The sequence below is a fragment of the Agrobacterium salinitolerans genome (assembly GCF_002008225.1).
Classification (GTDB): domain Bacteria; phylum Pseudomonadota; class Alphaproteobacteria; order Rhizobiales; family Rhizobiaceae; genus Agrobacterium; species Agrobacterium salinitolerans.
Genome location: NZ_MRDH01000007.1, coordinates 1 through 56,865, shown reverse-complemented (window position 1 = coordinate 56,865; position 56,865 = coordinate 1). Strand labels below are relative to the sequence as shown.

The 56,865-nt window shown below is 59.5% G+C and carries 53 protein-coding genes; 29 read left to right on the top strand and 24 right to left on the bottom strand.

Going from position 1 to position 56,865, the window contains the following annotated elements; translation table 11 throughout:
- Positions 1-140: 140 nt before the first annotated feature.
- From rpoD to BS627_RS10070, 3 genes are all read right to left on the bottom strand, one after another.
- Complete coding sequence (rpoD, locus tag BS627_RS10080; protein ID WP_077983090.1) at positions 141-2,195, bottom strand: RNA polymerase sigma factor RpoD; 2,055 nt, start codon at positions 2,193-2,195, stop codon at positions 141-143.
- Between the two features lie 393 nt (positions 2,196-2,588).
- Positions 2,589-4,574 carry a DNA primase gene (dnaG, locus tag BS627_RS10075; protein WP_077983089.1) on the bottom strand — a complete coding sequence of 662 codons (1,986 nt, stop codon included), beginning with the start codon at positions 4,572-4,574 and terminating at the stop codon, positions 2,589-2,591.
- A 386-nt stretch (positions 4,575-4,960) separates the two neighbouring features.
- Complete coding sequence (locus BS627_RS10070) at positions 4,961-5,413, bottom strand: GatB/YqeY domain-containing protein (protein ID WP_077983088.1); 453 nt, start codon at positions 5,411-5,413, stop codon at positions 4,961-4,963.
- Between the two features lie 335 nt (positions 5,414-5,748).
- Between BS627_RS10070 and carA the strand changes: the two genes are divergently transcribed.
- A complete protein-coding gene (carA, locus tag BS627_RS10065; RefSeq protein ID WP_077983104.1) occupies positions 5,749-6,954 on the top strand; it encodes a glutamine-hydrolyzing carbamoyl-phosphate synthase small subunit in 1,206 nt (401 codons plus the stop codon).
- 37 nt (positions 6,955-6,991) lie between these two features.
- On the opposite strand, the gene BS627_RS10060 is transcribed toward carA, so the two are convergent.
- Positions 6,992-8,389, bottom strand: coding sequence for an MATE family efflux transporter (locus BS627_RS10060; protein ID WP_077983087.1), 1,398 nt, complete (start codon positions 8,387-8,389; stop codon positions 6,992-6,994).
- Positions 8,390-8,718: 329 nt separating this feature from the next.
- Here BS627_RS10060 and mcpU point away from each other — a divergent pair, with 329 nt between their 5' ends.
- Both mcpU and BS627_RS10050 read left to right on the top strand, forming a co-directional pair.
- A complete protein-coding gene (mcpU, locus tag BS627_RS10055; RefSeq protein WP_077983103.1) occupies positions 8,719-10,809 on the top strand; it encodes a methyl-accepting chemotaxis protein McpU in 2,091 nt (696 codons plus the stop codon).
- 122 nt (positions 10,810-10,931) lie between these two features.
- A complete protein-coding gene (locus tag BS627_RS10050) occupies positions 10,932-11,411 on the top strand; it encodes a DUF2938 domain-containing protein (protein ID WP_077983102.1) in 480 nt (159 codons plus the stop codon).
- A gap of 40 nt (positions 11,412-11,451) precedes the next feature.
- Here BS627_RS10050 and ypfJ read toward each other — a convergent pair whose 3' ends face one another.
- Both ypfJ and BS627_RS10040 read right to left on the bottom strand, forming a co-directional pair.
- Entirely contained in the window at positions 11,452-12,360 is a 909-nt protein-coding gene (gene ypfJ, locus BS627_RS10045; RefSeq protein ID WP_077983086.1) for a KPN_02809 family neutral zinc metallopeptidase, read from the bottom strand.
- Positions 12,361-12,457: 97 nt separating this feature from the next.
- The gene (locus tag BS627_RS10040) at positions 12,458-12,946 is read right to left on the bottom strand and encodes a DUF2306 domain-containing protein (protein ID WP_077983085.1); all 489 of its coding nucleotides are present in this window, start codon (positions 12,944-12,946) and stop codon (positions 12,458-12,460) included.
- 92 nt (positions 12,947-13,038) lie between these two features.
- On the opposite strand from BS627_RS10040, the gene BS627_RS10035 reads away from it, so the two are divergent.
- From BS627_RS10035 to BS627_RS10025, 3 genes are all read left to right on the top strand, one after another.
- Complete coding sequence (locus BS627_RS10035; protein ID WP_077983084.1) at positions 13,039-13,860, top strand: LytTR family DNA-binding domain-containing protein; 822 nt, start codon at positions 13,039-13,041, stop codon at positions 13,858-13,860.
- Positions 13,861-14,017: 157 nt separating this feature from the next.
- A complete protein-coding gene (gene carB / locus BS627_RS10030) occupies positions 14,018-17,506 on the top strand; it encodes a carbamoyl-phosphate synthase large subunit (protein WP_077983083.1) in 3,489 nt (1,162 codons plus the stop codon).
- 299 nt (positions 17,507-17,805) lie between these two features.
- Positions 17,806-17,994: a type II toxin-antitoxin system antitoxin gene (locus tag BS627_RS10025; RefSeq protein WP_031233516.1), complete on the top strand. Its 189-nt coding sequence runs from the start codon at positions 17,806-17,808 to the stop codon at positions 17,992-17,994.
- 79 nt (positions 17,995-18,073) lie between these two features.
- Here the strand turns inward: BS627_RS10025 and BS627_RS10020 are convergent, their stop codons facing one another.
- The 3 genes from BS627_RS10020 to BS627_RS10010 form a co-directional block, all read right to left on the bottom strand.
- Positions 18,074-19,213, bottom strand: a complete 1,140-nt coding sequence (locus BS627_RS10020; protein ID WP_077983082.1) for a GGDEF domain-containing protein — start codon at positions 19,211-19,213, stop codon at positions 18,074-18,076.
- Positions 19,214-19,363: 150 nt separating this feature from the next.
- On the bottom strand, positions 19,364-20,812 hold the full coding sequence (locus BS627_RS10015; RefSeq protein WP_077983081.1) for a UdgX family uracil-DNA binding protein: 1,449 nt from the start codon (positions 20,810-20,812) through the stop codon (positions 19,364-19,366).
- Positions 20,812-22,044: a putative DNA modification/repair radical SAM protein gene (locus tag BS627_RS10010; protein WP_077983080.1), complete on the bottom strand. Its 1,233-nt coding sequence runs from the start codon at positions 22,042-22,044 to the stop codon at positions 20,812-20,814. Before BS627_RS10010 ends, BS627_RS10015 begins: the two co-directional genes overlap by 1 nt.
- Before the next feature lie 221 nt (positions 22,045-22,265).
- Here BS627_RS10010 and greA point away from each other — a divergent pair, with 221 nt between their 5' ends.
- Together greA and BS627_RS10000 are read left to right on the top strand one after the other, a co-directional pair.
- Positions 22,266-22,742 carry a transcription elongation factor GreA gene (greA, locus tag BS627_RS10005; RefSeq protein ID WP_003522847.1) on the top strand — a complete coding sequence of 159 codons (477 nt, stop codon included), beginning with the start codon at positions 22,266-22,268 and terminating at the stop codon, positions 22,740-22,742.
- 90 nt (positions 22,743-22,832) lie between these two features.
- Positions 22,833-23,888: a glycosyltransferase family 4 protein gene (locus tag BS627_RS10000; RefSeq protein WP_077983079.1), complete on the top strand. Its 1,056-nt coding sequence runs from the start codon at positions 22,833-22,835 to the stop codon at positions 23,886-23,888.
- 33 nt (positions 23,889-23,921) lie between these two features.
- Here BS627_RS10000 and BS627_RS09995 read toward each other — a convergent pair whose 3' ends face one another.
- Positions 23,922-24,389 (bottom strand): Lrp/AsnC family transcriptional regulator, encoded by a 468-nt coding sequence (locus BS627_RS09995; RefSeq protein ID WP_004430414.1) that lies wholly within the window; start codon positions 24,387-24,389, stop codon positions 23,922-23,924.
- A 250-nt stretch (positions 24,390-24,639) separates the two neighbouring features.
- Here BS627_RS09995 and trxB point away from each other — a divergent pair, with 250 nt between their 5' ends.
- The 4 genes from trxB to BS627_RS09975 all read left to right on the top strand — a co-directional run bounded on the left by trxB (position 24,640) and on the right by BS627_RS09975 (position 28,664).
- Complete coding sequence (gene trxB, locus BS627_RS09990) at positions 24,640-25,614, top strand: thioredoxin-disulfide reductase (RefSeq protein ID WP_077983077.1); 975 nt, start codon at positions 24,640-24,642, stop codon at positions 25,612-25,614.
- Positions 25,615-25,638: 24 nt separating this feature from the next.
- The gene (locus BS627_RS09985; RefSeq protein WP_046798419.1) at positions 25,639-26,535 is read left to right on the top strand and encodes a LysR family transcriptional regulator VtlR; all 897 of its coding nucleotides are present in this window, start codon (positions 25,639-25,641) and stop codon (positions 26,533-26,535) included.
- Between the two features lie 599 nt (positions 26,536-27,134).
- Positions 27,135-27,425, top strand: coding sequence for an ArsR/SmtB family transcription factor (locus BS627_RS09980; RefSeq protein ID WP_010972127.1), 291 nt, complete (start codon positions 27,135-27,137; stop codon positions 27,423-27,425).
- A gap of 126 nt (positions 27,426-27,551) precedes the next feature.
- A complete protein-coding gene (locus tag BS627_RS09975; protein WP_077983076.1) occupies positions 27,552-28,664 on the top strand; it encodes an alkene reductase in 1,113 nt (370 codons plus the stop codon).
- 54 nt (positions 28,665-28,718) lie between these two features.
- On the opposite strand, the gene BS627_RS09970 is transcribed toward BS627_RS09975, so the two are convergent.
- Positions 28,719-29,108, bottom strand: coding sequence for a DUF6220 domain-containing protein (locus BS627_RS09970; protein ID WP_077983075.1), 390 nt, complete (start codon positions 29,106-29,108; stop codon positions 28,719-28,721).
- Entirely contained in the window at positions 29,108-30,145 is a 1,038-nt protein-coding gene (locus BS627_RS09965; protein WP_077983074.1) for an NAD-dependent epimerase/dehydratase family protein, read from the bottom strand. Before BS627_RS09965 ends, BS627_RS09970 begins: the two co-directional genes overlap by 1 nt.
- An 88-nt stretch (positions 30,146-30,233) precedes the next feature.
- On the opposite strand from BS627_RS09965, the gene BS627_RS09960 reads away from it, so the two are divergent.
- The gene (locus tag BS627_RS09960) at positions 30,234-31,178 is read left to right on the top strand and encodes a LysR family transcriptional regulator (RefSeq protein WP_077983073.1); all 945 of its coding nucleotides are present in this window, start codon (positions 30,234-30,236) and stop codon (positions 31,176-31,178) included.
- Positions 31,179-31,236: 58 nt separating this feature from the next.
- On the opposite strand, the gene BS627_RS09955 is transcribed toward BS627_RS09960, so the two are convergent.
- Entirely contained in the window at positions 31,237-31,503 is a 267-nt protein-coding gene (locus BS627_RS09955; RefSeq protein WP_077983072.1) for a DUF2188 domain-containing protein, read from the bottom strand.
- Between the two features lie 194 nt (positions 31,504-31,697).
- On the opposite strand from BS627_RS09955, the gene BS627_RS09950 reads away from it, so the two are divergent.
- A complete protein-coding gene (locus tag BS627_RS09950) occupies positions 31,698-32,804 on the top strand; it encodes a calcium:cation antiporter (RefSeq protein ID WP_077983071.1) in 1,107 nt (368 codons plus the stop codon).
- Positions 32,805-32,862: 58 nt separating this feature from the next.
- Here BS627_RS09950 and BS627_RS09945 read toward each other — a convergent pair whose 3' ends face one another.
- On the bottom strand, positions 32,863-34,065 hold the full coding sequence (locus tag BS627_RS09945) for a pyridoxal phosphate-dependent aminotransferase (protein ID WP_077983070.1): 1,203 nt from the start codon (positions 34,063-34,065) through the stop codon (positions 32,863-32,865).
- A gap of 211 nt (positions 34,066-34,276) precedes the next feature.
- On the opposite strand from BS627_RS09945, the gene BS627_RS09940 reads away from it, so the two are divergent.
- From BS627_RS09940 to BS627_RS09925, 4 genes are all read left to right on the top strand, one after another.
- Positions 34,277-35,203, top strand: a complete 927-nt coding sequence (locus BS627_RS09940) for an EAL domain-containing protein (RefSeq protein ID WP_077983069.1) — start codon at positions 34,277-34,279, stop codon at positions 35,201-35,203.
- A 146-nt stretch (positions 35,204-35,349) separates the two neighbouring features.
- Positions 35,350-35,661 (top strand): hypothetical protein, encoded by a 312-nt coding sequence (locus tag BS627_RS09935; RefSeq protein ID WP_077983068.1) that lies wholly within the window; start codon positions 35,350-35,352, stop codon positions 35,659-35,661.
- Between the two features lie 151 nt (positions 35,662-35,812).
- Entirely contained in the window at positions 35,813-36,715 is a 903-nt protein-coding gene (locus BS627_RS09930) for a DMT family transporter (protein WP_077983067.1), read from the top strand.
- A gap of 445 nt (positions 36,716-37,160) precedes the next feature.
- Positions 37,161-37,376, top strand: coding sequence for a cold-shock protein (locus BS627_RS09925; protein WP_003494703.1), 216 nt, complete (start codon positions 37,161-37,163; stop codon positions 37,374-37,376).
- A gap of 152 nt (positions 37,377-37,528) precedes the next feature.
- Here the strand turns inward: BS627_RS09925 and BS627_RS09920 are convergent, their stop codons facing one another.
- On the bottom strand, positions 37,529-38,173 hold the full coding sequence (locus BS627_RS09920; protein ID WP_077983066.1) for an MBL fold metallo-hydrolase: 645 nt from the start codon (positions 38,171-38,173) through the stop codon (positions 37,529-37,531).
- 231 nt (positions 38,174-38,404) lie between these two features.
- On the opposite strand from BS627_RS09920, the gene BS627_RS09915 reads away from it, so the two are divergent.
- The 4 genes from BS627_RS09915 (at position 38,405) to BS627_RS09895 (ending at position 41,872) form a co-directional block, all read left to right on the top strand.
- Positions 38,405-39,004 carry a DUF1236 domain-containing protein gene (locus BS627_RS09915; RefSeq protein WP_077983065.1) on the top strand — a complete coding sequence of 200 codons (600 nt, stop codon included), beginning with the start codon at positions 38,405-38,407 and terminating at the stop codon, positions 39,002-39,004.
- 240 nt (positions 39,005-39,244) lie between these two features.
- On the top strand, positions 39,245-39,745 hold the full coding sequence (locus tag BS627_RS09905; RefSeq protein ID WP_077983063.1) for a MarR family winged helix-turn-helix transcriptional regulator: 501 nt from the start codon (positions 39,245-39,247) through the stop codon (positions 39,743-39,745).
- 2 nt (positions 39,746-39,747) lie between these two features.
- Positions 39,748-40,461, top strand: coding sequence for a response regulator (locus tag BS627_RS09900; RefSeq protein ID WP_077983101.1), 714 nt, complete (start codon positions 39,748-39,750; stop codon positions 40,459-40,461).
- A gap of 31 nt (positions 40,462-40,492) precedes the next feature.
- Positions 40,493-41,872 (top strand): ATP-binding protein, encoded by a 1,380-nt coding sequence (locus BS627_RS09895; protein ID WP_077983062.1) that lies wholly within the window; start codon positions 40,493-40,495, stop codon positions 41,870-41,872.
- 15 nt (positions 41,873-41,887) lie between these two features.
- Here the strand turns inward: BS627_RS09895 and BS627_RS09890 are convergent, their stop codons facing one another.
- The 4 genes from BS627_RS09890 to BS627_RS09875 form a co-directional block, all read right to left on the bottom strand.
- A complete protein-coding gene (locus BS627_RS09890) occupies positions 41,888-42,229 on the bottom strand; it encodes a tRNA-binding protein (RefSeq protein WP_003522868.1) in 342 nt (113 codons plus the stop codon).
- A 12-nt stretch (positions 42,230-42,241) separates the two neighbouring features.
- A complete protein-coding gene (gene proC, locus BS627_RS09885) occupies positions 42,242-43,060 on the bottom strand; it encodes a pyrroline-5-carboxylate reductase (RefSeq protein ID WP_077983061.1) in 819 nt (272 codons plus the stop codon).
- Between the two features lies 1 nt (position 43,061).
- On the bottom strand, positions 43,062-43,562 hold the full coding sequence (locus BS627_RS09880; protein WP_052818067.1) for a type III secretion system chaperone family protein: 501 nt from the start codon (positions 43,560-43,562) through the stop codon (positions 43,062-43,064).
- Positions 43,563-43,988: 426 nt separating this feature from the next.
- Positions 43,989-44,252, bottom strand: a complete 264-nt coding sequence (locus tag BS627_RS09875; protein ID WP_077983100.1) for an accessory factor UbiK family protein — start codon at positions 44,250-44,252, stop codon at positions 43,989-43,991.
- 310 nt (positions 44,253-44,562) lie between these two features.
- On the opposite strand from BS627_RS09875, the gene lgt reads away from it, so the two are divergent.
- The 6 genes from lgt (at position 44,563) to BS627_RS09845 (ending at position 50,566) form a co-directional block, all read left to right on the top strand.
- Complete coding sequence (gene lgt, locus BS627_RS09870; RefSeq protein ID WP_165691212.1) at positions 44,563-45,375, top strand: prolipoprotein diacylglyceryl transferase; 813 nt, start codon at positions 44,563-44,565, stop codon at positions 45,373-45,375.
- A 15-nt stretch (positions 45,376-45,390) separates the two neighbouring features.
- On the top strand, positions 45,391-46,491 hold the full coding sequence (locus tag BS627_RS09865; protein ID WP_077983059.1) for a class I SAM-dependent methyltransferase: 1,101 nt from the start codon (positions 45,391-45,393) through the stop codon (positions 46,489-46,491).
- Positions 46,492-46,641: 150 nt separating this feature from the next.
- Positions 46,642-47,436, top strand: coding sequence for a peptidoglycan editing factor PgeF (pgeF, locus tag BS627_RS09860; RefSeq protein WP_077983058.1), 795 nt, complete (start codon positions 46,642-46,644; stop codon positions 47,434-47,436).
- 1 nt (position 47,437) lies between these two features.
- Complete coding sequence (locus BS627_RS09855; protein ID WP_077983057.1) at positions 47,438-48,589, top strand: M24 family metallopeptidase; 1,152 nt, start codon at positions 47,438-47,440, stop codon at positions 48,587-48,589.
- A gap of 89 nt (positions 48,590-48,678) precedes the next feature.
- The gene (locus BS627_RS09850) at positions 48,679-49,413 is read left to right on the top strand and encodes a hypothetical protein (protein WP_077983056.1); all 735 of its coding nucleotides are present in this window, start codon (positions 48,679-48,681) and stop codon (positions 49,411-49,413) included.
- Positions 49,414-49,633: 220 nt separating this feature from the next.
- A complete protein-coding gene (locus BS627_RS09845; RefSeq protein ID WP_010972147.1) occupies positions 49,634-50,566 on the top strand; it encodes a ribose-phosphate pyrophosphokinase in 933 nt (310 codons plus the stop codon).
- A gap of 250 nt (positions 50,567-50,816) precedes the next feature.
- Here BS627_RS09845 and BS627_RS09840 read toward each other — a convergent pair whose 3' ends face one another.
- The 5 genes from BS627_RS09840 to BS627_RS24705 are packed head-to-tail and all read right to left on the bottom strand — an operon-like array spanning position 50,817 to position 54,532.
- The gene (locus BS627_RS09840) at positions 50,817-51,665 is read right to left on the bottom strand and encodes a phosphatase PAP2 family protein (protein WP_077983055.1); all 849 of its coding nucleotides are present in this window, start codon (positions 51,663-51,665) and stop codon (positions 50,817-50,819) included.
- Complete coding sequence (locus BS627_RS09835) at positions 51,655-53,163, bottom strand: ArnT family glycosyltransferase (RefSeq protein WP_165691210.1); 1,509 nt, start codon at positions 53,161-53,163, stop codon at positions 51,655-51,657. Before BS627_RS09835 ends, BS627_RS09840 begins: the two co-directional genes overlap by 11 nt.
- Positions 53,138-53,425, bottom strand: coding sequence for a lipid-A-disaccharide synthase N-terminal domain-containing protein (locus BS627_RS09830; protein WP_031233742.1), 288 nt, complete (start codon positions 53,423-53,425; stop codon positions 53,138-53,140). The genes BS627_RS09835 and BS627_RS09830 overlap by 26 nt, the downstream gene beginning before the upstream one ends.
- 20 nt (positions 53,426-53,445) lie before the next feature.
- Complete coding sequence (locus BS627_RS09825; RefSeq protein WP_077983054.1) at positions 53,446-54,285, bottom strand: glycosyltransferase family 2 protein; 840 nt, start codon at positions 54,283-54,285, stop codon at positions 53,446-53,448.
- On the bottom strand, positions 54,239-54,532 hold the full coding sequence (locus tag BS627_RS24705; RefSeq protein WP_205635497.1) for a hypothetical protein: 294 nt from the start codon (positions 54,530-54,532) through the stop codon (positions 54,239-54,241). Before BS627_RS24705 ends, BS627_RS09825 begins: the two co-directional genes overlap by 47 nt.
- Here BS627_RS24705 and BS627_RS09820 point away from each other — a divergent pair.
- The gene (locus tag BS627_RS09820; RefSeq protein WP_077983053.1) at positions 54,483-56,747 is read left to right on the top strand and encodes a methyl-accepting chemotaxis protein; all 2,265 of its coding nucleotides are present in this window, start codon (positions 54,483-54,485) and stop codon (positions 56,745-56,747) included. The two genes, BS627_RS24705 and BS627_RS09820, sit on opposite strands and share 50 nt — an antisense overlap.
- Positions 56,748-56,865 lie beyond the last annotated feature (118 nt).

The following is a 56,865-nucleotide window of genomic DNA, read 5'->3' as shown; positions in this document are numbered from 1 at the left end:
AATCGAAACCGAGCATTTCCGGCAAAGCGGAAAGCGATATGTTTCACACATAGGGCTTGTCGCAGAGTTCGCCAGTGCGGGAAACAAAAAACCCGGCCAGAGGTGACTGACCGGGTTCAATTTTAAAAGAAATAAACAGCTTAGCTGTCGAGGAAGCTCCGGAGCTTTCGCGAACGGCTCGGATGCTTCAGCTTGCGCAGCGCCTTCGCCTCGATCTGGCGGATACGTTCGCGCGTCACCGAGAACTGCTGGCCGACTTCTTCCAACGTATGGTCGGTGTTCATGCCGATGCCGAAACGCATGCGCAGAACACGCTCTTCACGCGGCGTCAGCGAAGCGAGAACACGGGTGGTCGTCTCGCGCAGGTTCGCCTGAATGGCGGCGTCGATCGGCAGCAGCGCGTTCTTATCCTCGATGAAGTCACCGAGATGCGAATCCTCTTCGTCACCCACGGGGGTTTCGAGCGAAATCGGCTCCTTGGCGATCTTCAGAACCTTGCGCACCTTTTCAAGCGGCATGGCGAGCTTCTCGGCCAGCTCTTCCGGGGTCGGTTCACGGCCGATCTCGTGCAGCATCTGGCGCGACGTGCGAACGATCTTGTTGATCGTTTCGATCATATGCACCGGAATACGGATCGTGCGGGCCTGGTCGGCAATCGAACGGGTGATCGCCTGCCTGATCCACCAGGTCGCATAGGTCGAGAACTTGTAACCACGGCGATATTCGAACTTATCAACCGCCTTCATCAGGCCGATATTGCCTTCCTGAATGAGATCGAGGAACTGCAGACCACGGTTGGTGTATTTCTTCGCAATCGAGATCACCAGACGCAGGTTGGCCTCGACCATCTCCTTCTTGGCGATCCGCGCTTCGCGCTCGCCCTTCTGCACCATCGAAACGATGCGGCGGAATTCGGCGATGGAAATGCCGGTTTCCGTGGAGAGGTTCTGGATTTCCTGACGGATTTCCCGGATCGTGTTGCTTTCCTCGCGAGCGAATTCCTTCCAGCCGCGGGCGGCCAGATTGGCAATCGACTTCATCCAGTTCGGATCGAGTTCCGCACCGTGATACTGCTCAAGGAAGCTGTCACGCTTGACGCCATAGGATTCGGCAAGGCGCAGCAGCCGGCCTTCATTCTGCATCAGGCGCTTGGAAATGTCGTAGAGCTGCTCGACAAGGCTGTCGATACGGTTCTGGTTCAGCGACAGCGACTTGACGGCCGTGATCAGCTGATCCTTCAGTTCCTTGTACCGACGCTCCTGGCCGGAAGACAGGGTGCCGGTGCAGGCGAGACGCGCTTCCACCTGCTGATCCTGAAGCTTGCGCAGCTTCTTGTAGGTGTCGGCGATGGTGTCGAGCGTTTCCATGACCTGCGGGCGCAGTTCGGCTTCCATCGCGGCAAGCGAAAGATTGGACTCGTCGTCGTCCTCTTCTTCCTCTTCCGGCGGAAGGCCGTCACCACCCACATCCGTCACGTCATCGTCACCGGAAGGTGCACGCAGCTTGCGGGTCTTTTCCTTCTCTTCGGCGGCCTTGCGGTCGGCCTCGATCTTTTCCGGACTCTGGAACTGGGGCGCCGCCTTGGCTTCCGGACCGGAATAGGTGGTTTCGAGATCGATGATCTCACGCAGCAGCGTCGTACCTTCGTTGAGTTCGTCGCGCCAGATAATCAGCGCCTGAAACGTCAGCGGGCTTTCGCACAGGCCGGAAATCATAGTTTCGCGGCCGGCCTCGATGCGCTTGGCAATGGCGATTTCGCCTTCGCGCGACAGAAGCTCGACGGAACCCATCTCACGCAGATACATGCGCACGGGGTCGTCAGTGCGGTCGGTCGGTTCTTTCTTCTTTGCGGTCGCAAGCGCGGTGCCGCCGGAAGGAGCGAGTTCGCCGCCCTCGGATTCCTCACCATCGGAATCGCCGTCGTCGTCACTGCCGGCAGCTTCCTCGGCGTCCTCGTCCTCGATGACGTTGATGCCCATGTCGGACAGCATCGCCATCGTGTCCTCGATCTGCTCGGAGGTCACCTCTTCGGACGGCAGGACGGAATTCAACTCGTCCATCGTTACATAGCCGCGCTTCTTGGCGGCCTTGATCATTTTCTTGACCGCGTCATCCGAAAGGTCGAGAAGCGGGCCGTCCGTCGCACCGTCGCGTTCGTTTTCTGCTTCTTCGTTTTCTTTGACTTTGGTTGCCATCTATCTCGTCGCTTTCCCTGACGCTAACACCTGTTCCGCAGCATCGCCGTCCGCCCCTTGAGCATCCAGCGTTTGCCGCGAATCACTGTCAGACACCTAACGGAGTGATCTTTAATTGCCGATTAACCACGGCAGCCTCAGGCAGAATGCAAAGACAGTGCACCCGGAAATGCTTGCTCATGCAATTTCTATCCGCCAAGGCTCATTCCACTTTACTATTCATGAAATGGTGATTCCCGCTATTTCCCGCCCCGTCAAGCCTTTAAGGGCGAGACAGCCAAGGAAATTCTTAAAAAGAGCCGCATTTTGCGGGTTATCACCAGACTAACCCCTATTTAGGACGCCTGCCGCAAAAGGCAACCCCACCCGCCTTTCAATTCTTGGCCAGGCCTCTCAGCCATGGCCGAAGGCCGGCCCCTTCACCCGGCCGGACATGACCCCGAAACCATCGATGATAGCCTCCTGATTTTCCATACGACCGATTTCAAGCTGAACTTCGGCCAGCGCCCGCACCAGAAGTGTGCCGCGCTCGTCGTCTGTCGCTTCGGCGATTTCGCGCTCCAGTTCCTTTTTTTGCCAGAGCAGGGATTTCGTCCTCTTATGCAGGGAAAGAGCCTGCACGTATCCCTCGCGCGCATCCTCCATCGCCGCCTGCTCCGTCGCCGTCCACAGGCGGGCATTGCGAACCTGCTGATCCATGGCCTTCAGAAGCACCTCGAAACCCTGTTGCGACAGGCGCTCGATCAACCCGGCCCGCGAAATATCCGCCGCACTTTCCGCCGCATATGTCAGCACCGTCGACCACAGGCGCTGCAGATCGCGGTTCTCGTAATCGATGGCGGCGATCTCATCATATTCCTCAAGCAGCAATTCGGGATGATTGACGATGGTGATGGCGAGAACGCTTTCCCGGAGCGAAGGCTTGGTCTGGTAACCCCTGACGAGACCCGATTGCGCCAGCCGGTCTGAAATGCTGCTGGCCGGTGCGGCCATCGCCCCGCCCCGCCCCGGCGCATTGCGCTGGAAACCGCGTCCCGCCGGCTGAGCGCCATTGCGACGGAAATTGCCGCCCTGCGCTCCGCCCTGCTGAAAACGCGGCTGGAAAAAGCCGTTCAGCCTCTCGCGCATATCCTGTTGGTAAAAGCGGCGCACCGTCTCGTCGCCGATCACGGCCACGATCTGCCGCAGCCGGCTTTCGAGCTGGGCGCGCTTTTCCGGCGTATCGAAAGTGACGCCGGAGGTCTCACGGCTCCAGATCATCGCGGCAAGCGGCTTGGCTTCCGAAAGCACCCGGTCGAAGGGCGCACGCCCCTCCAGCCGCACGAGATCGTCCGGGTCCTTGCCATCGGGCAGAAGCGCGAAGCTGACGGAACGATCCGGCTTGATATGCGGTAAGGCGAGATCGGCCGCACGGTTGGCGGCGCGAATGCCGGCGCCATCGCCATCGAAGCAGAGGATCGGCTGCGGCGACATTTTCCAGAGAAGGTCGAGCTGGCTTTCGGTCAGCGCCGTGCCGAGCGGCGCGACGGCATTTTCCACACCTGCCTGATAGAGCGCGATAACATCCATGTAACCTTCGACGGCAATGACCGAACCGCCTGCCGCCTGCGAGGCGCGCCGTGCGCGGGCGAAATTGTAGAGAACATTGCCCTTGTGAAAGAGCTCTGTCTCGTTGGAATTGAGATATTTCGCCACCGCATCCGCCGCCATGGCGCGGCCGCCGAAGGCAATCACCTTTTCCCGTGACGACAGGATCGGGAACATGATCCGGTCGCGGAAGCGGTCATAGGAGACCGGCACATTCTCATGCACCACCAGCCCGCAGGCTTCCATCTGCTCCTTCGTCACACCCTTGCTCGCCAAATGCTCCTTCAGCGCATTGCGGCTATCGGGCGCATAACCCAGCCGGAACGTCTCGATGGTGCGCCCGGTCAGCCCGCGATCGCGCAAGTAAGCCCGCGCCCGAGCGCCAAGCGCCGTTTGCAACTGATCCTGAAAGAACAGCGTCGCCATTTCCATGACGTCCTGCAGCGAGGTCCGCTCGCGTTCCCGCTTTTCCGCCTGCGGATCGGGCTGCGGCATGGAAATGCCGGCCATATCGGCGATCTGCTGCACGGCCTCCGGAAAATTTAAGCCCTCAAGCTCGGTCAGAAAGCGGAAGTGATCGCCGGAAACGCCGCAACCGAAGCAATGGTAGCGCCCCTTGCGATCCTCGCAATGGAAGCTCGGGCTTTTCTCGCCATGGAACGGGCAGCAGGCCCAATAATCCCCGCGCGACGTATTGGTCTTCTTCTTATCCCAGGACACACGTCGGCCGATCACATCGGAGATGTTCACGCGGTCGCGTATCTCATCGAGGAAAGAATTGGAAAAGCGCATGGGTTACCTGTTCGAGGCCAGTCTTTCATATAAGCGCAGAAAGGCTTGAGCACCAACCTAAAGAAAGACAATACCCGATATTCACAGGCTACAGAGATGAAAACGATGCCGCCATTGCGCCAGCTTCCGGCAAATTTATGGCGGTGCAACATCACCCAAAATTATGTTTTTGTAATTTGAGCGACGTGTTGCGACGATGTAAAAACAAAACATAGTCAAAGGCAGTGTTTGAAATTTCCATACATCTGCCGACACCCGCAGGCACGTCCCCCCGAAAAAGCCTGCGTGGAAGAGCATTTTGATCCGCCGGAATGCATCTTCGTCGGCAGAAAAAAGGCAGGGTAGCCATGGCTGCCCTGCCTTTACTTTCTCAGAAATGGCGAAAACTACTTCAGCAAATCCTTGACCACGCCGGAGGCCTTCGCAAAGTCGATCTGGCCGGGATAACGCTCTTTCAGCGCGTTCATGCACTTGCCCATGTCGCGCAGGCCGGCGGCGCCGGTCTCGGCGATGACGGCTTGGCAGAGTTCGCGCACCTTCTCGGCCGGGATTTCCTCCGGCATGAATTCCTTGATGATGACGATTTCCTCGCGCTCCTGAGCGGCAAGCTCGGGACGGCCGGCGCCTTCATAGATATTTGCGGATTCTTCCCGCTGCTTCACCATCTTGGTCAGAATCTGCATGATATCTTCGTCGCTGACGGGGTCCTTGCCCACGCCGCGATTGGCGATATCGCGATCCTTGATGGCAGTCTGGATGAGACGCACGGTCGAGGTGCGGCGTGCATCACGACCCTTCAATGCGTCCTTCAAAGCGGTTGCGAACGTGTCGCGCATCATTTTTCTTCTCCTTGGGAAAGCGCTTTCCGCAGCGTCTTGATACGGAAACTTTCCACCTCATTTTGCGAAACGACATAAACGAGCAGACACGCTCAAGCAAATCAAATGCATAAGACCTTGAAAATACGGTGGTTTAATTCCGCGTAAATCTTGGCCCTGCGGTTGACCGCTTGGGCTGCTTTCGTTATTTTCCGGCACCTGCACGAGATTTTAACGAAGGGTCGGAACGCGAGCTTTATCGCGCGCCCCTTTATGTCACGAAGCCTGCGACAAAAATGGCCCCTTACCCCCTGCCTTTCAAGAGGCGGGGTGCGAAGCGGCAGAAACGGAACGAGATGACCGAGACAGCGCCCTGGACTACCCGCAAACCGACCGCAATGCTTGTTCTTGCCGATGGCACGGTGATTGAAGGAACGGGCATCGGCGCAACCGGCAAGGTTCAGGCCGAGGTCTGCTTCAATACGGCGCTGACGGGTTACGAGGAAATCCTCACCGACCCTTCCTATCTTGGCCAGATCGTTACCTTCACCTTCCCGCATATCGGCAATGTCGGCGCCAATGACGAAGACATTGAAGACCTCACACCCGCCGCCCGCCGCGGCGCCGTCGGCGTCATCTTCAAGGCCGACATCACCGACCCTTCGAACTTCCGCGCCGTCAAGCATCTGGATGCCTGGCTGAAGGCCCGCGGCGTCATCGGCCTCTGCGGCATCGACACCCGCGCGCTGACGGCCTGGATCCGCGAAAACGGTGCGCCGAACGCGGTCATCGCCCATGATCCGAACGGCGTTTTCGACATCGAGGCGCTGAAGGCGGAAGCCAAGGCATGGAGCGGTCTCGTCGGCCTCGATCTCGCGATCGAAGCGACATCCGGCCAGTCCTCCACCTGGACGGAAACGCCATGGGTATGGAACAAGGGTTACGGCACGCTCGGCGAAGCCGATGCGAAGTACCACGTCGTCTGTGTCGATTTCGGCGTCAAGCGCAACATCCTGCGCCTCTTTGCCGGTTTGGACTGCAAGGTTACGGTCGTTCCGGCGCAGACGTCTGCGGAAGACATCATGGCGCTGAAGCCGGATGGCGTGTTCCTCTCCAACGGTCCGGGAGACCCGGCTGCGACGGGCGAATATGCCGTTCCCGTCATCCAGAACCTCATCAAGACCGACCTGCCGATCTTCGGCATTTGCCTCGGTCACCAGATGCTCGGTCTTGCCGTGGGCGCAAAGACCGAGAAGATGCATCAGGGCCATCACGGCGCGAACCACCCGGTGAAGGACTTCACGACCGGCAAGGTTGAAATCGTTTCGATGAACCACGGCTTTGCGGTCGATACCAAGTCGCTGCCCGAGGGCGTCGAGGAAACCCATATCTCGCTGTTCGATGGCACCAATTGCGGCCTGCGCATCACCGGCAAGCCGGTCTTCTCCGTCCAGCACCATCCGGAAGCATCGCCGGGCCCGCAGGACAGCCACTATCTCTTCCGCCGCTTCGTCAACCTGCTGCGTGAAAAGAAGGGTGAGGCAGCGCTCGCCGAGCGCTGATACTTTTCCAATCCGGAAGTTACATACGGCCCGCTTCTCAGCGGGCCGTTTTCATTTCACGCTTCACAAGCAACACGAAGCGGATGGTGAGAAGAACGGCAGCCGTCGAAAGACCGATGACGAAGCCGAACCAGACGCCGCGTCCGCCGAAACCGAGCGGAAAGGCCATGGTCCAGGCAAGCGCCAGGCCGATCGGCCAATAGGAAATCAGTGCCAGCATCGCCGGTATGCGTGCATCCTTCAACCCGCGCAGCAGGCCCGCCGTGACCGCCTGAATACCATCCACCAGCTGGAAGATGCCGGCAATCACCACCAGACTGCTGGCATAGGCAAGCACTTCCGCCGCCTCGGGCAATTTCGCATCCAGGAACCATTTCGCCAGGAATTCCGGCACGGCCGCAAACAGGATGCCGCCGCAAATGGCGATGCCGCAGGCAATGGCATAAATCATGATCGAGGCGCGGATGAGGTTCTTGAAATCCCCCTGCCCCCGCGCCACGCCCACGCGAACCGTCGCCGCCTGGGAAAGACCGAGCGGAATCATGAAGGCGATGGAGGCAAGCTGCAGGGCAATACCATGCGCCGCAAGCTGCACGGTGCCGATCTGCCCCATCAAAATGGAGGCTGCAGCAAACAGCGTCACTTCGGCAAGAATGGTGATGCTGATCGGCAGTCCAAGACGCAGCACTTCGAAAAGCGCATGCCAATCCGGTCGCCAGAAGCGCACGAAGAGCTCGTATTTCTTCGTTTCGTCACGCGTCTGCACATAAGCGACGATGAAGATGAAGCTGAAAGTGTTGACGATGACGGCAACGACGGCCGCGCCATTCATGCCCATGGCCGGCAGGCCGAAATGGCCGAACACGAGCGCGTAAGCCAATATACCATTCATGACGAGCATGATGATGGTTACATAAAGAATGACGCCAGCTCGGCCGATAGCGCTGACAAGCCCGCGCAGCACATAAAACAGCAATGCCGGTAGCAGGCCGAATTTGGCGATGGCAAGATAATGACCTGTCAATGCGGCCACGTCAGGGTTTTGCCCAAGCGCGAGCAAAATGCGCTCGGCATTCATGAAGATCGGGAGAGCCAGCAGCCAATAGGCGATCGCCACCCACATGCCCATGCGCAGCGATCGGCGCGCGGACGTTGCATCGCCCTGCCCATAGGCCTGCGCTACCATCGGCACGACGGCGACGGAAAAGCCGGAGCCGAAAATGAAGACGACGAAAAAGAACTGCCCGGCCAACACCATGGCCGCCAGCTTCTCGGCTCCAAGCTGGCCGACGATGACCATATCCGTTGTATGGATGCCAAGCTGTGCGAGCTGCGCACCGATGAGCGGAATTCCGAGCGCAAGCGTAGCCTTAAAATGCGAAAACCACGACCCCGATCCGGAAGGAACGGTTCCTGCAACAACCGACGAAGACATTGTAATTCACCTGAACTTTGGCCGTTGCCCGCGAATTGCGCAACGGCAGCACAGGGATGAATAAAATAATCGCTGTCTGCATGCAACCGGCAGCAGTGCATGGTTAAAAATTACGCAGATCGGCAGCCAGGCGAAATCCGACCGTATTGCGCCCTGACGAAAGACAAATTTAGTCCAATTTTACCATTCGCCTCTATTTATTAGAACATCGGATAGTTCTTTAAAATCATAAGCTGCATGACGCAGAATATTCCCGCCTTTGAGGCATGTTTCCCCCATCAATGTTGAAGATGACCTCGACGGTACATCCGGCTTCAAGGATCTGTAGCTTGCCGAAGAAAACAAATCTCATGACGCGCATTCTTGTTGCCGCGTCATCTCTCGTCGTCGCAGCCTTTGCAGGCTTTTCCTATTACATCGACAGCCTACAGCATCGGGTTACGACCGAAGCAGTCGCGGAAAACATCGATTCCTCCGGCAAGCAGGCTGCGCAAAGCATCGCCAACTGGCTGAATGGCCGCATCATGCTGACGGAAACGGTGGCAGCGACCTTGGCCAAGCTCCCGGAGGACGACGCGAAGCTGCGGTTTCTGGAAAACGACGTGCTGACGGCACAGTTCATGTCGACCTATTTCGGCAATGCCGAGACAGGTACCTTTACAACCTTCCCGAAGACACCGCTGCCGGAAGGCTACGATCCGCGAAAGCGTCCGTGGTATCTGGATGCCGTGAAAGCCGGCAAGACGGTTCTGACCGAACCCTACAACGACGCCTCCACCGGCGGCCTCATCATCACCGCCGCCATTCCCGTTTCCATCGACGGCAAGCTTGCTGGTGTGACAGGCAGTGACTTCTCGCTGGATTCGCTGGTGAAGATGATCAAGTCGGTGGATGCCGGCACGGATGGATACGCCTTCCTCGTTAGCAAGGACGGCAAGATCCTCATCCATCCCGACCCAAAATTCGTCGACAAGCCGCTGGCCGATCTCTTCAAGGTCGATACGCCGGCGATTTCCTCCGCGATTTCAAAGACCGAGATCGACGGCAAGGGCAAGATCACCAGCTTCATTCCCGTAGCCGGCCTGCCTTCGGTCGACTGGTATCTCGGTTTCGTCGTCGATTCCGACGTCGCCTACAGCGCAATCGGCCAGTTCCGGCTGGCGGCAACCATCGCCACGATCCTCGCAGCCACGATCATGATCGGACTTCTTGCAACCGTCCTTTCCCGCTTCATCGTCCGCCCCGTCACGCAGATGACGTCGGCCATGGAAGGGCTTGCCGCCGGCAATCTCGATGTCGCCATTCCCGGTCAGGAACGCACCGACCAGATCGGCTCGATGGCCGCAGCCGTTGCCGTGTTCCGCTCGAACGCCATGGAGCGCCTGCGCCTCGAAGGCGACGCCGAGCAGAACCGCACGCTCTCCGAACAGGAGCGCAACGAGCGGGAAAGAGCGGCAGCAAAAGACGCGGCGGACATCCAGTTCGCGGTCGACTCGCTTGCCAAAGGTCTGGCGCATCTTTCCGACGGTGATCTCAACTATCGCATCGATACGCCTTTCGTCTCCCGCATCGATCGCCTGCGCGACGATTTCAACAATTCCGTTGCCAAGCTGAATGCAGCGCTCAGCACCGTCGGCCAGAACGCCCGCGCCATCGACGCCGGCGCCGGCGAAATCCGCCAGTCCGCCGACGATCTCGCACGGCGCACCGAACAGCAGGCGGCGTCCGTGGAAGAGACTGCGGCGGCGCTTGAGGAAATCACCACCACCGTCAAGGATTCCGCCCGCCGCGCGGAAGAAGTGGGACGTCTGGTCGACCGCGCCCGCAGCAATGCCGAACAGTCCGGCGTCATTGTCGAAGATGCGGTTCGCGCGATGGAAGGCATCGAAAAATCGTCGTCCGAGATCAGCAACATCATCGGCGTGATCGACGAAATTGCCTTCCAGACGAACCTGCTCGCGCTCAACGCCGGTGTAGAGGCCGCCCGTGCCGGTGAGGCCGGCAAGGGTTTTGCCGTCGTCGCCCAGGAAGTGCGCGAGCTTGCCCAGCGCTCGGCCAATGCGGCAAAGGAGATCAAGACGCTGATCAACGCCTCGACATCGCAGGTGCAGTCCGGCGTCGATCTCGTCGGCAATGCCGGCAAGGCGCTGGAAACCATCGTCCGCGAAGTGCAGGAGATCAATCGCCACATCGACGCTATCGTGACCTCATCGCGCGAACAGTCGACCGGCCTTCAGGAAATCAACACAGCCATCAACACCATCGATCAGGGTACGCAGCAGAATGCCGCCATGGTCGAGGAACAGACGGCCGCAAGCCATGGGCTCGCCTCTGAAGCGGCAGCGCTCAACGAGCTGCTCGCACAATTCCAGCTTGCTACGGCAACCCAGCGGCGAGCGGAATATGGGCGGGCTGCGTGATGGCAAAAGCGGAAATGGCCGGAGCGATCCGGCCATTTTCTTGTCCGCCCCGGCAATAGCCGGTTTCCGCCACCGGCGCGATCCGCTAGAGCTTGATCGATCATGATCATGCGGAGGGATTCATGCTGGAACTGATTTGGCGCGGCATTGCCATGGGCATTGGCGGCACCGTGTTTATGGATATATGGGCAATCGTGCTGCACCGGTTTTTCGGCCAGTCCGCGCCCAACTGGGCGCCGGTCGGCCGCTGGTTCTGGCATGTGCCGAAGGGCCGGTTATTCCACGACAGCATCGCCACGGCGGCACCCTATGAGCACGAACTGGCGCTCGGCTGGATTTCGCATTACGCCGTCGGCATTCTTTATGGCATCGTTCTTGCTCTGGTGGTCCCGGCCGCGTGGTTTGCCAATCCTTCCTTCATTGAGCCGTGGGTCGTCGGCATCATAACGGTCGGCGCGGGCTGGTTCCTGTTGCAGCCGGGACTCGGTATTGGCTGGGCGGCGTCGAAGACCCCCAACCCGAACAAGGTCCGCTTCCTCAACCTTGTGGCCCATACGGTTTTCGCCCTCGGCATGTATGCCGTGGCGCTTTTGATGCGCTGAATAAAAATGGGGGCTGGAAAGCCCCCTCGCCTGGTGGTTTTCAGATATCTGCCGAGAACGTATCGCAGTCCTCGACACGGCCGCTCTGGAAACCGCGCTTGAACCACTCCATGCGCTGCGCGGAGGTACCGTGGTTGAAGCTGTCAGGCACCACATAGCCCTGTGTCTGCTTTTGCAGCGTATCGTCACCGATCTGGTGAGCCGCGTTCAACGCTTCCTCAAGATCGCCGGCCTCGAGAATGCCCTTCTGCTCGGTGAACTTGCCCCAGATGCCGGCATAACAATCCGCCTGAAGCTCGACACGCACCGACATCTTGTTGGCATCCACCTGGCTCATCGACTGGCGGCGGCGATTGAACTCCGGCAGGACGCCGGTCAGGTTCTGGATGTGGTGGCCCACCTCATGTGCAATCACATAAGCCTGCGCGAAATCGCCGGCCGCGCCGAAACGCTGGTCCAGTTCCTTGAAGAAGCTGGTATCGAGATAGACCTTGCGGTCACCAGGGCAATAGAACGGGCCGCTGGCAGCGGAAGCATAACCGCAGGCGGAAGACACCTGACCGGAGAACAGAACCAGCGTCGGCTTCTGATAGGTTTCGCCGGCAGACTGGAAGATGCCGCTCCAGGTATCCTCGGTCTCCGCCAGCACGGTGCGTACGAAGGCGGTCGTCTCGTCGGACGACTGGCCCTGCGGACGCGTGCCGGACTGCTGTTGCGTCGTGCCGCCGCCATCCATCGACAAATCGCCGCCCGTCAGCAGCGTCAGCGGGTTGATCCCAAGCACCCAGCTGATGAGCAGAATGACGAGAAGACCGCCAATCCCTATACCGCCGCCGCGACGCCCGATTGGCACGCGCATCCCGCCACGGGAAAAAGGATCGCCCGATCCCGCCGACATGCCGCGCCGGTCCTCGATATTGTCCGACTGGCGGCGCCCTCTCCATTCCATGCTCTTCTCCCGGCGGTTCCGCCTCAACAAGCTGCCATATAACGGCACTATAATACATCTTGTTCCGGAAGAAAGCAGAGGCGGCAAACGGAGTCTCTCACGCAGTCCTGCGTCTTTGTTTCAGCACGATCACAAACAGGAAGGTAAACAGGACAGCGCCAGCCAAAAACGCCACAAATCCGGCTCTGCCATCACCAAAAGCAACCTCGTGCATGATGCGTCCCGGAACGAAGGTGAAACCTCCGGCAATCACGATGCCGCCGAGATAAACGCTCTGCATGATCCGCATGTGACGGGCGATATCGCCGCGGCGCGCAAAATGGACCGATTGCAGACATCCATAAATGGTGAAGACGGAGAGCAGGTGGATGGGGCTGAAACCGTAAAACATCTTCAGCTCATGGATGAAGAAGGTTGAAATGGAAGTCGTCACCATCAGCATCACCCAGATCTTGCCGAGCAGCCGGTGAATGGCGTCGCCCTTGGGACGCAGGAAAATGAAGGCGCCGAGAATGGCCGCAGGAACGACAGTGGCGACATGGAATTGCACGGCAAGCGGTGCGTCTAACAATGGCTGAAGTGACATGGGTGCTGTTTCGGCTCGGTTGAAATCACCGGCAATTTCGGCAAAACATGCGCTCAGGAAAAACGGATTGACGCCAACCGCAGGAAAACTTCGTGGATCACCCGTATCTGCAGTCCACGCTTCGTGAAATGCACGCCATCCTGCAATCGTCCAGGCTATGGCTGACATTTCTCGCGGTGCTGGCGATCTTCATCGTGACCGGGCCTTTCGGCACGAGCGAAACCATGAGCTTCGCCGAGCGGCTGCTTTACTGGACAATCGTACAGGCCGGCGCCTGGATACTTGCCATATCCTTTTCCATCGTCGCCAACCGCGTCTTCGCCGATAATATCAGGAATATGCTGGCGCGCATGATGATCGGCTCGTTGACGGCCGCCCTGCCGATAGGGCTCCTGCTTACCATTACCAACCGGATCTTTTCGGGCACGGAAATGGGTTTCGGCCCATTTCTACAAAGCAGCCTGTCATCCCTGCCTCTTTGCGCCATCTTCTGCCTGCTAAGCTATCTCACCGCCAGCCAGCCGCTTGCAACAGCGCCAATCGCCATAATGGGCACAGGCAAAAACACCGGATGCGAGGTGAAAAGCACCGCGCCGCTGCTGGAGCGCCTGCCGCCGCAAAAGCGCGGAGAATTGCTGCGACTGTCAGTGCAGGACCACTATACTGAAATCGTCACCACGCGCGGGCGTCATCTCGTTCTGCTGCGTTTCTCCGACGCGCTGAAGGAAATAGGCCATACGGAAGGCTTGCAGGTGCACCGGTCGCACTGGATTGCCGATGCCGACGTCACCTTGCTGCGCAAACGAGCCGGTCGCCTGCACGTGATCACGAAAGACGGTACGGAAATCCCCGTCAGCCGCTCCTATAGTGCAGCGGTCCAGGCCCGTTTCACCGCACATGCCCCTGCCCGTTAAGAGTTTCTGTCGATTCCGGAATTTATGGGGTTCCGTTCTCAAAAACATTTGCCTATAAGCCGCTTCTAGCCTGAAAACATTTGAATTGCGCTCCCCGGCCGGTGATCTTCCACCCTGGCCGGTGTTTTGCGCAACCAAAAAGCGGAACGAGAGAGCCATGCCGAAGCGCCAAGATATCAAGTCCATCCTCATCATTGGCGCAGGCCCGATCGTCATCGGTCAGGCATGTGAATTCGACTATTCCGGCACGCAGGCCTGCAAGGCGCTTAAGGAAGAAGGTTACCGGGTCATTCTGGTCAACTCCAACCCGGCCACGATCATGACCGATCCGGGCCTTGCCGACGCAACCTATGTCGAGCCGATCACCCCTGAAGTCGTCGCCAAGATCATCGCCAAGGAGCGTCCGGACGCGCTTCTGCCGACGATGGGCGGCCAGACGGCGCTCAACACCGCGCTTTCTCTCAAGCGCATGGGCGTTCTCGATCGCTACAACGTCGAAATGATCGGCGCGAAGCCCGAAGCCATCGACATGGCGGAAGATCGCGCGCTCTTCCGCGAGGCCATGGCCCGCATCGGCCTTGAAACCCCGCGCTCGATGCTGGCCAACGCCACCGAAATCAAGGATGCCGACCGCAAAAAGCACGAGGCCGCCCGCACCGAGCTGAAGAGCAAGCTTTCAGGCCCCGATCTCGACAAGGCCCTGGACGATCTCGAAAACCAGTGGAACCTCGGCGAAACCGACCGCAAGCAGCGTTACATGGCCCACGCCATGGCGATTGCCGCTCAGGCCATCGATCATGTCGGCCTGCCCGCCATCATCCGCCCGTCCTTCACGCTCGGCGGCACCGGCGGCGGCATTGCTTATAACCGCTCGGAATTCTTCGATATCGTCTCGGGCGGTCTCGACGCCTCGCCGACGACGGAAGTTCTGGTCGAAGAATCGGTGCTCGGCTGGAAGGAATATGAGATGGAAGTGGTCCGCGACAAGGCGGACAATTGCATCATCATCTGCTCCATCGAAAACATCGATCCGATGGGTGTCCACACGGGTGACTCGATCACCGTTGCACCGGCGCTGACCTTGACCGACAAGGAATACCAGATCATGCGCAACGCCTCGATTGCGGTGCTGCGCGAGATCGGCGTGGAAACCGGCGGCTCGAACGTGCAGTTCGCCGTCAATCCGAAGGATGGCCGCCTCGTCGTCATCGAAATGAACCCGCGCGTCTCGCGCTCGTCTGCTCTCGCGTCGAAGGCAACCGGCTTCCCGATTGCCAAGATCGCCGCCAAACTCGCCATCGGCTATACGCTGGACGAACTCGAAAACGACATTACCGGCGGCGCGACCCCGGCATCGTTCGAACCGTCGATCGATTACGTCGTCACCAAGATCCCGCGTTTCGCCTTCGAAAAGTTCCCGGGCGCATCGCCGATCCTCACCACCGCCATGAAGTCGGTCGGTGAAGTCATGGCCATCGGCCGCACCTTTGCGGAATCGCTGCAGAAAGCGCTGCGTGGCCTCGAAACCGGCCTCACCGGTCTCGATGAAATCGAAATCCCCGGTTACGAAGAGGGCGAAGGCTCCAAGAACGCGATCCGCGCCGCCATCGGCACACCGACGCCGGATCGGCTGCGCATGGTCGCTCAGGCGCTGCGCATGGGCATGACCGAAGAGGAAGTCCACGAAAACTCCAAGATCGACCCGTGGTTTATCGCCCAGTTCAAGGCCATCGTGGATACGGAAGCCCGCATCCGCGAGCACGGCCTGCCGCAGGATGCCGAAAACCTGCGCATGCTGAAAGCCATGGGCTTCTCCGATGCCCGCCTCGCCAGCCTGACCTCCAAGCGCCCGAAGGAAGTGGCCGAGCTGCGCAACAGCCTGAACGTCCGCCCGGTCTTCAAGCGTATCGACACCTGTGCGGCCGAATTCGCGTCGCCGACCGCTTACATGTATTCGACCTATGAAATTCCCTTCGTCGGCGCAGCCCGCTCGGAAGCGCAGGTCTCCGACCGTAAGAAGGTCGTCATCCTCGGCGGTGGGCCGAACCGTATCGGCCAGGGCATCGAGTTCGACTACTGCTGCTGCCATGCCGCCTTCGCGCTGAAGGATGCCGGCTTTGAAGCGATCATGATCAACTGCAACCCGGAAACCGTTTCCACCGACTACGACACCTCCGACCGTCTCTATTTCGAGCCGCTGACGGCCGAAGACGTGATCGAGATCATGCGCGCGGAACAGGAGAAGGGCGAACTCGTCGGCGTCATTGTGCAGTTCGGCGGCCAGACCCCGCTGAAGCTCGCCGAAGCGCTGGAGAAGAACGGTATCCCGATCCTCGGCACCGCGCCTGACATGATCGACCTTGCCGAAGACCGCGACCGTTTCCAGAAGCTCTTGATGAAGCTCGATCTTGCCCAGCCGAACAACGGCATTGCCTATTCGGTCGAGCAGGCCCGCCTCGTTGCCTCGGAAATCGGCTTCCCGCTGGTCGTTCGCCCGTCTTACGTTCTGGGTGGCCGCGCCATGCAGATCATCCATTCGGAAGGCCAGCTCCAGACCTATCTGCTCGACACAGTTCCGGGCCTCGTACCCGAGGACATCAAGCAGCGTTACCCGAACGATAAGACCGGCCAGATCAACACCCTGCTCGGCAAGAACCCGCTGCTGTTCGACAGCTACCTGACCAACGCCGTGGAAGTGGACGTCGATGCGCTGTGCGACGGCGAAAGCGTCTTCGTCTCCGGCATCATGGAGCACATCGAAGAAGCCGGCATCCATTCGGGCGACTCGGCCTGCTCGCTGCCGGTCCGTTCGCTGTCGAAGGAGATCGTCGACGAGCTGGAACGCCAGACGACGGCGCTTGCCAAGGCGCTCAATGTCGGCGGCCTGATGAACGTGCAATATGCCATCAAGGACGGCACGATCTACGTTCTCGAAGTCAATCCGCGCGCCTCGCGCACCGTGCCTTTCGTGGCCAAGACCATCGGCGCGCCGATCGCCAAGATCGCCGCCCGCGTCATGGCCGGCGAGAAGCTCGATCCGGCGATTGCCGCCTATGGCCAGAAGCCCGATCCGCGCAACCTCAAGCACATTGCCGTCAAGGAAGCCGTCTTCCCCTTCGCGCGCTTCCCCGGCGTCGACATTCTGCTCGGACCGGAAATGCGCTCGACCGGCGAAGTCATCGGCCTCGACACGGATTTCGCGCTCGCCTTCGCCAAGAGCCAGCTCGGCGCCGGCGTCGACCTGCCCCGCTCCGGTGCGGTCTTCGTCTCGGTGCGTGACGAGGACAAGGAAGGCGTTCTGCCGGCCATCCGCATTCTCGTGGAAAGCGGCTTCAAGGTGCTGGCCACCGGCGGCACCCAGCGTTTCCTTGCCGAAAAGGGCATCAACGCCGAAAAGATCAACAAGGTGCAGGAAGGTCGTCCGCATATCGAAGACGCCATCCGCAACCGTCAGGTCCAGCTCGTCATCAACACCACCGACAGCAACAAGGCGATTTCGGACTCGAAGTCCTTGCGCCGCGCGACGCTGATGCAGAAGGTGCCTTACTACACGACGATGGCGGGTGCGGAAGCAGCAGCGCTTGCCATCCAGGCGCTGAAGGCCGGCAATCTGGAAGTGAAGCCGCTGCAGAGCTACTTCCAGTAAGCTGCGGGAACCGCAGGTTCCAACGCTGAATGAAAACAAAGCGCCGCAGGTCACCATGCCCGCGGCGTTTTGCATTGCGTAATCCTGCTGCAATTCATTGCCGGTATCAAAACATCAGTTCGAACGAGGTCCATGATGTCCCTATTGCGCAATGACGGATCGCCCGCAGCCATTCGCCGCGCCGTTGCCGAAGCTGAGGTCAAACGCTCCATGAAGATGCTGAAGCGCCCCGCCACAGGGACCCAGCGATGGGAACACCTGGCCCTGATGGGCCAAAACACCGCCTTGAGGACCTGATCATGGCTGGACGTCCACCGGGACCGGAGCGGGTGGCTTTTCCGTTGCGGATCGAACCCGCAATATTGAACATGATCCGGCACACCGCGAGCGGCGAACTGCGCAGCGTCAATGCCCAGATCGAGGTTCTTCTGAAAGAGGCCCTGTCCCGCCGCGCCACGGCGGATGAAGCAGACAAGCCGCCCTTTTAGACCGCAGGGTGACAACGACGCTACAAGACACAAAGATGCGAGGCGGTCCTGCGGAAAGATCGCCGGCCCGCAGCCCCGCCTACGCCGCCAGCGCCTCGCGAACGCAATTGCGCCCTTCGGTCTTTGCCCGGTAAAGCGCACGATCTGCCTTTTCTGCGAGCGTCTGGAGATCGCAGCGCATGTCGCCGGTGGCGGCAACGCCGATGCTGATGGTCACCCCGACACGCAGACCGCCGCAATCGACCTCATTTATCGCAACCGCGTTACGAATGCGTTCGCCGATCATGCAGGCCTTGTCCACACCGGCGCCCGGCAGGAAGATGATGAATTCCTCGCCGCCATAACGCGCCAGCACGTCTCCGCCACGGATGCTGCCGCCGATGCGCCTTGCCACTTCCTGTAGCACACTGTCGCCGACGGCATGGCCGAAGCGGTCGTTGATCGACTTGAAGTGATCAATATCAAGCAGCATGGCCGCGTCGTTGGGATCGGGGGCGGCAGGCATCGTCTGAAAGAAGAAACGCCGGTTCTTGACGCCCGTCAGCGGATCGGTATTCGCCAGAACCAGCAATTTCCGCTCGGATCGCTCCGCCACCAGCATCATCACGAAGAGCGAGATGGCGAAGTTCAGCATGATAATGAAGAAGAACGCATTGACTAGGTTGATGCTGGCATAAGCGGGGAAAAGCACGCTTTTCATCACCGCAAGCGATATCAGGCCGGAGACGCCGGTAATCGCACCAAGCGCCAGCCGCGAAAGAAGCGGCTCTTTCCGCCACCGGGCAAAAAGCACGCCCGCCCCGCCAAGATAGGCCAGAGCCGCGCAGCCATTAAAAAGCGCCGCGCGAAACGCGTTGTTGCCGGCCACCTGCAACGCAACGCCAATCGCCAGCACTGCAATAAGACAGGTGAACAGGATGGTTTTGCGATTGACGAAACGTCCATCGCTCAATGTCTTCAGACCCAGCCAGATCAGCGCATATCCGGCAATACCGAACAAAACACTGCCAAGCTCCCAAACGATCGGCGACAATATTTTCCATTCGCCATAACCGGCAAGCGTCGAACCGACCGTCATCGCCGCAAAACCCGCAGCAAGAGGAATGGGCCCCGGTAGACCGCGGCTACTCATTTTGAGATAGATAAAGCTTAACAGACCAACGATGTAAGAACATTTTTGCATCAGTATTACTGTCGCGAGGTCGAGCTCACCCAACATTATTTGCCCATACGGTGAATAAATTTAAAAATACCAAATACAATATCAATTATAAAATTTCAATAAAAATAACGGAAAACCAATCGTTAAACGATATTACGGGAGTTATGGCTTAAGTTTTCAATAAATCTCCGATATACAAATCGAAATCTATTCGAATATTCTAATAAACTTCATATCCTCAACGAACCGCGTCATTTCCGCCTCTTTCGCCCGCCCACCAGCAAGGCGCAGGAGATAGGAGGGGTGCACGGTGACAAAAAGCGTTCGGCCCTCCTCCATCGGTATAGGACGACCCCTGATCTCCGAGAGCCTTTCTTTGCCGCCGGTCAGCGCATAAAGCGCAGTTGCGCCCATGGCAACGATCAGTTTCGGCCGGACGAGCGCGATTTCCTGATTGAGCCACCAGCGGCATTGCTCCACCTCACCTGCATTCGGCCGTTGATGGATGCGTCGTTTGCCGCGCGTTTCATATTTGAAGTGTTTGACGGCATTGGTGACGTAAAGCTTTTTGCGCTCAATACCGACATCGGCAAGAGTCCGGTCGAAAAGCTGGCCAGCCGGGCCGACAAAAGGCTTTCCGGCGAGATCTTCATGATCGCCCGGCTGTTCGCCAACGATCATGATTTCCGCATCCTCCGGCCCGGAACCGAAAACCGTTTGCGTGGCGCTGCAATGCAGGGGACAGCGGGTACAGTGGCCAGCCTGCCGCGCCAGCGACGCAAGCGTTCCGTCTGGCGCCAGTTGCGGCATCTCCCGTGCAGCGGCCGCAGCCTGCAGGCGATGATGAAAGGGCTGCGGCTGGCTCGCCGTTCTGGCGGCCATTTCCAGCACCCGCGCCTCCGCACCGAGAATGAGGTCGGGAATGAGATCGGCTTCCGGCAGGTTCTTCCAGTATTTCTTTGGCATCTCCGCCGTCATGGCCTTAATCTTCAAGCGGGCCGGATTGAATATATTGGCATAATAAGTTCGCCAGAGTTCATCCGTCTCGTCCGTCAGATCAGGCTTCGCCGCCGCTTCCCGAGAGGTTTGCAGCTCGCTTCCATCCCATCGGGCGGACCCTTTCGGCGTGGCGATCAGCCAGTCCATATCGGTAAACCGTCGCTGGAAAAACGCTGCCGTTCGCTCGACGATGAAATGATCCGGCTCGAACCAGGCCACGAACCGCCGTCGCCCGCCCTGCCCCTGCGGCAAGCACAACTCCTTGAAACGGACGAAGGCCGTCATCTTGTGACAATCCCGACGCACAGATTTCTCGAGCAAACGGGCCTCTGCAACATCCGGATCGGACTTGAACTGCAACAGGGCGCGATCCCGCTTCAGCCGCCACAACAAACGGTAAAGCAGCGCAAACCGGCCGGGATCGCCATGGCAGATGACGGCCTGCGCCAGCGCCAAAAACGAGGCCGGAACGGAAACCTGCCCATTGCCGGCATCGACTGTCGGCAATGGCTCACCGGCGAAATCCAGCAGTCCTGCCCCGTAATCCTGCAACCGCCAGTCAATCGTCTCCGGTCGAATATCGGCGGCAAGGGCCGCACGCGCGGCATCGCGCCACTCGCCGAAATCGCCCCGCCCTTCCAGCACCGGGCAGTACATCACAACAGCGACAATTGTTCGGGCTGCGGTGCAAACATCGCCCGCAAATCCGGCCGCTCGGTCAGCTTGCCCGGCGTCCAGCCCTCTGCGACGATAAAAGCCTTCACCTTTTTCAGGGAAACACCGAAACGCGCAATATCCTCCAGCCGCAGCCGCCGGAACCGCCGTGACGAGAGAACGGAGGCCACCGTCTTGGTGCCGAAACCGGGCACCCGCAGCAGCATTTCCCGATCCGCCGCATTGACGTCCACCGGGAAACGGTCGCGATGTTTCAGCGCCCAGGCCAGTTTCGGGTCGATATCGAGATCGAGCATGCCGTCACCCCCGGTCGCCGTTATCTCGCCAATGTCGAAGCCGTAAAAGCGGTAAAGCCAATCCGCCTGATAAAGCCGGTGCTCCCGCATCAGCGGCGGTTTGATGAGCGGCAGGTTTTTCGATGAATCCGGAATGGGGCTAAAGGCCGAATAATAGACGCGCCGTAAACCGTAGCTGCCATAAAGCCGGGCACTGGTGGAGAGAATGGTGTTATCGTCAGCGCCATCCGCCCCAACGATCATCTGCGTGCTCTGCCCGGCCGGCGCAAAGCGCTTGGTCTTTTTCGTCCTGACGGTCGGCTCCCCCGCCTCCTCAATCTTCAGGCGGATATCGGCCATGGAGCGGCGAATATTGGCGGGCTGCTTTTCCGGCGCGAAACGACCAATGCCGCTATCGGTCGGCAATTCGATATTGATCGAGAGACGATCCGCGTAAAGCCCCGCCTCCTCGATGAGCCTGGGCGACGCCTCCGGAATCGACTTCAGATGGATATAGCCTCGAAAACCATGCGTAACGCGCAGCTCGCGTGCAACCCGCACCATCTCTTCCATCGTATGATCCGACGACCGGATGATGCCCGACGATAGGAAGAGCCCTTCAATATAGTTGCGCCGATAAAACTCGAGCGTCAGCCACACCACCTCTTCCGGCGTGAAACGCGCCCGCTCCACATTGCTTGACGACCGGTTGATGCAATAGGCACAATCATAGATGCAGAAGTTGGTGAGCAGAATCTTCAAGAGCGAAATGCAGCGTCCATCGGGAGCATAAGCGTGGCAAATGCCCGACCCCTCCGTGGAGCCCAGACCGCCTGATGCTGCAGAGTTTCGCTTGGTCGTGCCGCTCGATGCGCAGGATGCATCGTATTTTGCCGCGTCGGAGAGAATGGCCAGCCGTTGCTTGATCGACTTCTTCATAGGTATGTTCACTATATGTTCTGGCGACGAATGTCAATGAAACAGGTTAAGGCATTAATTATGAAAGGAAATATGCGCACCTCAAATTTGCTGGCATTTCGCTGCCGTCTTCTGATATAGTCGGCTCAGTTTTGATTTTGGCATGGTTCCGGAGTTCCTCTCCGGAACCTGTTTCTTTTTGTGTCTGCAAGTATAGCGACCGGAATGCGAAGGATAAAAAAATGGTAGAAAAAGTACCGATGACTCAGGGTGGATTCGTCAAGCTTCAGGAGGAGCTGCGCTGGCGCCAGCAGGAGGAACGCCCCCGTATCATCGAGGCGATTGCGGAAGCGCGCGCCCATGGCGACCTTTCGGAAAACGCCGAGTACCATGCTGCCAAGGAAGCACAGAGCCACAATGAAGGCCGCATCACCGAACTCGAAGACCTGACCGCGCGCGCGGAAGTCATCGATCTCTCCAAGATGTCGGGTTCGAAGATCAAGTTCGGCGCCACCGTCAAGCTGGTCGACGAGGATAGCGATGAGGAAAAGACCTATCAGATCGTCGGCGACCAGGAAGCCGATGTGAAGGCCGGCCGCATCTCCATCTCCTCGCCCATCGCCCGCGCGCTCATCGGCAAGGAAGTCGGCGACAGCATTGAAGTTAACGCTCCGGGCGGCGCCAAGGGCTACGAGATTCTCGCGGTTCAGTGGGGCTGACGCCCCCACATGCAATGCGCCCCATGCGGGCGCATTGCTTTTCTTGAAGTCTTCAATCCCCAAAATTAGCCGCAAAGACGGAAGCCCATCTTGTCCCACGTCAGTCTGAAAGATGTGCAGGTGCTTGCGCCGAACTTCAAACGCAGGCTCTCCGGCGTCACCTCAACCATCGTTCAGCTGATACCGGTGCAGAACCGCCTGGGACAGCAGGTCGCCGTCATCGGCCCCGGCCTGCCGCCGCATCTGCCGCATGTGCGCTTTCGTGATCTGTGGCGGCTCTGGCAGGATGGTCCGCAGGGCGGCCCGCGCATCTGGCATGCCCGGCGAAATCTTGAAATGTTGCCGGGTCTTCTCATGCGTGACGTGCTGCGCATGAAGGTGAAGCTTCTGTTCACCTCGGCAGCGCAGAGACGGCATTCCGCCTATACACGCTTTCTGATTTCGAAGATGGACGCCGTGGTTGCGACCAACGCGCGCTCCGGCTCGTTCCTGGAAGTGCCCCACCGCGTCGTCATGCATGGCGTCGATACCGAGCTGTTCCACCCCGCCACCGGCCCGGAAGACACGATCGCGGCAACCGGCCTGCCGGGGGAATATCTGATCGGCTGTTTCGGGCGGGTGCGCCACCAGAAGGGCACCGATCTCTTCGTGCGCGCCATGATCGAGCTTCTGCCCCATTACCCGCAATGGACCGCTGTAGTTTCCGGCCGCATCACAACAGAACACAAGGCCTTTGGTGATGCGCTCAAGGCCGATGTGACCGCGGCCGGCCTCGCCGACCGTATCGTATTTCAGGGCGAAGTTGGCGACATCAAGCCCTGGTACCGGCGGCTGACGCTCTATGTCGCCCCATCCCGCAACGAAGGCTTCGGCTTGACGCCGCTCGAAGCTATGGCTTCCGACACGGCCGTTGTCGCCAGCAATGCCGGCGCCTATGAGGAAATGATCGTCACCGGCGAAACCGGGTCGGTTGTCGACGCGGGTGACTACGCCTCGCTCAGAGATGCGATAAAGACCTATCTCGCCGATCCTGCTCTGGCCAAAGCCCACGCAAGTGCCGGACTTGCGCACGTGCGCAGCACTTTTCCGCTGGAAAAAGAAGCGACAAGTCTCGGCGAAGTCTACGAGGCGTTGCGGCGGGGGTAATCCCCCCTCCGAAGTCGACGAAAAGCCGGCCGATCAGATTTCCACCAGACCGACGCGCTTCACCTGACGGATGGTGAGCATGGTGCGCACCGTATCGACATTTTCGTCCGCCGTCAGAACCTCGATGACGAAATCCTGAAATTCCGTCAGGTTTTTGGCCACGCAATGCAGCAGAAAGTCGCTTTCGCCAGACACCATCCACGCCTGCCGCACCAGCGACCAGCCAGCGGTTGCCGCCGCAAAAGCCTTCAGATTGCTGTCCGACTGGCGTTTGAGACCGATCATGCAGAAGGCGACGAGATCGAAACCGAGCTTCGGCGCGTTCAACATGGCGTGATAGCCCTCGATCACACCCGCCTCTTCCAGCTTGCGGACGCGCCTGAGGCATGGCGGCGCGGATATACCGACCCTTTCGGCCAGCTCCACATTGGTCATGCGCCCGTCGCGCTGCAATTCGCGCAGGATTTTCAGATCGATGGCATCGAGTTCGACGCTGGTCACGGAGGAGTACCTCGTTAAGCTGTAGAACTTCCTTGTACTATTCGGCGCGGGATTCGCAACATTATGCCACCGCCCGGTCACAAAATTGCGCGCGCATCCACAACTGCCTTGTTGGTAACGCAAGGCTGCCCTTGAATAAAGACACTAGACAACCTTAAATACCGGGCAACGAAGGGGTTGCGGCCCGTCCGCCGTCCTGCGGCTGGAAGGCCCTCGAGCGAAGACCCCGTTATTGAGAAGGAATATTTCCATGTCTGCCCGCCATACGAAGGTATTGATCATAGGCTCTGGTCCCGCCGGCTATACGGCAGCGATCTACGCGGCCCGCGCCATGCTGAAACCCGTGCTGATTGCCGGCATGGAACAGGGCGGGCAATTGATGATCACCACGGACGTGGAAAACTATCCGGGTTTCGCCGATCCGATCCAAGGCCCATGGCTGATGGACCAGATGCTGAAGCAGGCGACGCATGTGGGGGCGGAAATCGTCAGCGACCTCGTCACCGAAGTTGACACCACCGTACGGCCTTTCGTGGTCAAGACCGATTCCGGTCAGGTCTGGACGGCCGATACGCTGATCATCGCCACCGGCGCCAAGGCCAAGTGGCTCGGCATCGAAAGCGAACAGCAATTTCAGGGCTTCGGTGTTTCCGCCTGCGCTACCTGCGACGGTTTCTTCTATCGCAACAAGGACGTGATCGTGGTCGGCGGCGGTAATTCCGCCGTGGAAGAAGCGCTCTATCTCGCCCATATCGCCAAATCCGTGACAGTGGTGCACCGCCGCGACAGCTTCCGCTCGGAAAAAATTCTGCAGGAGCGCCTGTTCGCCAAGGAAAACGTCAAGATCCTCTGGAACACGGAAATCGCCGAAATCACCGGCGCACCGGCCAAGCCGCCCATGCCGCCTTCTGTCTCCGGCGTGAAGCTGCGTGATACCAAGACCGGCGCGATCAGCGAATTCCCCATCGACGGTGTCTTCGTCGCCATCGGCCATGCGCCGGCAGTCGAGCTGTTCAAGGGCAAGGTGAAGCTGAAAGACAACGGCTACATGTGGACCGCCCCCGATTCCACCGCTACCGACGTGGAAGGCATTTTTGCAGCCGGTGACGTCACTGACGACATTTACCGCCAGGCGATCACCGCCGCCGGCATGGGCTGCATGGCGGCGCTGGAAGCGGAACGTTATCTCACCGCGCAACAACCGCTCGCGGTCGCAGCGGAATAACCGAAAGGCAGGATAGGCATGGCAATGCCATTGGACTGGGATAAACTGCGCATTTTCCATGCCGCAGCCGAAGCTGGGTCTTTCACCCACGCTGCCGACAAGCTGCATTTGTCCCAGTCGGCCATCAGCCGTCAGGTCAGCGCGCTGGAGCAGGATGTCGGCGTCAAGCTGTTCCATCGCCACGCTCGCGGCCTCATCCTCACCGAACAGGGCGAGCTGCTGTATCGCACCGCTCATGACGTGCTGCTGAAGCTCGAAACGGTGAAGATGCAACTCACCGAAACGACGGAAAAGCCGAGCGGCAAGCTGCGCGTGACGACAACCGTCGGTCTCGGCCAGGGGTGGCTGACGGACAAGGTACAGGAGTTCCTGCAGCTCTACCCGGAAATGTCGATCCAGCTCATCCTCGACAATGAGGAGCTGGATGTGAACATGCGCCACGCCGATTGTGCCATCCGCCTGCGCCAGCCGCAGCAGTCGGACCTCATTCAGCGCAAGCTGTTCACGGTGCATATGCACGTCTATGCCGCACCGTCGTATATCAACCGTCACGGAGAGCCACAGTCGATCGAGGATCTCGACAATCACCGCATCATTTCCTTCGGTGAACCGGCGCCAAACTACCTGCTCGACGTCAACTGGCTAGAGAATGCCGGGCGCTCCTCTGACAACACGCGCATTCCACATCTGCAGATCAACAGCCAGACCTCGATCAAGCGGGCCTGTCTGCTGGGGATAGGTATCGCCTGTTTGCCGGATTATATCGTCGGTCGCGATCCTGGCCTCATCCAGCTGTCGCTCGCGGCAGATATTCCGTCATTCGATACCTATTTCTGCTATCCCGACGAGATGAAAAACGCTGCAAAGCTGAAGGCTTTCCGCGACTTCATCGTCGCCAAGGCGCGGAACTGGAACTTCTGACGTTAAAATAATCGACGTCAAAGAATAATCTTTCAAATTCAAAGCCTTACAAAGGCAGAAGCAAGAGGGGCGTACAGGCGCCCCTTTTCAGCTTTGCACATAAAATATACCGGAAATATCGAGGGCTGCGCGGCGCGCATGTCTGACCTGCACAAAAAAGAGTTGTTTCGTGCACAAAAAAGCACCATATCGCTCTCAGCTGATGCACACGGTGGCTTTTCCTCCCAGTTCCACCGCATCAGCTGTTCCCCTCTGGAGGTTTTTGACCTTCACACTTAAAGGGCCCTGGATCCATCCGGCGGCCCTCTTTTTTTACCCGCAAGAATTTTCTCCGAATTGGCGAAATATCGCACGATGCAACCTTGTTTTGCATTGTTCCCACACCCATATCTTAGTCGGCTGTCACGTTCGCCCAAGGCACGCGACAGCTGTTCCCCTCTGGAGGTTTTGGCCTTCAAACTTGTCAGGCCGCGGAGAGATCCAGCGGCCTTCTTTTTTGGAACAGCCTTTTCGTCCCCGCAACGTTCACAGAGACGTGACTTGTATATCGATAATTATCGATATATATATCGGTCATGTCAGATATTAAAGAAGCACCGATGAACCCGGAGGAAGTCCTCAAGGCCCTTTCACACCCGGCACGGCTGAAATTCCTGGAATGGCTGAAAAACCCTGAAAGTCATTTCTGCCAGGAGCATCCGCTCAGCATGGGGGTGTGCGCCAACCAGTTTCAGATCAGCGGCCTGTCGCAATCCACCGTCTCGTCGCATCTGGCGGTGTTGCAGGCAGCCGGCCTCATCCGGTCGAAAAAAGTTGGGCAATGGGTGTTTTTCGAACGGAACGAAGAAACCATCGATGCCTTCCGCCATTATCTGCAAGCCAATCTCTGAGCCTCCCAAGCTTTGAGCCTCGAGGCGCCGGGCTTTAAACCGAAGCGTGGTTTTCACTCCGGCGCCAGACAGAAAGACAGCGCGTCCACCGCGCAATTTCGCCAACCGACCAGAAAGTGAAGTCGCATGACCAGTCTTTTCGAACCGGCACAGGCCGGCGATATCGTGCTCGCCAACCGTATCGTCATGGCTCCCCTCACCCGCAACCGTTCGCCGGGCGCCATTCCCAACAATCTCAACGCTACCTATTACGAGCAGCGCGCCACGGCCGGGCTGATCGTCACCGAAGGCACGCCGATTTCCCAGCAGGGCCAGGGCTACGCAGACGTTCCCGGCCTTTACAAGCGGGAAGCGATCGACGGCTGGAAGAAGATCACCGACGGCGTGCATTCTGCCGGCGGCAAGATCGTTGCGCAGATCTGGCATGTGGGCCGCATTTCCCACGTCTCACTACAGCCGCATGGCGGCCAGCCGGTTGCTCCTTCCGCCATTCCGGCGAAGTCGAAGACCTATATCATCAATGATGACGGCACCGGCGCCTTTGCCGAAACCTCCGAGCCGCGCGCGCTCACCATCGACGATATCGGTCTCATTCTCGAGGATTACCGCAGCGGCGCACGCGCAGCACTGGAAGCCGGTTTCGATGGTGTCGAAATCCATGCCGCCAACGGTTACCTGATCGAGCAGTTCCTGAAATCCAGCACCAACCAGCGCACGGATGATTATGGCGGCTCTATTGAAAACCGCGCCCGCTTCCTGCTGGAAGTCGTTGATGCGGTTGCGGAGGAGATCGGCGCCGGCCGCACTGGCATCCGTCTTTCCCCCGTTACCCCGGCCAACGATATTTTCGAGGCCGACCCGCAGCCGCTCTACAATTACGTGGTGGAACAGCTCGGCAAGCGCAATCTCGCCTTCATCCATGTCGTTGAAGGCGCAACCGGCGGCCCGCGCGATTTCAAGCAGGGCGACAAGCCTTTCGATTACGCAGCCTTCAAGGCGGCTTATCGCAATGCCGGCGGCAAGGGCTTGTGGATTGCCAATAATGGTTATGACCGCGAGAGCGCCATCCAAGCCGTAGAAAGCGGCAAGGTCGATGCCGTCGCCTTCGGCAAGGCCTTCATCGCCAATCCGGATCTGGTCCGCCGCTTCAAGGACAACGCGCCCTTGAATGAACCGAACCAGCCTACCTTCTATGGCGGCGGGGCCGAGGGTTACACTGACTACCCGGCGCTCGCCTGATAAAGGATAAAACAAAGACGCCGCATTGCCTGAAAGCGATGCGGCGTTTTTCTCTCAGCACGGACTTCGCGCCTGCCGCGCGGCGAAGTCGGAAAACGCGCCCATGACAAAAGCGTTGGGCACATGCAGCGCCTGCAGAAAACCATTGCCCGTTTCCCTGCCGATGCTCATCAGCGCCACCTGAAAACAATAGAGACCGAGCAGGACCAGCGCACGGCCAAGATTGGGGCGCAACTCGTCGTATCGCAGAGCGAGGATTACCAGTGACAGGATCGGAACCGAAATCAGGAGACCGAGCCCCTTGTGCAGCGAAATCAGCGATCCGTCATAATAGATGGATAGCCCGGCCAGCAGCACCTGCGCGAAAATGAGTAACGGCACACTTGCCGAGATCACGACAAACAGGCGACGCCAAACCGACACCCCAATCCCGACCGTCGCCATCACACTCTGCCCCCGGCATCGACCGGTTGAGCAAGGCTCGCCGCACCGTGCCTTTGCTCGAGGCAGCCGAGGCTCGCCAATGTCGTCGATATCGCGACATCGATCGGTGTTCTGGGCTCCGTTCCGAGGAAATCCGTAAGCTTGCGATTGCTCATCCGGATCGGCATATGCCAGAGATATTGCATTTCCAGTACTTCACGGAACAGGGGAACGAAGGGCGCGGCCAATTTGATGCCCGCCCAAGACAGCCTCCGCCTCTTGACCGGATGACCGACAACCCGCTCGATGGCTTCAACCAGTTGCAGCCCGTCGAAATCCCAGAAACCCTCCATGTGATAGACGGCAAAAGCCGGTAGCTCATCTGCCCGGTCCAGCAGCCGACCGATCGTCTCCGCCACGTCAGGCAGATAGGCCCATTGGTGTCCTGCATGAGGGGCGGCCGGATTCTGGACGCTGCGAACCGGCTTTCCGGGCTTCACCAGCATCTGCGAAAACCAGTTGTTTCTGGCATCCGGCCCAAAAAAATCCCCTGCCCGAACAATCAGCACCGGCACGCCACGCATCGACGCCATTTTCAGCCGCCGTTCCATCTCCGCACGCAACGCGCCCTTGCGCGTAAACGGCGTTTGCGGGCTCTCTTCGGTCAGTAGCGGAAAGGCGTCCGAACCGAAATTATAGACCGTACCGGGAAAGACTATCCTGGCGCCGCAGCTTTCGGCGGCGGCGATCGTGTTGTCCAGCATCGGCACGACCTGCTTCTCCCAATCGCTATAGCCGGGAGGATTAACCGCATGGACGATGAGCTGAGCGCCCTGCGCCGCCTTGAGAACATCCTGCCGGTCCATCGCATCGCCTGTCACGAATTCGATGTCGCCAGCGACTTCAGACGCTGGCTTTCGGCGAGTCATCGCCCTTAACCGCCAGCCCCTTTGCAGCAGCATTCGCGAAACCTGGCCACCGACGCCGCCGTTCACTCCCAAGACGAGAGCCAGAGACCGCCGATCCTGCACTGCACTTGCATCGTTCTCGATTGACATTGTCATACTCCTTTGTGTGTCTGGAGTATCGACCCGATGTGCGATATACGAAATTGTCGAAATCATTGGAGCGGCTATACAAAATATTATGACGAAGAACCGCGATATCAGCTGGGATTTCTACCGCACCTTCCTCAGCGTGCTGAGCGACGGTTCACTGTCTGCCGCCGCCCGCGAGCTTGGCATCACCCAGCCGACGGCGGGACGCCATATCGGCGCGCTGGAGGAGGCCGTTGGTTTTCCGCTGTTCATCCGCTCGCCCCACGGGTTGATGCCGACGGAAGCAGCACTTGCGCTCCGTCCCTATGCGGAAAATCTGGCAGCGACGACCGCCGCCCTTATGCGCGCCGCCTCCGGCGAAGTCGGCAAGATCGAAGGCACGGTGCGCATCAGCGCATCCGATATCATCGGTGTGGAAATGCTGCCGCCGATCATTACCGCCATGCAGGAGGTTCACCCGCGGCTTGAAATCGAGCTTTCGCTATCCGATACGCTGGAAGACCTTTTAAGGCGCGAGGCGGATATCGCCATTCGCATGACCGAACCGCTGCAGGATGCAATCGTCATGCGTTACATCGGCAATTTCCGCCTGGGATTTCACGCGACGCGCGACTATCTGGCAAGAGCCGGCGCCCCGGCGAGCATGGAAGATCTGAACCGCCACCGGATGGTCGGTTTCGACCGCAAGACGCCCTTTATCCGAGCGGCCATCCAGCGAATGCGCTCGCTTGACCCCGAAATACCCGATATTGAAGAAATTTCCTTCGAAATCCGCGCCGACAGCAATCTCGCCCAGCTTGCCATGATCCGCGCCAGCGCGGGCATCGGCGTCTGCCAGATCGGCCTTGCACGCAAGGACCCACGGCTGGTTCAGGTTCTCCCAAACATAGATATCCCGCTCCACACCTGGGTCGCGATGCACGAAAACCTCAAGACCTCGCCGCGATGCCGTGCCGTCTTCAGCGCCCTCGTCGAAGGCCTCAAGGGTCATCTTAAGGAAACCGACCCAAGTGCTCCGCCCAAACGGCGCTAGTGCCGAACAACTCTCGGCGAAGTGATCCCGGCTTTGCTGGAAATCCACGGATCGCGCATCAAAACGGTCTGGCCTGCTGCGTCGTCTTGTCGACCACCTCGGCTTCCGGCCGGTCGCCGCCCTGGCTGTATTCTTCATGCCAATGGCCGCTCTCATCCTGATAGCTGATTTCCTCGTCATCGCCGCCCACCTGCTGTTCGGCAGCGACAATACGCGCAGCCTCACGGGCATCGGCATAGGTGGGAAACGTCTCGGAATAAGCGCCGTTCATGCGGTAGGCGAAGCCTCCGTCATGTTCGACGATCTCGTACACCACTTTGGTCATGCATGGTCCTCCTGTATCGGTAGGCGACATGGCAACCACAACCGCGTTTCAAGCATTGCACCCGATGGGACAGCGCGGCATGAGCAGCATGTCCTGCGACACCACTATCCTACCAAAAGCATTCAAGCGCAAATCCTGCTTGATCTGAAGGACGATACGTCACAGCCTGAGCCGATCAGGGGGAAAGGAAATCAATGGCGGGTTCTATTCTGAAACAGGAGCGGATGCTCTTGCTGGCTATACCGGCGGCAATCCTCGCCTATCTGGCCGAACATGCGATATTCGAAGCTGGAAAGACGGCGGCGCTGATTGCCGCGATAGCGCTGATCGGGCTCATCGTCCTCGTCTCGATGCGGGTTGCCCATCACGCCGAAATCCTTGCCACCAAGGTCGGCGATCCTTACGGTACCATGATACTGACGTTGTCGGCCGTCGCGGTAGAAGTGCTGATCCTCGCCATCATCATGAGCGAGTCCGATTCGCCCACTCTGGTGCGGGATACGATTTACTCCGCCGTGATGATCGACATCAACGGCATTCTGGGTCTTGCAGCACTTCTCGGCGGTCTTCGCCACGGCGAGCAGCCCTATAATGACGATTCCGGCAAGACCTATGGCGTAATGATCCTCACCGCCATGGGTATTTCGATGATCGTGCCGGAATTCATTCCCAAGGAAAGCTGGCATGTCTACTCCGCCTTCACCATCGTCGCGATGATCGCGCTTTATGCGCTGTTCCTCAAAATGCAGGTTGGCCCGCACAGCTATTTCTTCAGCTATGCCTATCCCCGGAAGGCACATCCGGCCGGCCAGACATCCGACGGCCACGCGGAAGAGGAGGACGAAGGCAGCGTGCCCCTTTCCATCGGTCTCATCGTCGCTGGCGTGGTGTTGATCGGCGTATTGGCGGAATTCATGTCGACCTTCCTGAGCGAAAGCCTTGAGGGCACAAGCGCGCCGCCAGCGCTGATGGCGGTGGTGGTGGCCACGATCTCGGCATCGCCGGAAATCCTCACCGCGCTCCGCTCCGCCTTGCGCAACCGCATGCAGGCCGTGGTCAATATCGCCATGGGCGCATCCCTGTCGACGGTCATCCTCACCGTGCCCGTCATGGAGGGCATCGCGCTCTATACCGGTCAGCCCTTCATCATGGCGATGACACCGGTTCAGACCGTCATGGTCTTCATCACCCTCATCGCCGCCGCCATCAATCTCAATGACGGCGAAACCAACGCGATTGAAGGAATGACGCACTTCATTCTCTTCGCCACCTTCATCATGCTGCTGTTTCTGGGGCTTTGACCAAAGCGAAAAAAGCCCGGCGTCGCTGCCGGGCTTCTTCATTTGAGATCACAACCGATCAGCGGCAATCGGCACAGAAGCGCTGAATGCGCTTGCAGGCCTCTTCCAGCAGCGCTTCGGACGTGGCGTAGGAGATGCGGAAGTTCGGGCCGAGGCCGAAAGCCGATCCCTGCACGACGGCGACGCCTTCGGCTTCCAGAAGCTCGGACACGAAATCCGTATCGGTCTCGATGACCTTGCCCGACGGCGCGGTCTTGCCGATCAGGCCGGCGCAGGACGGGTAAACGTAGAATGCGCCTTCAGGCGCCGGGCAGCTGATGCCCTTGGCCTGGTTGAGCATGGAGACAACGAGGTCGCGGCGGCCTTCGAAGATCTTCTTGTTTTCCGGAATGAAATCCTGCGTACCGTTCAGCGCTTCGACAGCGGCCCATTGGGCAATCGAGCTTGCGCCCGAGGTCTGCTGGCCCTGGATCATGTCCATGGCCTTGATCAGCGGCAGCGGGCCGGCGGCGTAACCGATACGCCAGCCGGTCATGGCATAGGCCTTGGAAACGCCGTTCATCGTCAGCGTGCGGTCATAGAGCGAAGGCTCGACTTCCACCGGGGTGACGAATTTGAAATCGCCATAGGTCAGATGCTCGTACATGTCGTCCGTCAGCACCCAGACATGCGGATGCTTGACCAGCACGTCCGTCAGCGCCTTCAGCTCGTCATGCGAATAGGCCGCGCCCGAGGGGTTGGAAGGCGAGTTGAACACGAACCACTTGGTCTTCGGCGTGATCGCCTTTTCCAGCGCTTCCGGCTTCAGCTTGAAATTGTCTTCCAGCGTGGCGTTAACGAAAACCGGTGTACCGCCGCAGATCGCCACCATTTCCGGATAGCTGACCCAGTAGGGCGCGGGAATGACGACTTCATCGCCCGGGTTCAGCGTGGCCATGAAGGCGTTGAAGAGAATCTGCTTGCCGCCGGTGCCGACAATCGTCTGCTCCGGCTTGTAGTCCAGGCCGTTTTCACGCTTGAACTTGTCGGCAATGGCCTTGCGCAGTTCCGGAATACCCGAAACCGGCGTGTATTTCGTTTCGCCGCGCTTGATGGCGTCGATGGCCGCTTCCTTGATGTTTTCGGGCGTATCGAAATCCGGCTCGCCGGCGCCAAGGCTGATCACATCGCGGCCCTTCGCTTTCAGCTCACGGGCTTTCTGGGTAACGGCGATGGTGGCGGATGGCTTTACGCGGGAGAGAATGTCGGCAAGGAAGGCCATTTTTAATCGGTCCTATTGGGGTTGACATCAGCAGAGGTTGGAAAACTTGTCATCTGCGGCATTTTCTATGTCGAAAGACAGGCCTTCTTTCAAGGTCAAAAGCCGGCTTATGTGCCGCAGCGGAGAATTTAAACCTTCCTTAACCCGGAAGTAACGCTTGATACGCTACATTGGCGAGCCTAGGGGTCGTGTCTCTATAGCTGGTTGAAAAATGGCGCCCAAAAGCATCTTTTCCAGTCTTGTCCGCGAGGTCGATGGCACATGGTCCACGGCCTATCGCACCTTCAACCTGAAATCGGCCCTGCAGCCGATTTTCCGCCGCACGGCAAGTGGCAGGCTCGACATCGATTCCTTCGAAGGTCTGGTGCGGCCGCACCGCAACGGCGAGCCGGTGACGCCAGGTGAATTCTTCTCGCTTGTGGCGTCTGAAGACATCGAAAATATCGATAGCATCCTGCGCACGATCCACATTCTCAACACCGGCAGGCTCAACCGGTCCCGCGCCCGCATCTTCGTCAATTTCCATCCGGGCCTGTTCCAGACGCCGGCCAAGATGCGCCAGGAAGTGGAGCGCATGCGTCTTGCCGCTCACGAGGCGGGCATGACGGCGGACCGCATCGTCTGCGAAATCTCCGAGAAAAAAGCCTCCGACACGCAGATGGTCGCTGACTTCGCCTATCACATGCACGATATCGGCTTTCGCGTTGCGCTTGATGATTATGGCGCCGGCGATTCCGACATTGACCGGGTAAAGCTCATCAAGCCGGACTATGTGAAATTCGAAGCCGGCTGGGTGCGCGATTTCATGCAGAATTCAGCGGGCGCCGCCCTTCTACGCGTCATCGTCAGCCAGTTTCGCGCCGATGGCATAGAGCCGGTCTTCGAGGGATTGGAAGCAGCATGGCAGGTCGATCTGTGCGAGGAACTCGGCGTCCTGCTGATGCAGGGCTACGTGCTGGCAAAGCCCGAACTTGCCCCCACCAGTTTCGACGCGCGTTTCCCGGAACTCGGCAGTGAATATCTCACCCCGCCCCGGGCGGAGAGGGGTCCTGCGCCACCGGCATTTTTCGGGGAAGAACGCCCGGCCGAGCCGCATCCACTGCGCCAGACCCGAACCTTCGGAAAACGTCGCCTCTGACGCCATGGGCGACCAAACGGCTTCCATATCAGGCTTAGCCACAATATTGCCGCAATAAATACCGCAGAACGCCAGAATTCCGTCTCCAAGCCGTCCATTTCGAAGCCTCTCTTATCCTTTAAGAACAGGGACAAGAGGCGATAGCCATGTTTACCAACGATCGGACTTCCGTTGAAAGGTTAAGGGCGCAGAGAACGCTGTTTTCCCTCTGGATGGCCGTTGCGGCTTTTCTCGTCATCGTCACCATGGCCGCCGGCATAGCAACCTCGGCGAACGCCGCCACGCAGGCGGTCGATACCCTGCATACGTCCGCGATCCCGCAGGTAGCCGCGACCACGCAGGCCGGGCCTCATATCCTGCTCATTGTCCTTTCGGCCGCAGCCTTCATCGGCCTTGGCGTCGGCGGCCTGATGCTCACCCGGCGCAGCCTGAAGGATGAGGCCCGCCGCTATAAATAAGCGGCCCTCCCCTCGACTTGCGGCCTCGGCATGTTGCTGCTAAAGCAGCCGGAAACAATCGTCCGCTTCGCGGATCGATATTTCAAAATTCCCCTGTTTGCCACGGCCGCGACTGAATGATCTTCCGGCCCTGCTGTGCTGGTGCCAAATAATGACGCGTATTCAGGCCAATATGCTGCTTCTGCTCGCCGCAGCAATCTGGGGCGGCGGCTTTGTCGCGCAATCCTCCGCCATGGCCTCGATCGGCCCTTTCTGGTTCGTCGGCCTGCGTTTCGCCATCGCCGCCATCGCCGTGCTGCCCTTCGCGCTCATGGAAACACGATCGCTGAAATCGCCGCCGCGCCGGCGCGAAATCGGCAGTTTCATCCTCGTGGGACTTGCCCTGTTCGGCGGGGCCACTACCCAGCAGGTCGGGCTTCTGACCACGACCGTCACCAATTCTAGCTTCCTGACCGGGCTTTACGTGATCTTCGTACCCGTGATCGCGGTCGTGCTTTACCGCCGCCATCCCCACTGGATCGTCTGGCCGGGCGCGCTGATGATGTTGGGCGGCATATTCCTGCTCTCCGGCGGCGCTTTCGAGGCGCTGACCACGGGCGATATTCTCAGCATCATCTGCGCCTTCTTCTGGGCGATCCAGATCACGCTGGCCGGGCGCTTCGTCTCCGAAAGCGGAAGGCCGCTCGTGCTTTCCTGCACCCAGTTCGCCGTTTGCTCCCTTCTTAGTTGCATGATCGGTGTCGTGTTCGAACCGATCAGCATGGCCTCCATCGAAGCATCGCTGGCGGAAATTCTCTATGTCGGCCTCGTCTCCTCCGGCCTCGCCTTCGTGCTGCAGGTCATCGGCCAACGTTACACTACTGCCCCGCAGGCCGCGATATTCCTGTCATCGGAGGCGCTTTTCGGCGCTTTGCTGGCCTCGATTTTCCTGAATGAAACCATTTCCGGCGCCGGCTATGTCGGCTGTCTGATCATATTCGTCGCGATCCTGATCGTCGAACTGGTGCCGGAACTGACGCGAAAACGGCAAAAATCCATGGCCGGAGCGGCCTGACGTAAAAAGAACTCATTTTTCTCATCCCGCCCCTAAATCCGGGCGTTGCACTCAAATTTTGTCGCAAAATCCTGCGGAGAACGGCTTTTATTTCATCGATTATCACTTCTGCGGAAAAATTATGCGATTACGCGCCGTTATTCTACCGCAGGTTTTTTATCTGACAAAAAGCCCGTGAAAACTTTTGCTTGCCAATTTTCGATAAACGCATCACTCTACCGCAGTTCGGGCAATTTGCGAGCATGGGAAGGCCTATAAATTTGCGCACTGGGGACGCTATAAACCTCGGGCGGTGGGACGAAAAACGTTGGATGAGAACGCCATTACTTCCCGCTGCGAAGGTCCTTTTTCTCAATAGTCAAAAACTGCCTGCCAACGCCCACGCGGGGCAAAACTGTAATGCTGCCTGTAGCTGAACGCGGGCAGAGCGAAAAGGACCTGATGCATGGCCGAAACTGGCACCGTAAAATTCTTCAATACAGACAAAGGCTTTGGCTTCATCAAGCCAGATAATGGTGGCGCTGATATCTTTGTTCACATCTCTGCCGTACAGGCTTCCGGCCTGTCCGGACTTTCAGAAAATCAGAAAGTGAGCTTCGACACGGAACCGGATCGTCGCGGCAAGGGGCCGAAGGCAGTCAATCTGCAGATTGCTGGCTGACCCTAAAACGGCTTTCTTTTCTAGTTGAAGCCCGGCAGGAATGCCGGGTTTTTTTGTGCGGTCCCGCAGGCCTTTGAGCATTTCCAGGAAAAGTGGAATTCGGTTTTCCGTCCGGAAAGGCGCCAAAACAAAGAGTTCTAATAGGCCGGCGCTCAGAGCCCTTTGAGATAGGGGTTGGTGAGCCGTTCCTCACCCAGCCGTCCTCCCGGGCCGTGGCCGCAGATGAAACCGACATCGTCGCCCAGCGGCAGGAGCTTGTCGCGAATGGACGCCATCAATTGCTCGTGGTTTCCGCCCGGCAGGTCCGTGCGCCCCACCGATCCCGAAAACAGCACATCGCCGACATGGGCAAAGTTCTGGTCGCGGTTGTAATAGATGACGTGGCCGGGCGCGTGGCCCGGACAATGATAGACTTCGAAGACGTGGTCCCCGAAAGATACCCTGTCGCCGTCCTTGAGCCATTTGTCGGGCGCGACATTCCGAAGGCCGCTAACGCCGTATTTTTCGGCCTGCGCCTCAATCCTTTCGAGCAATGGACGGTCGTCCTCATGCGGCCCGATGACCGGTAGCGACAGCTTCTCACGCAGTTCGTCAGCACCGCCGGCATGGTCAAGATGCCCATGCGTCAGCCAGATTTCCTTCAGCGTGATGCCGTTTTCAGAAACGACCTGAAGAATGACGTCCACATCCCCACCGGGATCGACAACGACGCCCTCCTTGGTGTCCTGATCGAACAGGATGGTGCAATTCTGCTCGAATGGCGTGACCGGAACAATGCCCGCCTGCAACTTTCCCATATCCTGCGTCTCCTGTCTGAAAGCTCCCGCCTCCTATAGCCCGCGACCGGTTGCGGCACAATGGCGACAGGTGACGCCCATTTTCAGCCCACCAATTCGTTAAGAAAATCCCTATGCCATACAGGCAGATAGCACGAACACGCCCTGTCTGTAGGCATCATCTCGTCGAAAAATGTGGAACGCCCGGATGGTTGCGACGTTGTAGCACCAGTCTTGAAAGGAGTGAGACACATGGACAAGACGCTTAAAATGCTGATCGCTGGTGGCGCCTTTGCCTTGATGGCAGGCTATGCAAATGCCGCCATGGTCGCAACAACCGCTTCGGATATTTCTGTTCGTTCCGGCCCCGGTGAGGATTATCCCGAAATCGGCCTTGCCACGCGTGGCAGCAACGCCGTGCTTGATGGCTGCATGGATGGCAGCAGTTGGTGCCGCATCGAGGTGAACGGCCTGCGCGGCTGGGCTCATGCGGATTACCTGAACGTGATGTATGAAGGTTCGCCCGTCATTCTGAAGGAACGCCGCGCGGAACTGAGTGTGCCGGTCGTAACCTATGAAAAGACCTCAAGCGTTCAGGCGGAGCCTAACCCCGGCGACCCGAACCTTGGCCGTGTCGGTGAAGTCGATCCGCCGCAGTCGGTCATTACCTATATTGATGAACACCCTGCCGATACCTTCACCTATGACGGCGATATTGCCATAGGTAGCGTCCTGCCGGCCGATACTCGCCTTGTGGAGGTCCCTGACTATCAGTACCGCTATGTCCGGGTGAATGACGTGCCTGTTCTCGTAGAACCTTCGACCCGTCGTATTGTCTACGTTTACCAGTAACATCGTCATTACGACAAAAAATGAAGGAGAGCGCGGAGTTTCCGCGCTCTTTTCTATTTCAGGTAAGTGTCACTCAGGATTCCAGTTGCACCCGCACCCGCGCCATATTATCCACCGCAACAGAAAATGATCGGCGGCATTCTCCCGAGCGGACGCATTTTCGGCTATGTTTACAGAATATTGGCGCATCGACGCCTGTCAGCCTATGATCAGACAGCCGCAGGATATGAAGGAACCGCAGTGCCACCGCAATCGCTCAAAACCGCCGCCTCCAGGCAAACACCGGCACTCCCGAAGGTTGACGACGGCAAGATCGACTTCGACACGATCGAGGCGCTGTTTTTCGCCTATCGCGATTTCGTCTCCGATCCCGATGTCATTTTATCGAAACTGGAATATGGGCGGGCCCATCACCGGGTGGTCTATTTCGTCAGCCGGCAGCCGGGCATGACGGTGGCGGATTTGCTCGATACGCTGCAGATCACCAAGCAGAGCCTTGCCCGTGTGCTGAAGCAATTGATCGACGACGGTTACATTCGCCAGATGGCAGGTCCGGAAGATCGCCGTCAGCGCAGGCTTTACCCCACGCTGACGGGCCGCGAACTGGCGCTGGCGCTGAGCGAGCCGCAATCGCGCCGCATCGACCGCGCGCTGGAAGGTCTCGGGCCGGACGCCCGCGCCTGCGTGCGCAAATTCCTGGCGCAGATGCGCAGCCCGACGACGACCGTGGAGGACGAGTGACGATGGCGCAAGCACCGACAAAACGTCCACCGGCGGATGACGATGCGGCCCATCTCCTGATCGTTGACGACGACGCCCGCATTCGCGATCTCCTGCAGCGTTTTCTGGGCGACAAGGGCTATCGCATTTCCGTGGCGGCCGACGCGGCCGAAGCCCGGCGCAAAATGATGGGCATCCGTTTCGACCTGCTCATCCTCGACGTGATGATGCCCGGCGAGAACGGGCTTTCGCTCACCCGCTCGCTGAACGAGAACAAATCCGTGCCGGTCATCCTTCTGACTGCCCGTTCGGAGGCGGATTCGCGCATCGCCGGGCTTGAAGCGGGAGCGGACGATTATCTCGCCAAACCCTTCGACCCGCGCGAACTCGTCCTGCGCATCAACAATATCCTGCGGCGCAATACCTCGCCCGATACCCCCAAGATCGAACAGATCATGTTTGGCCCCTACAGCTTCTCCATCCCCAAGAAGGAATTGCGGCGCGGCCCCGAAACAATCCGCCTGACGGATCGCGAGCAGGAGATCATGCTGCTTTTTGCGCTGCGCGCCGGCGATACCATTCCCCGCCATGAGCTGGTGGAAGCGGAATCGGAAGTGGGCGAAAGAACCATCGACGTGCAGATCAACCGTCTTCGCCGCAAGATCGAGGACGACCCTGCCAATCCTGTCTATCTGCAAACGGTGCGCGGCATCGGTTACCGCCTGAGCGTGGACTGACGAGCAACCAACGAAGGGCGAACGCACGGTCATGGCGAGCCTCGATTTTCTGAGCACGGTCAAAAAAAGCGGCGTGGCCAGGGCCTGGCGTCTTTCCGGCAGGTGGTTGCGCCATTGGCTGCCCACCGGCCTTTACACACGCTCTCTGCTCATCATCATCCTGCCGATGATCTTGCTTCAGGGCGTGGTCGCTGCGGTCTTCATGGAGCGGCATTGGCAGCTGGTAACGGAACGCCTCTCCTCCGCCGTGACGCGCGATATCGCCGCGATCATTGAGCTTTTGCAAACGGACCCGGAGGAAGACGACTATCAGCGCGTCATCCGCATTGCCCGCGACAAGCTGGGGCTGAGCGTCTATATCGAACCCAAGGCGGATCTGCCTGCTCCAAGACCGGAACCGCTGTTTTCCATTCTCGACAGAATCCTGGCGGATCAACTCACCCAGCAGATCGGCAGGCCTTTCTGGATCGACACTTATGGCAACGGTTCGCTCGTGGAAATCCGCGTGCAGCTGGAAGACAAGACACTGCGCGTCTTTACCAGCCGCAGCGCGGCCTATGCCTCGAACACACATATCTTCCTTGTCTGGATGGTCGGCGCATCGCTGGTGCTGATCGCCATTTCGATCCTGTTCCTGCGTGGCCAGATCAAGCCGATCGAAGCCCTTGCCAAGGCGGCCGAAAACTTTGGCAGGGGCCAGAAGATCAGCGGTTATTCCCCACGCGGCGCGGACGAGGTGCGGCGCGCCGGCCTCGCCTTCATCCTGATGCGCGAGCGTATCGAGCGGCAGATGGAGCAGCGCACCGCCATGCTGAACGGCGTCAGCCACGATCTGCGCACCATTCTCACCCGTTTCAAGCTGCAACTGGCGCTCGCAGGCGAAAATCCCGATCTCGAGGGGCTCGACAAGGATGTCGAAGACATGCAGTCGATGCTGGAGGCCTATCTGACCTTCGCCCGTACCGATGTCGAAGAGGATGTCGGCACGCTGGAGCTCCCAGCCCTTCTTGAAAAAATCGGTCATGATTTCGAGCTGCACGGCAAGAAATTCAGCTACGAACTCTATAATATCGAGAGGATCATCGCGCGGCCCAATGCGCTGTCCCGGCTTGTCGCCAATCTGGCGGAAAATGCAAGGCGCTACGCCAGTAATCTCCACATCGATATCCGCAAGGCGCCGCGTTCCATCATCATGACATTTGACGATGACGGGCCGGGCATACCGGAGAACTCACGCGAGGATGTGTTCAAGCCGTTCTTCCGGCTGGACGAAGCGCGCAACCTCAATGCTTCGGGCACCGGCCTTGGCCTCTCCATCGTTCGCGACATCGCTCGCAGCCATGGCGGCGACGTGTCGCTGGATGAAAGTCCGATGGGCGGATTGCGGGTAATCGTCAAAATTCCGGCTTAGCGACAAACGCACCGGTCAGCACATTTTCTCGCCGTTCGGTACCGGTCGCTCAACGGCGGCAAGCACGATATCGCCATTCGCATCGGCAAAACCGAGCGTCAGGACCTCGGACCGGAAAGGACCGATCTGGCGCGGTGGAAAATTCACCACGCCCAGAACCTGCCGGCCGACAAGGCTTTCCAGCGTATAATGCACCGTGATCTGCGCCGACGACTTCTTGACGCCGATCTCCGGCCCGAAATCGATCTTCACCTTGAAAGCAGGCTTGCGCGCTTCGGGAAAAGGTTCTGCCTCGATGATGGTGCCGACGCGGATATCGACCTTCTCGAAATCGGCATAGGAAATTTCACCGCTCATGACCTTACCCCTTCAGCCCGCCAGCTCTTCTGCGCGGGCTTTTGCGGCAGCAACCGCCCGGTCGAAAAGGGGCTGCATGCCGTCATCGGCCATCAACACGGAGAGCGCCGCAGCCGTGGTGCCGCCCGGCGAGGTCACATTCTGGCGCAGGCGCGCCGCCTCGTCGGAGGACTGATGCAGCAGCTCGCCAGCGCCGGCCACGGTCTCGCGCGCCAGACGCATGGCCACATCCGCTGGCAGACCGGCCTTGCGGCCGGCTTCGGCCATGCATTCCACTAGATAAAAGACATAGGCGGGGCCGCTACCCGAAACCGCAGTCACCGCGTCGATATCGCTTTCGGCATCCACCCATTCGACCGGGCCGCTGACTTTCAGCAGCCCGTCCACCACCGTTTTAAGCTCCGGCGTCACCAGTTCGTTGGCATAGGCACCCGTGACGCCACGGCCGACCATGGCCGGTGTGTTGGGCATGGCCCGCACGGCGGCAACCTTGCCGAAATGCGAAACGAACGTCCCGATGGTCGTGCCCGCCGCGATCGAAACAACGACAGTATCCGCGCCGAGCAGGGGTTTCAGCGAGGGCAGCACGGCTTCCATCATCTGCGGCTTCACCGCCACGAAAAGAATACCGGCTTTCACGCCCTCGGGCACGCTTTCGCTGTGGGCAGCTCCGGCTTCCGCAACCGTCGTCCGCATGGCATCGGAAGGGCGCGGATCGATGACCATGACCTGCGATCCCGGCACACCTTTTTTCAGCCAGCCTGAAAGCAGAGCGCCGCCCATATTGCCGGCGCCCACCAGGACGAGCGGCCCGGAAGCCTTATACGCCATCTTACGCTTCTCCGACGGTCTCGAACATGACCGCTTCGATTGCACTTTTTGCATCCAGCCCAGACCAGACAACGAACTGGAATGCCTGATAATATTGTTCGCAGGCCTCCAGCGCGCTGGAAAGCAGTACTTCCACCTGCTGGTTGTTCGGCTCGGCGCCGCCCGCCAGAAGCAGGGATTGGCGGAAGATCACCACATCTTCCTGGCGCCACAGATCGAAATGCCCCATCAGCACCTGACCGTTGACCTGAGAAAGCAGACGAATGACTTCGTTGACCCGCTGGTCCGGCACCTTGATGTCGAAGGCGCAGGCAAGATGCAGAGCTTCGAAATCCTCCATCCACGCAAAGGAAACGTGGTAGTCGGCCCAGTGGCCCGCCACAGTCATGGCAATCTCGTCTTCGCCCGACCGCTCGAAAGACCAGTCATTCGAGGCAGCGACAATCTCGATCATGTCGACTGGATTGGACTGACGCTCAATTTCAAATTCTATCAGACTCATGCGGCACCTTCTCAGCCGGTAGGGATGTCCTGTTTTGAACGCCGGGCACAAAACGCACATACAAACCGGGATAAACATTTGAGACGATTGCCCGACACCACCAGAATTACGCATTCACCCTGTCTGGAGCTTACCGGTCTTTTCGAATCATCATTTAAAATCAGTGTATAATGGCCGAGTCCTGCTGCCACCCCTTCCCCGCCATTTTTGCCTTTTGAACAGTGGATATCTCCTCCCCCATCACCTCAGGCGAGAGTCTTAAGCGACTCTGCCGATTGTGTTTTTTGGAAGTGTCCACAGGCCCAAAAAATTCGCGTCCGAGCACGACTTTCGGCAACCGGAGGTCAAGTCCGCCAAAGGGAGCCGAAAAACAAAAAGCCCCGGAATCGCCTGCGATCCGGGGCTTCTGAGAAAAGTGATGGAAAATCAGTCCTTGGCGGCCGAAAGCTTTGTTTCGAGAGCCTCGATGCGGGCGCGCAGCGCGTCGTTTTCATCCCGCGCCTGGATGGCCATCTCGCGGACCGCGTCGAATTCCTCACGGCGGACGACATCCAGGCTGTTCAGCCAGCGATCCGCCTGCGCGTGAAACGCCGCTTCGGCTTCCTTGCGCACACCCTGCGCGGCACCTGCCGCATCGGTCATCAGCTTGGCGAATTCATCCAGAAAACGGTTGGTGCCTGTCGTGCTCATGGCGCTCATCCTTCGTCGGTTCAGGGGCATCGTCTTGCCCGCTGTTGCTAGCCTTCAGGTAGGCACTCCATCGCCGCCTTGCAAGCGAAATCGAAAAATCACAAGAGCTTGCGTGACCCACGGTATCTTGAGCCGGAGCTTGAAGAATCACCTTGACCGCCGCCATCGCAATCGCCATTTTCCTTGGCGTCAGGGAGACCGGTGAGCATCATCGCCCGGCCCCTTGAGACAATGGCTCGTTCCGTTGTCCTCCCAACAACGATGACGGAATATATACGGATTGATAGCCGCTCCCACCCAACTCGCCATCATGCCCTTCCCCAATATCGATCCGGTGGCACTGTCCCTCGGCCCGCTCTCGATCCACTGGTACGGCATCGCCTATGTCGCCGGCATCATGCTCGGCTGGTTCTACGCCCGCCGCCTCGCCCGTACGGATCGGCTGTGGCCGAATGAAACGTCGCCGATCTCGGCGCAGCATCTTGACGATTTCATCCTCTGGGCAGCCGGCGGCATCGTGCTTGGCGGCCGCATCGGCTACATCCTGTTTTACGATCTTGCCGCCGTCGCTGCCAATCCCGTCAGGGCGTTCGAGATATGGAACGGCGGCATGTCGTTCCATGGCGGGCTGATCGGCACCACCATCGCCATGATCCTCTTCGCCCGCAAGAACGGCATTCCGGTCTGGAGCATGTTCGACGTCGTCGCGGCCGTAGCACCCATCGGCCTGCTGTTTGGGCGCATCGCCAATTTCATCAATGGCGAATTGTGGGGGCGCATTGCCGATGTGCCATGGGCGGTCGTCTTCCCGACCGGCGGCCCCTTCGCGCGGCATCCAAGCCAGCTTTATGAAGCGGGCCTCGAAGGCCTCGTGCTCGTCATCGTTCTGGCAATTGCCATCTATGCCTTCAGGGCGCTGAAGACGCCCGGCACCGTCACCGGTATTTTCGTCTGCGGTTACGCGCTGTCACGCATCTTCGTGGAATTTTTCCGCGAACCGGACGCGCAGATCGGTTATCTTGCCGGCAACTGGCTGACCATGGGCATGGTGCTCTCCACCCCGATGTTCGCCCTCGGCCTCTGGGCGGTCCTGCGGGCTCGCAGCGCGACAAAAAGCGCCTAAACGGTATGATTGCCCATGACGACACCGCTTGCGCAACGTATTAAATCACTTATCCGGCTCAACGGTCCGCTCAGCGTTACCGACTATTTTTCGCTCTGCCTCGCCGATCCTGAACACGGTTATTACAAAAGCCGCGAACCCTTCGGTCGTTCGGGTGATTTCATCACCGCGCCAGAAGTCAGCCAGCTTTTCGGCGAAATGCTCGGGGTCTTCGTGGTGCATGCCTGGCAACGGCATGGCGCTCCCGCACAAACGCAGCTGGTGGAAATCGGCGCCGGCCGCGGCACCATGATGTCGGATATGCTGCGCGTCATCCGCCGCATCGCACCGCCGCTCTATGCGACGATGCGGGTACATCTGGTCGAAACCAGTCCCCGCCTTTCCGCCATCCAGAAGGAAACGCTGGCCGAACATTCAGGTCGGCTGACATGGCATGACAGTTTCGACAATGTGCCGGATGGCTTCCTGCTGCTTGTCGCCAACGAACTCTTTGACGCCATTCCCATCCGTCAATTCGTCAGGACACCGCAGGGTTTTCGCGAGCGCGTGGTCAACCTTGATGCCAATGACGAACTCGTCTTCTCAACGGGCCTTGCCAGCATAGACCCGTCCCTGCTGCCGCCGGAGCCCGAACGGCAGCCGCTCGGCACCATATTCGAGATTTCGCCGGCCCGCGAGGCAGTGATGACCGCGATCTGCCAGCGCCTCTCCGCCCATGGCGGCACGGCGCTCGCCATTGATTACGGCCATCTGGTTGCCGGTTATGGCGATACGCTGCAGGCCATGCGCAACCATGCCTTCGACCCGGCGCTTGCGCATCCCGGCGAAGCCGATCTGACCAGCCATGTCGATTTCGAAAGCCTCGTGAAAACAGCGGAAGCGACCGGCGTTCACGTCAACGGCGCGCTGCGACAGGGCGATTTCCTATATGGCCTCGGCCTCAAGGAACGGGCAGGCGCGCTTGCCGCCAAGGCGACGCCCGACCAGACGCTTGAAATTGCCGAAGCGGTCAATCGCCTCGCCGGCGAAGGCGCCGGCAAGATGGGGGAACTTTTCAAGGTCATCGCCGTTTCAAGTCCCGCGCTTCACCTTTTGCCGTTTCGAGCGGTGGATTGACAGCGCAATGGCCTCTGGGCCAACATCGCCGCGACACACGAAGCAGGCACACTGCATCACATCGCCGCGCAATGCCGCGGCAACAGGAAACATCTCGCTTAACCCTATTCCACTGGCCAACAGCGACATTCTCCAAGGAATTCCCACACCATGCAGAACGCAACGCTGCCGCTCCCGCTCCAGTCCCCCTTGCTCGCCGCGTCAGGCGAAAACCGTGTCCGCCACGGTTTCTTCACCCGGCAGGGCGGCGTCTCGGAAGGGCTTTATCAGGGCCTCAATGTCGGCCTCGGCTCCCATGACGAACCCGAAAAAGTGCAGGAAAACCGCCGGCGCGTAACGCAATGGTTCGGCCTGCCGCCGGGGCGCCTCGCCACCGTGCATCAGGTCCACTCCCCCGACGTCGTCGTTGTCGATGACAATTACGACGGCAGCCGTCCGCAGGCCGACGCGATGGTCACGGCTACCCCCGGTTTCGTGCTGGGCGTGCTGAGCGCCGATTGCGGACCGATCCTGTTTGCGGATGCGGAAGCAGGCGTCGTGGGTGCGGCCCATGCCGGCTGGAAGGGCGCGCTCTTCGGCGTGCTCGAAAACACCATTGAGGCCATGACGAAGCTCGGCGCCAGCCGGGAGCGCATCGCCGCCTCACTTGGCCCGTCTATCAGCCAGGACAATTATGAGGTCGGGCCGGAATATGTGGCGCGCTTCACCGATATCGATCCGGCCTACGCGGATTATTTCGCTGGGACGGAAAGGCAAGGCCACGCATTGTTCGACCTCAAGCAATTCACCGTCGACCGGCTGGCGAAAGCCGGCGTGAAGACGGAAAACCTCGGCCTCTGCACCTATCCCGACGAACATCGCTTCTATTCCTACCGCCGCACCACCCACCGCGCCGAACCCGATTACGGCCGGCAGATTTCCGCAATCGCAATTCTGGAGGACTGACATGGCCCTGCATTTCGAGCTTTCGGAATTCGATGCCCGCCGCGAGCGTCTGCTCGCGAAAATGGCCGAGGAGAAGCTGGACGCCCTGCTGCTTTTTGCGCAGGAGAGCATGTATTGGCTGACCGGCTACGATACCTTCGGTTACTGCTTCTTCCAGACGCTGGTGGTGAAATCGGACGGCTCCATGACGCTTCTGACCCGCTCGGCGGATCTGCGCCAGGCGCGTAATACCTCCGTCATCGACAATATCCTCATCTGGGTCGATCGCCCCAATGCCGACCCCACACTCGACCTGAAAAACCTGCTAAGCGATCTCGATCTGCTCGGCGCCAAGATCGGGGTTGAATACGACACCCACGGCATGACCGGCCGTGTCGCCCGCCTGCTCGACAACCAGCTTGCCAGCTTCTGCCAGATGAGTGACGCCTCCTATCTCGTCAGCACGCTCAGGCTCGTGAAAAGCCCGGCCGAGATCGCTTATGCCCGCAAGGCCGGTCAACTGGCCGATGAGGCTCTGGATGCGGCATTGCCGCTCATCAAGCCCGGCGCGGACGAGGCCGCGATCCTGGCAGCGATGCAGGGAGCGGTTCTGGCCGGCGGCGGCGATTACCCCGCCAATGAATTCATCGTCGGTTCCGGCGCGGATGCGCTGCTGTGCCGCTACAAGGCCGGCCGCCGCAGGCTCGACGCCAAAGACCAGCTGACGCTGGAATGGGCCGGCGTCAGCGCCCATTACCATGCCGCCATGATGCGCACGGTGGTGATCGGCGAACAGGATTTCCGCCAGAAGGAGCTTTACAGCGCCTGCCTGCAAAACCTCACCGCCATCGAAGAGGTGCTGCGACCGGGCAAGACCTTCGGCGATGTCTTCGACGTTCATGCCCGCGTGATGGATGAACGTGGATTGACGCGTCATCGGCTAAACTCCTGCGGTTATTCGCTGGGCGCGCGCTTCTCGCCATCCTGGATGGAGCATCAGATGTTCCATACCGGCAATCCGCAGGAGATCACCGCCGACATGACGCTCTTCGTGCATATGATCGTGATGGATTCCGATTCCGGTACGGCCATGACGCTCGGCCAGACCTATCTCACCACCGACGGCGCGCCGGAGCCGCTCTCGCGCCACAACCTCGATCTTCTCACAGCTTAAATCGCCGCCGGGTTTGACAGAGCGGGAAGACCGCCCTTACATTGCGCCACCTTGGGCAAGAAGGAGCGGAACATGAGAGGGAAAATCGCATGAGCCGGATGGGGTTTACCCCCCTTTTTCCAGCCATCATTGTTCCAGCGATGATGCTGGCCCTGTCAGGCTGCAACACGACGGAAGCGCTGACACCGCAGGTGGATGTCGGCCAAAACACCTCGCAATCGACACCCGTAACGCAGGGCGACCTCGACCAGATGGCCGCCGCCGCCGACCGCGCCCCCGCTGGCGCTCCGGCAACCGCGACATCCGTTCCTGCCTACGCACCGCAGAACTCGTTGCAGGCGCAGGCGCAAGCCCTGTCCAATGGCAGCCAATATGGCGAACCGCTTCGCCAGAGCCAGACCGCCGCCGCTCAACCCGCACCCGCACAGCAGACGGCGTCACTTGCGCCTGCGACCTCCGGTAATTCCATCCGCTTCCTGCCGATCATCGGTGCACCGGTTCAGGCGGTCACGCCGCTGTCGCGCCAGCTCGGGGCCGAAGCGCGGGCGAAGGGGCTGACCATCCGGGCCTCCAACGACAATTCGGCTGAAAACATCCTGAAGGGATATTTCTCCGCCTTTGCCGATGGCGGCAAGGTCAACATCGTTTACGTCTGGGACATTCTGGACGCCAATGGTGTGCGGCTGCACCGCCTGCAGGGACAGGAAAGCGTCGTAGCAAAAGGCAGCGATCCATGGGCCGCCGTGACCGACAGGGTCATGCAGGATATCGCTGCAAAAACGCTGGGTGAGTATACGTCATGGAAGCAGTCTCAACGCGGATGAGGTGAAACGGCGGGAGAAGTCACAGAGATTTCACGAAAATCATTGCGAAAGCGCGGAGTCCTCTTGCAATCGGAAGCAACAGCGCTATTAAGGCGCGCATGGCAACAAGGCGTATCCGGCAAAGGCTTTTCAGCCGGATGTTCCTCCCCTTGAACGACGCTTGGTTACGGTGGATTGAGCCCCGTAATGCAAGGCGATGGCATGGAAACAGGCGGCCGCAATGAAGGTTTTCGCAGGCAATTCGAACCGGCACCTTGCCGAAGCGATCTGCAAGTATCTGAACGTTCCTCTCGGAAATGCCACTGTAAAGCGGTTTGCTGACCAGGAAATATTCGTAGAAATCAGCGAGAACGTGCGCGGCGAGGACGTTTTCATCGTCCAGTCCACCTCCTTCCCGGCAAATGATCATCTGATGGAACTGCTCATCATGATCGATGCCATGCGCCGCTCCTCGGCAAAACGTATCACCGCGGTGCTGCCCTATTTCGGTTATGCCCGCCAGGATCGCAAGGCAGGCCCCCGCACCCCGATTTCCGCCAAGCTCGTCGCCAATCTGATCACCGAAGCCGGCGCCGACCGCGTTCTCACCCTCGATCTCCATGCCGGCCAGATCCAGGGCTTTTTCGATATCCCTACCGACAATCTCTTCGCAGCACCCATTCTCGCCCGCGACGTGAAGGACCATTACGACACCAACAATGTCATGGTGGTTTCACCTGACGTCGGCGGCGTGGTGCGCGCCCGTGCCCTTTCGAAGCGTCTCGACTGTCTTCTGGCCATCGTCGACAAGCGCCGTGACCGTCCCGGCGAATCCGAGGTCATGAACGTCATCGGCGACGTCTCCGGCAAGGATTGTATCCTCATCGACGACATCATCGATTCCGGCGGCACGCTCTGCAATGCCGCAGAAGCCCTGTTGAAAAAAGGCGCGACCAGCGTTACCGCCTATATCACCCACGGTGTACTTTCCGGCGGCGCGGTTGCCCGCGTTGCCTCCTCGAAGCTGCGCGAACTCGTCATCACCGACAGCATCCAGCCGACCACCGGTGTCCAGTCCGCGCACAATATCCGCGTGGTCAGCACCGCAGGTCTGCTTGGTGAAGCGATCAACCGCACCGCGCAGGAACAGTCGGTCTCCGGCCTGTTCGACTGACAAGCTGCGGCAAACCTCGGCAATCATTCTGCGGCCTGGCGAATTGCCGCCCGGTTCAGATTGTCGGGCAGGCTGCGGTCCATCTCGAAATCGCTGGTTGCCTCGACGTCATCCTCGGCCCTGTGCCGAGGATCTAATCGCGGTGAATAAAATCAATAGGCCGCGGATCCCCGGGACAAGTACGAGGGTGACGCAGGAGTATCTGGCGCGCTCGCCATTCACCTCATTGAAGCGAACTCCGAAGTTCCTCTTAAGACGATGCCGCACCCGCGTCCGGCGGCCGCTGCAGACGTGAGGCTGCAGCCTTGATTTTCGGCCACCAGCGCCGAAGCCGCGTGAGGACAGCATGGCGACCATTGCGCCAGATGCTGACCGTATCGGCTCTGACCGCATTGACGGTGAACAGGTGACGGTGACGGTTTACCGCCAGCAGCCGATAGAGGAACAGGGTCGTCAAGGCGGAAAACAGGATCGACATCACCACATCGCTGAGGAAATGTCCGCCGGCCGCAATGCGCAAGCCGGACATAAGGACGATCATGCCGGCGGCGATGCTTCCCATCGCCAAGCGTCCGCGCCGTTGCAGCCGGGGCCAGACGAGCACGCAGAGCGGCAGGAAGAAACTGGCGATCAGCGCGGTTTCGCCGGAAGAAAACGAGCAGTTCGAATAACATTGCGCACTGTACTGGAAAGGCGGCGTGAAAAGCTGCTGACCGCCGAATTCGGTGACGCTGAATGGGCGGGCGCGACCGATAGTCGCCTTCAGCACACCATTGACGAGAAGCCCGGCACAAAGGATCACCGGCCCGCACAGGAAGGCCCACACTCGCCAGCCGGTTCTTTGCAGCGTACCCAGCCGAAGATTGCCGACAAGGATCACGAAAGCCAGAAGAGTGGCAAGCTCCGTACCTTCGCGCAGCGTATCCCGCAACCATTCGGGAAACGGTTCACGGCCGGACCATGGCTGCTCGACGGGCGAGAAAAACAGGGCGGAGAAGCTGAGATCGATGGAGGGAAAGGTCGCGAATAGGATGACGAGCGCCAATGTCGCGAATGTCACCCAGATCGTGATCCGCATATGCGAAAGATCATTGTCCATTGCTGCCCTCCGGCATGCATCGCGGCAGCAGGCGCCAGAGGCCGATTTCCCTGCCCTCGAGGAAGCCCGGCCCGGCGGTCCAGCGGGCGACCGGCGCCTCACCGGCAAGGCACGCCGGCAGGCCATCCGCACTTGCCAGGAACAAGGGATATTTCGCCTCGCCGGGTTTCAGCGGGTAAAGAAGGGCATAATGGCTGGAAGGCACGCCGGTTTCGGGCAGTGCGCGCGTCTTCACCTGTTTTTCGTCCCGTAATTGATAAAAGAGCTCGGCGAGTATCGAACGGTCCGTAGCGACAATGGCGTCCGCCCCCGCCTCGCGCGCCCGTAACAGACCGGTCGACACCAGGTCGGCGCGCCCCAGATACCGCTTCATCGCCAGTTCACCACTCGGCAGGCGCAATTGCGTTCCGGCAATGGTCATCAGCGGCAGCGCCACGGCCACGATGCCGCCGAGCACGAGAGTGGACACGATGAGCCAGCGCCGCGACGCCAGGACCGGCACCGCCAGAAGCACGCCGGCCGCATAGGCCCCGACCGCCCAGTTGGCGAGCGCCCGCGACATCAAACCCTGCGCGGTGATCAGCAGAACAATCGGCACCGAAAGAGCGACCAGCGCCCGGGTTTCGGCATTCTTCGCACGAATTGTTGCGACGATCATGCCGACAAAAACGAATGGGCCGACCACGCCCGCCTGGGAGAAGAAGAATTCCAGCGCGGAACCGATCTTCAGCCGGACGCCATGCCAGTTCGCATTGTCCGCCGTATGGCGTGCGGTCATGAAATCATGCGCCGCGTTCCACCACAGATTGGGCGCGATGACGACAACGCAGACGAGCGCGGCAAATGCCGCGTCACGCAGCCGGATGCGCCACGCCTCGCAGAGCCAGCCGGCGGCGATGAAGCAGGGCAGAAAATAGATCATCGCATATTTCGACATCAGCCCGAGGCCGAAGCACAGCCCGAGGGCGATGCTCCAGCCCGACGACGCCCTGCCATCGTAGCGGGCGAGCGCAAGCTTGCGCACGGAGATCATCGACAGCACGATGAACAGCATCATCGGTGTATCGGTGGAGATCAGCAGGCTGCCGAGCGTTACCGCCGGCAAGGTCAGATAGATAAGGGCGGCCAGGGATGCCAGCCTGACATCATAGATCATGCGGCCGAGGGCAAGGATGGCCGCCGTCGCCACGCCATGCACCACGGGTGCGGCCAGCCGCACCTGAAAAGTGCCCTCGCCGCCGCCCAGAACGGTTGCCGCGCGGATAAGCCAGCCGATCAAGGGCGGCTTGGAATAGGCGCCGAACGCCATCTCCCTGCCCCATAGCCAATATTGCGCCTCATCGACGAAAAGGTCGGTCCGGTTGAAGGCCAGTGCAAGGACGCGCAGCGCCGTCACGAGGACGATCGCCGCGAATGCAAATGTCAGCCACCGACGCTCATCGCCTGCCTGCGCATAAGGCAGGGTCGTCGCCTCATGCATGCTGGCGGCGTTCTGCATGAATCAACCAGAGATTTCGGGCATAGATAAAAAGGCCGGACGCCTGGCCCAGAATGAAGACCGGATCGCGCCGCCAGATGGCGTAGGAAAGCAGCACCAGACCGCCGAGAACGGAAAAATACCAGAACGCCACCGGAATGACCGAGCGGTTTGCCCGTTCCGAAGAAATCCATTGAACCAGAAAGCGCATGGTGAACAGCATCTGGCCCATGAAGCCGGTGCAGACCCACAGAAATTCCTTCCAGCTGTTCACATGCAGCATGGACCATAAAGCCGGTGCGTTCACGGCGATGTCTCCGTTTTGAAAGTTTCAGCCCAGCTTGACCGCTTTCGCCGGCGCAGCAGCCAGGCGACGCCGATCAGATCGTGGATGCCGACAAGCGCGCGGCCGATATTGGTGTAATGGGAATTCCCGTGCAGCCGTGCCCGGTGCGTGACGTCGACATGGGCGACCTGCCAGCCGTCGCGATTGAACAGCGCCGGGAAATAGCGATGGTGATGATCGAAATAGGGCAAGGCGAGATAGGCGTCGCGGCGGAAGGCCTTTAGCCCGCAGCCGGTGTCACGCGTGCCGTCCTTCAATATCCGCGCCCGAAGCCCGTTGGCAAAGCGGGAGGAAAGGCGTTTTCCGAGCGTATCGCGCCGGCCGACGCGCTGGCCGGCCACGAGACCGAGCCGGCTGGAAGCGCCTGCGGAGAGAAGCGGCGCAAGAAGTGCCGGCAGATTGTCCGGCGGGTTCTGCCCGTCTCCATCCAGCATGCAAATGACCGGCGCACGCGCCGCCTGCACGCCGCTGTGGATCGCCGCAGACTGGCCGCCCTGGCGATCGTGCCGGACGAGCCGCAGCATCGGATAACGGTCCCCGAGCGCAAGCACCGCGTCGACCGTGCCGTCGGAAGACGCATCGTCCACAACCACGATCTCGAAGGCGCCGACCGGCTGACAGGCGACGAAAATCTCCGCCACGAGCGTTTCCACACTCGCTTGCTCATTGTGCATGGGCACGACAACGGCGAAATCCGGCCTCGGTTTCACGCTGGCTCCGTCATATCCGTCTGCATTCAGTCCGCAGACATCATCGATAGTGGCGAGAGAAGGAGCGCGAAAAGCTTGCATGAACATGAACAGCCGTTGATCTTCGCTCGATATGCGCCTGTTCTATTGCAGTTTTATAACGGCACGTTTCGGTGGAACCTCGATTGCTGTCGAAGTTTTTCTCACGGCATGCGGGAAATAATCCTACAATTCGCAACCCTTTAACGCGACCGTAAGCAATTTTTGCCACCGTGCGGCTACGTTTTTTTGGGGGAGGGAACAGGATGCCGGGTGCAAATCCGACTGCTGTCAAAGCTAAATCATTGTCGATCAAGGCCAAATTCGCAGCGCTCGTCACGGGCGCGACGCTGGTCTCCTGCCTGTCCGTGGGGCTGTTATCCTACGAGATGGGCAAGTCGGGTCTTATAGACGCCAGCGAAATCAGGCTCGAAACGGTTGCAAGCAACCAGTCCAAGCAGCTTGATGCCTATACTCTGCGTGTCGAACAGAGCATCTCCGAACTGTCGCAGAATGCTGCAATCGCACAGGCGCTGGAAACGATGACCACCGTTGTGCCGACGGAAAAGGACGCCATCATCCAGGCTTTCCGCCGCGAGGGCGTTTCCGAGGAGGAGCGCGCCTCCTTCAACGGCGAAGGCCTGCGACTGCTTTACGCCATTCGCCACGCCACCATCAACGCCGCCATCGCCAGCGTCTGGCGCAACACCCGTGTCAGCGACATCTACGTGATCGACAAGACCGGCCTCATTATTTACACCGTGACCAAGGGGAAGAACTTCCTCACCAGCGTGACGGAACCGCAGAACGCTGCGATCAAGGAGCTGTTCGACCGCATCGAGGCCGGCAAGGACGGTGTCGTCAGCACCACCGGCTTCAGCGGTGGGGAAAATGATTCGGCCATGATCGGCATGCCGCTCGCCGTTTCCAACTGGGGCCAGATTCAGCGCAAGGGCGCCGTCATCATGCGCATCGCCGCCGACCGTATCGGCGCCGTTGTCACACCCGAAGAAACCGGCAAGACAATCGATGACGCCGTTCTTCTGAGCGCGGATGGCAAACGCCGCGCCGGGGTCCTCTCGGGCGGTGCGGATGCCAGCATTTCCGAGAATCTCGCGGCCCTGTCGGGCGCAAGCGATGCCGGAATGGTGATGGCGCAGACGCCTGCCGGTAACATCTTCTATGCCTATCGCCCGGTCTCCGTTTTCGGACAGAAACATCTTCTGGCCATCGGCCAGCAGGAGAGCAAGGTGCTGGCCGCCGCCAACGATCTCGCCTTCTGGGCAACCATCGCAACACTGGCGGTACTCGCGATCATGACGCTGATCGGTATTTTTGTGTCCGCCAGCCTCACCAAGCCATTGACCGGCCTTGCCGCATTGATGGAACGCCTGAACGGCGGTGATAGCAATATCGAGATCAAGGCCGTTTCCCGCGGCGACGAGATCGGCACCATGGCGCGCGCGCTGGAATCCTTCCGCCAGGGCATTCTGGACAAGCAGCGCATGGAAGAAGAAGCCCATCGCAAGGGCGAGGAACTGGACGAGGAACGCGCCCAGCGCGAGATGGAAAAGGCAAGAAGCGCCAAGGAACTGGAAGAGGCTGTCGACGCACTCGCCACCGGTCTTGCCAATCTTGCGGCCGGCAGGCTCGATCTCCGCATCGACAAATCCTTCGTGCCGTCGCTCGATCACCTGCGCGTCGACTTCAACAACTCCATGGCGGGCCTGGAAGCGACCATCTCCAACATCGGCGAAAGCGCCAATGCCATCCGCTCCGGCTCCGGCGAATTGAAAAGCGCATCGGAAGACCTGTCGCGTCGCACCGAACGCCAGGCCGCAGCCCTTGAGGAAGCGGCAGCAGCGCTCGGAGACATGACGCAGGCCGTCAATCTCTCGCTGTCGCGCTGCAATGTCGCCGTCGAGGCAACGGCCGGCACGATGCAGGACGCCCATAAATCCACCGCTGTCGTGAAAGAAGCGATTGTCGCGATGGAACGTATCGAGACCTCGTCGGCCAAGATCCGCCAGATCATCGACGTCATCGACCAGATCGCCTTCCAGACTAATCTTTTGGCGCTGAATGCCGGTGTGGAAGCCGCGCGCGCCGGGGAGGCCGGAAAGGGCTTCGCGGTCGTGGCGCAGGAGGTTCGTGAATTGGCCCAGAAATCGGCAGCCGCCGCGCGTGACATCACGACGCTGATCGCAACCTCTGCAGGCGATGTGGAAAGCGGCGTGGCGCTGGTGCTGAAGACCGGTGAAAGCCTCGAGCAGATCCAGAAACGCATCCAGTCGGTCAACGACCAGATCGGCGAGATCGCCACCGCATCGCGCGATCAGTCCGGCCGTCTCAGCGAAATCAACGCCTCCGTCAACGAACTCGACCATGTGACGCAGCAGAATGCGGCCATGGTGGAGGAAACGACGGCCGCCGCCTTCTCGCTGTCCAGCGAGGCCGACGGCCTGACCGAACAGGTGGGGCAGTTCTCGGTCGGCAGCCTCCGCCAACAAGACCAGCGTTACGCGGCATAAACCGCAACGAAAAAAGGCCGGAGGCAGAACCTCCGGCCTCAGACCGCTGACAAACCCGTCGATATTTTCGGCGGGTTTTTTCTTTTTCGGGATGATGACGTTTTGTTGTGGTCTTTTA

What these genes read in the sequence shown, in the direction of transcription:
- rpoD (WP_077983090.1), bottom strand. Translation starts at nt 2,195, where the DNA reads ATGGCAACCAAAGTCAAAGAAAACGAAGAAGCAGAAAACGAACGCGAC.
- dnaG (WP_077983089.1), bottom strand. Translation starts at nt 4,574, where the DNA reads ATGCGCTTTTCCAATTCTTTCCTCGATGAGATACGCGACCGCGTGAAC.
- BS627_RS10070 (WP_077983088.1), bottom strand. Translation starts at nt 5,413, where the DNA reads ATGATGCGCGACACGTTCGCAACCGCTTTGAAGGACGCATTGAAGGGT.
- carA (WP_077983104.1), top strand. Translation starts at nt 5,749, where the DNA reads ATGACCGAGACAGCGCCCTGGACTACCCGCAAACCGACCGCAATGCTT.
- BS627_RS10060 (WP_077983087.1), bottom strand. Translation starts at nt 8,389, where the DNA reads ATGTCTTCGTCGGTTGTTGCAGGAACCGTTCCTTCCGGATCGGGGTCG.
- BS627_RS10050 (WP_077983102.1), top strand. Translation starts at nt 10,932, where the DNA reads ATGCTGGAACTGATTTGGCGCGGCATTGCCATGGGCATTGGCGGCACC.
- ypfJ (WP_077983086.1), bottom strand. Translation starts at nt 12,360, where the DNA reads ATGGAATGGAGAGGGCGCCGCCAGTCGGACAATATCGAGGACCGGCGC.
- BS627_RS10040 (WP_077983085.1), bottom strand. Translation starts at nt 12,946, where the DNA reads ATGTCACTTCAGCCATTGTTAGACGCACCGCTTGCCGTGCAATTCCAT.
- carB (WP_077983083.1), top strand. Translation starts at nt 14,018, where the DNA reads ATGCCGAAGCGCCAAGATATCAAGTCCATCCTCATCATTGGCGCAGGC.
- BS627_RS10025 (WP_031233516.1), top strand. Translation starts at nt 17,806, where the DNA reads ATGGCTGGACGTCCACCGGGACCGGAGCGGGTGGCTTTTCCGTTGCGG.
- BS627_RS10020 (WP_077983082.1), bottom strand. Translation starts at nt 19,213, where the DNA reads ATGTTGGGTGAGCTCGACCTCGCGACAGTAATACTGATGCAAAAATGT.
- BS627_RS10015 (WP_077983081.1), bottom strand. Translation starts at nt 20,812, where the DNA reads ATGTACTGCCCGGTGCTGGAAGGGCGGGGCGATTTCGGCGAGTGGCGC.
- BS627_RS10010 (WP_077983080.1), bottom strand. Translation starts at nt 22,044, where the DNA reads ATGAAGAAGTCGATCAAGCAACGGCTGGCCATTCTCTCCGACGCGGCA.
- greA (WP_003522847.1), top strand. Translation starts at nt 22,266, where the DNA reads ATGGTAGAAAAAGTACCGATGACTCAGGGTGGATTCGTCAAGCTTCAG.
- trxB (WP_077983077.1), top strand. Translation starts at nt 24,640, where the DNA reads ATGTCTGCCCGCCATACGAAGGTATTGATCATAGGCTCTGGTCCCGCC.
- BS627_RS09985 (WP_046798419.1), top strand. Translation starts at nt 25,639, where the DNA reads ATGCCATTGGACTGGGATAAACTGCGCATTTTCCATGCCGCAGCCGAA.
- BS627_RS09980 (WP_010972127.1), top strand. Translation starts at nt 27,135, where the DNA reads ATGAACCCGGAGGAAGTCCTCAAGGCCCTTTCACACCCGGCACGGCTG.
- BS627_RS09975 (WP_077983076.1), top strand. Translation starts at nt 27,552, where the DNA reads ATGACCAGTCTTTTCGAACCGGCACAGGCCGGCGATATCGTGCTCGCC.
- BS627_RS09970 (WP_077983075.1), bottom strand. Translation starts at nt 29,108, where the DNA reads ATGGCGACGGTCGGGATTGGGGTGTCGGTTTGGCGTCGCCTGTTTGTC.
- BS627_RS09965 (WP_077983074.1), bottom strand. Translation starts at nt 30,145, where the DNA reads ATGTCAATCGAGAACGATGCAAGTGCAGTGCAGGATCGGCGGTCTCTG.
- BS627_RS09960 (WP_077983073.1), top strand. Translation starts at nt 30,234, where the DNA reads ATGACGAAGAACCGCGATATCAGCTGGGATTTCTACCGCACCTTCCTC.
- BS627_RS09955 (WP_077983072.1), bottom strand. Translation starts at nt 31,503, where the DNA reads ATGACCAAAGTGGTGTACGAGATCGTCGAACATGACGGAGGCTTCGCC.
- BS627_RS09950 (WP_077983071.1), top strand. Translation starts at nt 31,698, where the DNA reads ATGGCGGGTTCTATTCTGAAACAGGAGCGGATGCTCTTGCTGGCTATA.
- BS627_RS09945 (WP_077983070.1), bottom strand. Translation starts at nt 34,065, where the DNA reads ATGGCCTTCCTTGCCGACATTCTCTCCCGCGTAAAGCCATCCGCCACC.
- BS627_RS09940 (WP_077983069.1), top strand. Translation starts at nt 34,277, where the DNA reads ATGGCGCCCAAAAGCATCTTTTCCAGTCTTGTCCGCGAGGTCGATGGC.
- BS627_RS09935 (WP_077983068.1), top strand. Translation starts at nt 35,350, where the DNA reads ATGTTTACCAACGATCGGACTTCCGTTGAAAGGTTAAGGGCGCAGAGA.
- BS627_RS09930 (WP_077983067.1), top strand. Translation starts at nt 35,813, where the DNA reads ATGACGCGTATTCAGGCCAATATGCTGCTTCTGCTCGCCGCAGCAATC.
- BS627_RS09925 (WP_003494703.1), top strand. Translation starts at nt 37,161, where the DNA reads ATGGCCGAAACTGGCACCGTAAAATTCTTCAATACAGACAAAGGCTTT.
- BS627_RS09920 (WP_077983066.1), bottom strand. Translation starts at nt 38,173, where the DNA reads ATGGGAAAGTTGCAGGCGGGCATTGTTCCGGTCACGCCATTCGAGCAG.
- BS627_RS09915 (WP_077983065.1), top strand. Translation starts at nt 38,405, where the DNA reads ATGGACAAGACGCTTAAAATGCTGATCGCTGGTGGCGCCTTTGCCTTG.
- BS627_RS09900 (WP_077983101.1), top strand. Translation starts at nt 39,748, where the DNA reads ATGGCGCAAGCACCGACAAAACGTCCACCGGCGGATGACGATGCGGCC.
- BS627_RS09895 (WP_077983062.1), top strand. Translation starts at nt 40,493, where the DNA reads ATGGCGAGCCTCGATTTTCTGAGCACGGTCAAAAAAAGCGGCGTGGCC.
- BS627_RS09890 (WP_003522868.1), bottom strand. Translation starts at nt 42,229, where the DNA reads ATGAGCGGTGAAATTTCCTATGCCGATTTCGAGAAGGTCGATATCCGC.
- proC (WP_077983061.1), bottom strand. Translation starts at nt 43,060, where the DNA reads ATGGCGTATAAGGCTTCCGGGCCGCTCGTCCTGGTGGGCGCCGGCAAT.
- BS627_RS09880 (WP_052818067.1), bottom strand. Translation starts at nt 43,562, where the DNA reads ATGAGTCTGATAGAATTTGAAATTGAGCGTCAGTCCAATCCAGTCGAC.
- BS627_RS09875 (WP_077983100.1), bottom strand. Translation starts at nt 44,252, where the DNA reads ATGAGCACGACAGGCACCAACCGTTTTCTGGATGAATTCGCCAAGCTG.
- lgt (WP_165691212.1), top strand. Translation starts at nt 44,563, where the DNA reads ATGCCCTTCCCCAATATCGATCCGGTGGCACTGTCCCTCGGCCCGCTC.
- BS627_RS09865 (WP_077983059.1), top strand. Translation starts at nt 45,391, where the DNA reads ATGACGACACCGCTTGCGCAACGTATTAAATCACTTATCCGGCTCAAC.
- pgeF (WP_077983058.1), top strand. Translation starts at nt 46,642, where the DNA reads ATGCAGAACGCAACGCTGCCGCTCCCGCTCCAGTCCCCCTTGCTCGCC.
- BS627_RS09855 (WP_077983057.1), top strand. Translation starts at nt 47,438, where the DNA reads ATGGCCCTGCATTTCGAGCTTTCGGAATTCGATGCCCGCCGCGAGCGT.
- BS627_RS09850 (WP_077983056.1), top strand. Translation starts at nt 48,679, where the DNA reads ATGAGCCGGATGGGGTTTACCCCCCTTTTTCCAGCCATCATTGTTCCA.
- BS627_RS09845 (WP_010972147.1), top strand. Translation starts at nt 49,634, where the DNA reads ATGAAGGTTTTCGCAGGCAATTCGAACCGGCACCTTGCCGAAGCGATC.
- BS627_RS09840 (WP_077983055.1), bottom strand. Translation starts at nt 51,665, where the DNA reads ATGGACAATGATCTTTCGCATATGCGGATCACGATCTGGGTGACATTC.
- BS627_RS09835 (WP_165691210.1), bottom strand. Translation starts at nt 53,163, where the DNA reads ATGCAGAACGCCGCCAGCATGCATGAGGCGACGACCCTGCCTTATGCG.
- BS627_RS09830 (WP_031233742.1), bottom strand. Translation starts at nt 53,425, where the DNA reads ATGCTGCATGTGAACAGCTGGAAGGAATTTCTGTGGGTCTGCACCGGC.
- BS627_RS09825 (WP_077983054.1), bottom strand. Translation starts at nt 54,285, where the DNA reads ATGTTCATGCAAGCTTTTCGCGCTCCTTCTCTCGCCACTATCGATGAT.
- BS627_RS09820 (WP_077983053.1), top strand. Translation starts at nt 54,483, where the DNA reads ATGCCGGGTGCAAATCCGACTGCTGTCAAAGCTAAATCATTGTCGATC.